The organism is Citrobacter sp. Igbk 17 (assembly GCF_028069775.1).
Taxonomy (GTDB): Bacteria; Pseudomonadota; Gammaproteobacteria; order Enterobacterales; family Enterobacteriaceae; genus Citrobacter.
In genome coordinates this window covers 1-45,047 of record NZ_JANEWI010000037.1, presented here as the reverse complement: position 1 = coordinate 45,047, position 45,047 = coordinate 1, and the positions used below count along the sequence as shown (strand labels likewise).

Below are 45,047 nucleotides of genomic sequence, written 5' to 3'. Positions count from 1 at the left end.
ATTTATTATCACAGTTACTGAAATACTCAGGATTGAACCTCAATAAACATCCCAGCCGATCATGGAAATGGTGCCATAATCCCCCCTCTGTTATTCACTGATTTTATTAATAAATAAATTCTTCGAATCTCAAATGCAGTTTCCTGCATCTTTTCCTTTTATCCTGATCTGGCTTGTTCGCAACATATGGCAGCGATATTGTGCTCGGAAGCTTCCCGTTTCAGGATGAACGGTGATCTGAAAGAAGCGCTGATTAACCGATCGGTGGTTTTTTACGTATTGAATATGGGGGTTATGGCAGTTGTTCGGTAAAACCGAATAACTGAAAATGAAAGGCCGCAATGTTGTCTCTTATTGCATGTAGTCCGTAGGCCGGATAAGCGTTAGCGACATCCGGCATCAGCTGAACCTGTAAGAAACGCCTACAGGTTCAGCCGTACTTCACTGGAGAGTCGCCAGCGTGCTCTCAATTCTATTCAACTTCTGATGTGCTTCTTTCAGCTCATCTTGTAACCGTTGCTCCTGCTCGCCATAGGCCATCAGGACGATACAGCCGCTCATCACTTTTACAGTAACCTGTTGCCCGGTATCAAATCCCGCCGCGCGGAGCCACTTGTCGGAAGGGCAATTTTGGGCGTGGCTTGTCGAACACCTTGGGCAGAAAGGCGTTGGAAAGGTTGGGTGTTGAGACTCAAAATAAGCAGTGGGTCTATTAATTATCCTGCTTTCCCGGAATATTTATGATCTCCATTTTTAAGGCATCTTCTCCTGAAAATATTGCAGCTAAACCTTTTCTTATTTTTATCTGATCGCTCTCGATTGCCCCATGGGCAACCGGAGAATATGTGGCTGTTTGTAATTGGACTCGCTCGAAATCATAGCCAATATCTTTTGCAATATCTGATAATAAGTCCAGGAACAAGCTATTACTTGTTTGATTCCATATAGCGCCCTAGGCATTATCGTTACCTGGGTATGAAGTATTCAAGTGTGCAAAATAAAGCTTCCATGAAGATAATACGCTACTCTCAGAAGTGCTCCTCTTTGTCTTTCCTTTTTTTATTTTACCGTAAAATGCTAAGTCTATCATATTTAGCGCGCGAACATGCTCATTGGATAATCTGGCATTCTGAGATCGTGTCGCCATGAGTTGTTTGAATATATCAATCTTCAATGATTTTTTTTGTGAGTACCTTTCAATGAATTTCTGAGTTTGAACGGCTAATAATGGACTAATTACAGTAGCTGTAATGGCTAAAATAGTAAGCGCTGTGCTCATATAATATTCTCAAAGTGAATAGATGTATTTAGAATTTTGAGCTGAGAATCATAAAGGAATTTGTGAATGGAGAAGATATGGCAAATGGCGGATATAAGATAAGCAAATTGGCGGAAGATCACAGGAGTCGAACCTGCCCGGGACCGCTGGCGGCCCCAACTGGATTTGAAGTCCAGCCACCTCACCGGAGATGACGATCTTCCGCGCCTCGATTGCTACATGGAGGCGGGGCGCATTATAGCTACTTCCTACGGTTTCCACACCCCCTCACTCACTTTTTTAACTTCCCTTTCTCCTTACCATGACCAGTTTCAAATAAATCTCTACAAAATCCATCGCTTACACTTCGACACATTTTTCGACGCTACCCCGATCACAGAAAATAAGAATCGTAATTTGATAACGAGATATCGCAATACCCGCGCTCACAGGGATGGTTTACAAGAACTGTAACCGGTATCAGTGCGTGTGAAAGTGCTAACAAGGATGCGTAATGAAAAGTGAGATTTTGTCCGTTAAAGAGAAGATTGGCTACGGCATGGGTGATGCCGCCAGCCACATTATCTTCGATAACGTCATGTTATATATGATGTTCTTCTATACCGATATTTTTGGTATTCCGGCCGGATTTGTCGGCACCATGTTCTTACTGGCCCGCGCGCTGGATGCCATCTCAGACCCTTGCATGGGACTGCTCGCCGACCGCACCCGTTCACGCTGGGGGAAATTCCGCCCGTGGGTGCTATTTGGTGCGCTGCCGTTTGGTCTGGTCTGTGTGCTCGCCTACAGCACGCCGGATCTCAGCCTGCACGGCAAAATGATTTATGCCGCAATCACCTACACGCTGCTGACCCTGCTTTATACCGTGGTGAACATTCCCTATTGTGCGCTGGGCGGCGTGATCACTAATGACCCCACGCAGCGCATCTCCCTACAGTCATGGCGCTTCGTGCTGGCGACGGCGGGCGGCATGCTCTCCACCGTGCTGATGATGCCGCTGGTTAATCTGATTGGCGGTGAAGATAAAGCGCTGGGCTTCCAGGGCGGGATTGCCGTGCTCTCGGTCGTGGCGTTCCTGATGCTGGCGTTTTGCTTCTTCACCACCAAAGAACGTGTGAAAGCGCCGCCGGGCAGCACTTCAATGCGTGAAGACCTGCGTGATATCTGGCAAAACGATCAATGGCGCATCGTCGGCCTGCTGACCATTCTCAACATCCTTGCCGTCTGCGTTCGCGGCGGGGCGATGATGTATTACGTCACCTGGATTCTGGGCAAGCCGGAAGTGTTTGTGGCCTTCCTCACCACCTATTGTGTCGGCAATCTGATCGGCTCTGCGCTGGCAAAACCGCTGACTGACTGGCAATGCAAAGTGAGTGTCTTCTGGTGGACGAATGCCCTGTTGGCGGTCATCAGCCTGGCAATGTTCTTCGTGCCGATGCACGCCAACCTCACCATGTTCGCTTTCATCTTCGTGATTGGCGTACTGCATCAGCTCGTGACGCCAATCCAGTGGGTAATGATGTCCGACACCGTTGATTACGGCGAGTGGTGCAACGGAAAACGTCTGACGGGTATCAGCTTTGCGGGAACGCTGTTCGTGCTCAAGCTGGGCCTGGCGCTTGGCGGGGCGATGATCGGCTGGATGCTGGCGGGCGGCGGCTACGATGCCGCAGCGAAAACCCAAAATAGCGCCACCATTAGCATCATTATCGCATTGTTCACGATTGTCCCGGCCATTTGCTACCTGCTGAGTGCCGTGATTGCCAAACGTTTCTACACCCTGAAAACCCCGTATCTGACGGAAATTATGAGTCAGTTGGCTCAGGGCGCGCGCCGCAATCAGCAGGATTTTACGACGAAAGAATGACAGAACTAAGGAACTGACGATGAAAATTAGCGACGGAAACTGGCTGACGCAGCCTGGCCTGAATTTAACTCACCCGATTCAGGTGTTCGAGGTTGAACAGCAGGGTAACGAGATGATTGTCTACGTTGCGCCGCGCGATGTGCGTGAACGTACATGGCAACTGGATACTCCACTCTTCACCCTGCGCTTTTTCTCGCCGCAGGAAGGCGTGGTTGGGGTGCGTATGGAACACTTCCAGGGCGCGCTGGATACCGGCCCGCATTACCCGCTGAACGTGCTGCAGGACATCAGCGTCGAGATGCGAAACACCGCTGAATTTGTCGAACTGAAGAGCGGTAATTTGAGCGTGCGGGTCACTAAAGGTGAGTTCTGGTCGCTGGATTTCCTGCGTAACGGCGAACGTATTACCGGCAGCCAGCTGAAAAATAACGGCTACGTGCAGGACACCAACAGCGGGAAAAACTATATGTTTGAACGCCTGGATCTGGGCGTCGGTGAAACGGTGTACGGGCTGGGCGAGCGCTTTACTGCGCTGGTACGTAACGGCCAGACGGTGGAAACCTGGAACCGCGATGGCGGCACCAGTACTGAGCAGTCTTACAAGAACATCCCGTTTTATCTCACCAACCGCGGCTACGGCGTGCTGGTGAACCATCCGCAGTGTGTGTCGTTTGAAATTGGCTCTGAGAAAGTGTCGAAAGTGCAGTTCAGCGTGGAAAGCGAGTACCTGGAATATTTCGTTATTGATGGCCCAACGCCGAAAGCGGTGCTGGATCGCTATAGCCGACTTACCGGTCGTCCGGCGCTGCCACCGGCATGGTCTTTTGGCCTGTGGCTCACTACCTCCTTTACCACTAACTATGATGAAGCGACGGTGAACAGCTTTATCGACGGTATGGCCGAACGCAACCTGCCGCTTCATGTCTTCCATTTTGACTGCTTCTGGATGAAGGCATTTCAGTGGTGTGATTTTGAGTGGGACCCGGTGACGTTCCCGGATCCGGAAGGGATGATCCGTCGCCTGAAAGAAAAAGGGTTAAGGGTCTGTGTGTGGATCAACCCGTACATTGGCCAGAAATCGCCGCTGTTCAACGAGCTGAAAGAGAAAGGCTATCTGCTTAAACGCCCTGATGGTTCTCTGTGGCAATGGGATAAGTGGCAGCCGGGGCTGGCGATTTATGATTTCACGAATCCTGCGGCCTGCGAGTGGTATGCCAACAAATTGAAAGGCCTGGTGGATATCGGCGTCGATTGCTTCAAAACGGATTTTGGCGAACGTATCCCAACGGATGTGCAGTGGTTTGACGGCGCTGACCCACAAAAAATGCATAACCATTATGCGTTCATCTACAACCAGTTGGTGTGGAACGTACTGAAAGAGACGGTGGGAGAAGAAGAGGCGGTACTTTTTGCCCGCTCTGCGTCTGTCGGTGCACAGCAGTTCCCGGTGCACTGGGGAGGTGATTGCTATGCCAACTACGAATCGATGGCGGAAAGTCTGCGCGGCGGCTTATCTATCGGCCTGTCGGGCTTTGGCTTCTGGAGCCACGATATTGGTGGTTTCGAGAATACTGCGCCAGCACATGTCTATAAACGCTGGTGTGCGTTTGGGCTGCTCTCCAGCCATAGTCGCCTGCACGGCAGCAAATCCTACCGCGTGCCGTGGGCATACGACGATGAATCCTGCGATGTGGTGCGTTTCTTCACTGAGCAAAAATGCCGCATGATGCCGTACCTGTATCGTGAAGCGGTTCGCGCCAGTACCCATGGCATGCCAATGATGCGGGCGATGATGCTGGAGTTCCCGGACGATCCGGCGTGTGATTATCTTGACCGTCAGTACATGCTGGGTGATAGCGTGATGGTGGCTCCGGTGTTCTCGGAAACCGGTGACGTGCAATTTTACCTGCCGGAAGGTGACTGGACGCACCTGTGGCGTAATGACGAGATAACAGGCAGTCGCTGGCATAAGCAGCGGCACGACTTCCTGAGCCTGCCGGTGTATGTGAGGGATAACACGCTGCTGGCGCTGGGGAACAATAATCAGAAGCCGGATTACGCCTGGCACGAAGGGACCGCGTTTCAGTTGTTCCATCTGCAGGAAGGGCATGAAGCGCTCTGTGAAGTTCCGGCGTCTGACGGCTCGGTTATCTTCACGCTGAAGGTAGTACGAGTGGGCAATACGCTGACCGTGCAGGGTGTCGGTGAAGCGCGTAACTGGACGCTGTGTCTGCGTAATATTCCGCAGGTTAGCGATGTGCAGGGCGGTTCATCTGTGTGCAGCGCGTGGGGAACGGTGGTTACGCCTGGTGAGGAAGATATGTTGAAGATAACCCTATAAGCGCATGTGAATGTGGTGCCGGATGGCGACGCATTGCGTCTTATCCGGCCTACGATGCGTACAGCGTTCCAGATCTGAAAAGAAAAAATATCCTGACTTAAATTTTTACCTATCCATATTTGCGAGCGCTGTCACTCTAATACATGAAAAAAATGTGATCTGCGCTGTAAATATCTCACTATTTCCCTTTTTTGTCTTATTTCTGTCCGGATTACAGGACACGATTTAGTATTGTTGACGCATCGTAGTCCTCTTATATTTATCATCACGGATTACACGTGGAGCATAAATGCTTCTTTAGATATTTAATCTGGTGTGTGATAAGGGTAAATAATGCAAATGATTACCTCGCGACAAAACAGATTATTAAGGTTTCTTCTGTCCCGGAAGGAATATGTCACACTGTTGAAAATTGCTGAGCATTTATCTGTTTCGGAAAAGACCGTACAACGCGATCTGCGTTTACTGGAACAGTGGTTATCGGAATGGAAAATAGCCATTGATAAGCGTGCTGGCGCAGGTGTGATATTAAGTGCCGATAATATTACCGATCTTTTATATTTAGACCAGTTATTAGGAGCGGAGGGTGATGACGCTGACGGCATGATGAATAACTCACGACGCGTCAAGATAGCCTCGCAATTATTAAGCGAAACGCCACATGAAACATCGATCAGTAAATTGTCCGAACGTTATTTTATCAGCAGTGCATCGATAGTTAACGATCTGAAGGTGATTGAATCATGGATTGCCCCGCTGGGTTTATCGCTGATCCGCAGCCAAAGCGGCACGCATATCGAAGGTAGCGAGAGTGGTGTGCGCCAGGCGATGGCATCACTGATCAACGGTGTGATTAACCATAATGAACCCGGTAGTGTGGTTTATTCACGTCTTGACCCGGGGAGCTATAAAGCGCTAGTCCATTATTTTGGTGAGGAAGACGTTTTATTTGTCCAGACGCTGTTGCAGGAAATGGAGAATGATCTGTGCTGGTCGTTAGGCGAACCGTATTACGTCAATATTTTTACCCATATTCTGATCATGATGTATCGCATCACGCGCGGAAATGCCTTACCGCGAAAAGATGAAAATATCACTTCATGTGACGAGAGCATTTTCTCAATTGCCAGCCGCATGATTCAACGTATCGAAAAACGTATAGCCCATTCGCTGCCGGAAGACGAAGTCTGGTTTATTTATCAATATATTATCTCGTCTGGCGTCGTGATTGAGGAGCATAACGATGTAAGCGTCATTGGCCATATGCACTCCAGCGATGAAGCGCGGTTGATTACCCATCGACTGATTGCCACCTTCGCTGAGATGGTCGACAGCGATCTCAGTCAGGATAGTGCGCTATATGACGGATTACTGATTCATATTAAGCCGCTGATTAACCGGCTTAACTACCAGATCCGCATTCGCAATCCGCTGCTGGAGGATATCAAAGGCGAGCTGCAGGACGTCTGGCGGTTGACCCAATGCGCGGTGAATCGGGTGTTTAGCGGTTGGGGCGAGCGGGCGGTATCGGAAGATGAGGTGGGATATCTTACCGTCCACTTTCAGGCGGCAATGGAGCGCCAGATGGCGCGTAAGCGTGTGCTGTTGGTCTGCTCGACCGGTATTGGCACCTCCCATTTACTCAAGAGCCGCATTCTGCGTGCCTTTCCGGACTGGACCATTGTTGGCGTGGTGTCGGCAGGTAGTTTGCCCTCTGTGCTGACGGACGATATTGAATTGGTGGTGTCGACCATTAATTTACCCGCCATTGCTATGCCTGTCGTGTATGTCACCGCCTTCTTCAATGATGCGGATATTAAGCGGGTAACGGAAACGGTTATTACTGAAAAATTACATCGGGCGACGTCACTGGTCGTTGAAAATTAATGTCTGAACTCCATGAGGTATGATTGATGGATATAACGAAAATACTCAATACGAATCGCGTTATTTTGGACATGAAGGCGACAAACAAAACGGAGGTGATTGAGGAACTGACTGATATTCTGCAAAAAGATGGTGCTATTAGCTGTCGGGAAACGTTTATTCAGGATGTCTGGCAGCGTGAATCTGAGGGATCAACCGGCTTTGAAAATCATATTGCGATCCCGCACGGAAAATCATCAGCGGTGATCAATACGACGCTGGCTATTGGTCGTACCCGCCAGGATATTCCCTGGGAAACGCTGGATGGCAGCAATGTGCGGTGCATTATTTTGTTTGCCGTTCGTCTTGAAGATCAGAACACCACGCATATTCGTCTGCTCTCGCAGGTTGCCGGAGCACTGGCTGACGAAGATATTATTGAACAATTACTGATCGAAAGCAGTCCACAGAAAATTATTGAGCTATTTAGCCAATATGCTGAATCCAATGTCTGCTAAATAAAAAGTGGAGCATGTTATGAATATTGTTTGTGTTGCCGCCTGTACGGCGGGTATTGCGCACACCTATATTGCCCGTGAGAAATTAATTAAAGGTGCTAAAGCGCTTGGTCATAATATTAAAGTTGAAACCCAGGGCACTATCGGAACGGAAAATGAATTGCTGGCAGAGGATATATCATCTGCAGATGTCGTGATTCTTGCTGTGGATGTAAAAATAAAAGGTGAGGAACGGTTTTCAAATAAACGCATTGTGCGAGTGAAAACGGAAATAGTCATAAAATCACCGGTTCAGTTTCTTGAAAAGGTTGAAAAATCATTAGTTAACGCAAACCAGTAGCGATCCTCATTTTGGAGGGGTTTCACATGAGTGAAAATAAAATTCCGCTATCTCAGGAAGTTAAAAAGCATTTGTTAACGGGGATTTCGTGGATGATCCCGTTAATTGTTGCCGCTGGGATCTGTATTGCTCTGGGGCAAATACTTGGCGGCACTAACGTGGGTGAAAAAATCGGGACAATACCCTGGATGCTCAACCAGATAGGTGGTTGGGGGATGGGGTTGATTGTGCCGCTGATTAGCGCGGCGATTGCTTACTCCATTGCCGATCGCCCCGGATTTGCGCCGGGTCTGATTGTCGGTTTTGTCTGTGGCGAAATTCATACCGGTTTTATTGGCGGAATGCTTGGCGGGTTTCTGGTTGGCTACACCGTTCTGCTGTTGAAACGTTATATCCGTTTACCGCAATCAATGCAGGGGCTGATGCCCATCATGGTGCTACCGGTGTTGAGTACTGTGATTGGCGGTCTGTTGATGATGACGCTGATCGGCAAGCCGATTGCCTGGCTGCAGGACGCGCTGATCCACCTGTTGGAGTCCATGCAGGGTGGGTCCCGTTTTCTGATGGGGGCGATCCTCGGCGCAATGGCGACATTCGACTTCGGCGGACCGGTAAATAAAACCATGTCGCTGTTTGCGGATGGCATGCTGGTTAGCGGCGTGTATGGCCCTGAAGCGGTCAAGTTTGTCGGGTCGATGATCCCACCGTTCGGCATTACGCTCTCCTTCCTGCTGACGCGCCACAAGTACACCCGGGCCGAACGTGAGGCACTGAAGGCGGCATTCCCGATGGGGATCTGCATGATTACCGAAGGCGTTATACCGATTGCGGCACGTGACCTGTTGCGCGTGGTTGGGTCCTGTGTGGTGGCATCAGCGGTGGCGGGCGGCTTGATTATGGTATGGGGTGTCGAAAGTCCGGTTCCGCACGGCGGCATGTTCGTGGTCCCACTCTTCACACACCCGCTGCTGTTTTGCCTGGCATTGGGGATCGGCACGGTGATTTGCGGCGTGATGCTCTCACTGTGGAAGAAACCGGTGACTGAGCGTGACGAGGAGTTTGATGAACTCAGCGATCAGAAGCTGAAAGACGAAGAAATCACCTTCACCCTGGAATAACCGGAGGCTGTATGTTTGCTGATATGAAAAGTATGGTGACGAAAGCCTGGCGTGAACAGTACGCGCTGCTGGCCATCAACTGTATGAACCTGGAAAGCGCCCGTGCGGCGGTACGGGTGGCTGAGAAACATCATGCGCCTATTATTCTGAATCTGTATCAGGGGCATCTGGACCATTTTCCTGCATCGATAGCCGTTGCGGTCGTCAAAACGCTGGCGGATGAAGCTTCGGTGCCGGTCGTGCTGGCACTGGACCACGGCAAAGATCCTGTACGCATCCGCCAGGCTTTTCGCGCCGGGTTTAGTGGCTTGATGATCGACGCTTCAGCGTTTGCGCTGGAGGAAAATATTCGTCAGACCCGTGCGGTTGTGGATCTGGCTGCCAGCGTCTCGCTGTGTGTGGAAGGCGAGTTGGGGCATCTTGCCGATGCTCCACGCTATGACCACGCGACGAACGTTGATTTGATGACCCGGGCTGCTGACGTTGAGCCGTTTATCCAGCAGACCGGGATCGACGTGCTGGCGGTGTCGGTCGGTACGGCGCACGGTATGTATGCGCCGGGTGTGACGCCGGTGATTGATTTCCAGCGCCTTGAGGAGATTGCCCGTTTATCGACGGTGCCACTGGCTCTACATGGCGGCAGCGGTACGCCGTTTGACCAGCTACAGCGTTGTCCGATGTTTGGCGTCGCCAAAATTAACGTTGGCGCGGCGGTTTTTGAAGCCGGAAAAGCCGCATTGCTCCATACCCTGTGTCGCGACAAATCCTGTGAACTTGTTGATGCCCTGGCCCTGATGGAACAGGCCTGCGAAGAAGCCATTATTCCGTATCTGCAGGCCAGCGGCGCTATCGGCAAAGCCTGATTCATTTTCTGTAACGCCTTCTATGCCTCTGCGATGACGCACTGGCAGGGCTTTCTACACCCTGAAACTGGAGAATTAACATGTTAGTTTCGATGAAAGAATTACTGCAGCCTACTCGTCAGCACGGTTTTGCCATTGGCGCCTTCAACGTGGCGGATAGTTGCTTTGTGCGTGCAGTGGTCGAAGAGGCGGAAGCAACCAACACGCCAGCGATTATCTCGATTCACCCCAGCGAGCATGATTTCGTCGGTGATGCGTTTTTTAGCTATGTCCGCGATATCACGATGCGTAGCACAGTGCCGTTTACTCTGCATCTGGACCATGGGGCGTCGGTGGAACATGTCCTGCGGGCGATTCAGTGTGGGTTTACCTCGGTGATGATCGACGGTTCGCTGCTGCCCTATGAGGAAAACGTGGCCCTGACCCGCGAAGTGGTCAAACTGGCGCATGCGGTAGGTGTCTCGGTTGAGGGGGAGCTGGGGACGATCGGCCAGACCGGAACGTCAGTGGAAGGCGGTGTATCAAAAGTCACCTACACCGATCCTGCTCAGGCGCAGGACTTTATCGCCCGTACCGGAGCTGACACGCTGGCAGTAGCGATTGGTACCGCCCACGGGATCTACCCGAAAGGAATGCAGCCAGAGCTGCAAATGAACATTCTGCGTGATATCGCCGGGCGGCTGGATATTCCGCTGGTGCTGCACGGCGGCTCGGCGAACCCGGATGCGGAGATTGCCGAATCCGTCACGCTGGGCGTGGGCAAAATCAATATTTCCAGCGATATGAAGTATGCCTACTTCCAGAAGGTGCGTGAAATTCTGGCGAAAGAAACCTGGTGGGACCCGAACGTGATTTACCCGGAAGCGATTAGCGCCGCACGGGATGTGATCCGCCATAAAATGAAGCTGTTTGGATCTACTGGCAAAGCATCACTTTACTAACGGCATGCAGGCGGGGAAACCCGCCTCTTTCGCGACAAGGAAAAGTGGAATGAAGCGTTCACAAATTAATTATGCCGTTGATAAAGCGCATGCCATCGCCGAGACTTTTCGAATCTGTCTGCCTGACTTTGCGTATTTTACCGTCGACACTTGGCGGCAACAGGATCAAACTCTGTGGCGTGAAGTGCGCGATCTCCAGCTGGGTTGGGACGTTACTGACTTCGGGCGCGGAGATTTTGCGCAAACCGGGCTGACGTTACTGACGTTGCGCAATGGCGTGTTGGATTCGGCAAACTACCCCAAACCGTATGCCGAAAAGATGCTGCAAATTCAACAGGATCAACAAACGCCGTGGCATTTTCACACCCATAAAATGGAAGATATTGTCAATCGCGGCGGCGGTGATTTATGTATGCAGCTGGCATGGGCCACGCCCGATGCTCAGTATGACGCGCAGCATATTATTGAGGTAAGTGTGGATGGTCAGCGGCGAACCGTTAAGCCCGGTGAAACGCTGGTGTTGAAACCAGGGCAAGGCATCTGTCTGCCACCCCGTTTGTATCATCGTTTCTGGGCCGAGAAAGCGTTTGTATTGGGCTGGGAAATCTCAATGGTGAATGACGACCGGCACGATAACCACTTTCTTGAGCCTGGGGGACGCTTCCCGGCGATAGAAGAGGACGAGCCGGTGAAATGGTTGTTGTGCAGTGAATATATTCGTTTATGAGCGGGAGCAGGCCCGGTAAGCGAAGCGCCACCGGGCAATAATCACTGCGCAAGTGGCGGCGCTGAGACTTCACTACCGGAGACCACACCCGCCTGCATGGTTTGCGTCACCTGCTGTTTATCAGCATTTACAGCATGTAGCTGGCCGTTCACGGTCGGTTTGAGTGGCGCATCTGCCTGAATATTACCGCTGGCCGTAAGCTGAATGTTACCGTCACCAGGAAGCGGCAGTGCTGGCCATCCCCACTGCTGCAGGATAGTCATTGGCACACCACGCCCGTTCAGGCTGACCTGCGCCTGGCGTTGCGGCAACTGCGAAATGCTGGTGGTCGCCTCCAGCAGCCCTTTTTCCGTATAGGCACTTAGCTCGCTGATATTGATGGTGCTGCTGTTCGCGGCGAGGGCCAGAGAAGGTCGGCGCACGTCGGTACGGTTAAACGTCGCAGCAGCGGCATTGAGTGTGGCGCTACCACTCCAGATACCCCACTGATTATTTTGTACCAGCCCGAGGTTGGCGCCATAACCGTCCAGTGCGGTGAGCTGCCATGGGAACAGAGGGTCGATATCGATAATCAGGTTACGGCTGGCGCTGAATTTTTTCAGCGTCAGGCTGTTTAGCCAGGAAGGCAGGGGTTTCATCCACAATTGCTTCCAGTTTTCCGGCAGCGTGTATTCCAGCCCGGCAATGGCAACATCGTCAAGGACTAGCGACTTGTTACTGCGCAACCAGTTACCGGATGTTCTAACCATACCGCCTTCCCAGCGAGTGGTGAACTGGCGTAGTGCAATGCCCTGCGGTGAGAATTCGGCATTCAGAATGGGGTCGAAAAAGTGCAGTGAACCGTAGATAAACTCACTGGCGTTCATCGACAGCTTCCCTTCCTGAGTTTGCCAGTCGTCCTTGCTGAAGGTCATATTGCGCAAACTCAGATCGAGATCTGTTACCGCCCAGTTAGGACCTTGCAGACGGGCATCCGTCACCTCAAGACGACCAATTTGCAGGGACGGAATTGTGGTTAGTGGTGCGAAAAAATCGACCAGTGATTTATCACTTTGTAGCCGGATATCATTTAACCGCAGGTTCTCCACGACCCAGCTGCCATCAGCATTCCGCTGCGCAACGCCGGTTAACGCGCCGCGTGCGACATCTGCGCCAATGTTACTTAACGTCACGCGGTCATGGTCAATGCTGCCTTCGATCAGCACGTTGGTGGTGGGAACGTCGTTAAGCGTTAATGAACTGGCGCTGAGCTGAATTTGCGCCTTGTTGCCGAGAATTTTACCCGCCTCAGGGTTCCAGGGAATAACGCCGCCGTTCACGCGTTGCGCGCTCAGGTTCCACTCACTGCCGGGGCTATTTAATGCCATATCCTGTAGCTGCAGGCGATCGGCCTGGAACGGAAGCGGCGCAGTTTGTTGAGAAAGATTGAGCGTACCGTTTTGCAACAAGATGGTGTCAACGTGCAACGGGTCGGTGATCTGACGACTGCTCAGGCCAATATCAACCGTTTTTGCGACCAGCGTGGCAGGTTGCCCATCACGACCAAAAGTGACATTTTTCAACAGAATATGGGATGGGGAGGAAAACCGGTGATCGATGGCATCAAAAGCCAGGTGGTAGCTGCTGTTCTCTGACACCCATGCGCTGACATGCTCTGCACCCCAACGGGTTTGCAGTAGAAAATAAAGGCCGAGGATCGCCACTGCACAGGCGATCAGCACGTAAATAAGCAGCTTTCCAATAAATTTCATGGTCTTCCATCCCGCGAAGTGCACATAGTCAAGTTATGCACGATTTACGCGCAATCCTCAAGGCGGGAATGGTGAAAGAGCGTTACAGCGGCATTGATTCAGAATCAACGCCGCATTTCGCTTACGCTTTCTCTGGCGGGAAAATCAGGTTCAGAACAATAGCGGTAATACCGCCAGCAGCAATACCGGAAGAGAGCAGGTTTTTCACCCAGTCAGGCGCAAACTGCAGGATCAGCGGTTGCTGGGAGACGCCGAGACCGACAGCCAGCGACAGTGCGATAATCAGGATGGCACGGCGGTTCAGCGGTTCACGTGACACGATGCGTACCCCGGAGGCGGCGATAGTCCCGAACATTACCAGCGTTGCCCCGCCCAGAACAGGTTCAGGGATATGTTGTACAAAGCCGCTGACTGCCGGGAACAGACCCAGTGCGATCAGCATCAGCGCCACCACAAAACCAACATAGCGGCTGGCAACGCCGGTTAACTGGATGACCCCATTATTCTGACCGAAGCAGGAGTTCGGGAAGGTGTTGAACACGGCAGAAACAAACGAGTTCAGGCCGTTCGCCAGTACTCCGCCTTTCAGACGTTTCATGTACAGCGGACCCGAGACCGGTTGTTCGGAGACATCGGAGGTGGCCGTAATATCACCGATGGTCTCCAGCGAGGTGATCATAAAGACCAGCATCAGCGGTAGCAGTAAGCTCCAGTCGATACCCAGACCGTAATACAGCGGCGTTGGTACCATGATCAGATCTTGACTTACCGGCGCGGTATTTTGCGGCAACATGCCCATGAACCAGGCCAGCAGGTATCCTGCAGCCATTGCAATCACCAGTGACGCAACGCGCAGGTATGGGTTGCGCTGGCGATTAAGAATGATAATCAGCGCCAGCACGACACCTGCCAGCATCAAATTCTTCGGTGCGCCAAAGGTGTTGTCGCTCATTGCTGCGTAACCGCCGCCAATCGATGTCAGACCCACCTGAATCAGTGACAAACCAATGATCATTACTACCACCCCTGAGACCAGCGGAGTAATAATACGACGTGCCAAATGCAGTACACGCGAGATAACCATCTCGGTGCAGCTTGCCAGCATCAGTGTGCCAAACAACGCCGCCATCATGGTTGGGATATCTGCGCCACCGGTTTTTAGCGCCGTTCCGCCCATAATCAGTGGCGCAACAAAGTTAAAGCTGGTGCCCTGAATGGATAACAGCCCTGAGCCCACCGGTCCCCAGGCTTTGATCTGAATGATAGAAGCCACGCCGGAAGCGAACAGCGACATACTGATAATGTGTTGAGTATCCTGAGCCGGTAAGCCGAGCGCCTGGCAGATTAACAGAGCAGGCGTGATTACCGCGACGAACATGGCCAGCAGGTGCTGACAGGCGGCAAACAGGGTTTGGGCTAGCGGGGGTCGATCTTCAAGACGGTAAATCAGTTCACTGTTGTGAGTCTGCGCAACCGGTTGCGCATTTGTCGACTCTACGGCGTTAACGGACATCAGAGGCAATCCCATGGTGGAAAAGCGGTGATTTTATCTGACCAGGACAGAAAAGCAAACGTTTGCGAGTAACTATTCTTAATATTTAAAACGGATAAACAAACATTTTTATATAACTTTTCATCATTTTCTGCTTAAAATCCACCCCGATAACTCATTAAGAGCTAAAAATCGACCTGGAATGAATCGTGCGTAGCAGAACTGCAAAGCGCACTAATGGAGCTGTATATGTTTTACCTCGATACATTATCAACACTGGTTGCTGCAACCCTGGTGTTGCTGCTGGGGCGTAAGCTCGTCCAGTCAGTCTCTTTCCTGAAAAAATATACGATTCCCGAACCTGTAGCAGGTGGATTGCTGGTGGCGATCGCGTTGCTGGTGCTGAAAAAAAGCATGGGCTGGGAGGTCAATTTTGATATGACGTTGCGCGATCCGCTGATGCTGGCGTTCTTCGCAACTATCGGCCTGAATGCCAATATTGCCAGCCTGCGCGCGGGTGGCCGCGTGGTGGGCATCTTTCTGATTGTGGTTGTTGGGCTGCTATTAATGCAGAACGCCATCGGTATCGGTATGGCAAGCCTGCTGGGTCTCGACCCGTTGATGGGCCTGATTGCCGGTTCGATAACGCTCTCTGGTGGACACGGAACCGGAGCAGCGTGGAGCAAGCTGTTTATCGAACGCTATGGTTTCGCTAATGCAACTGAAGTGGCAATGGCATGCGCAACGTTCGGCCTGGTGCTGGGTGGCTTGATCGGTGGGCCTGTTGCGCGCTATCTGGTAAAACACTCCACAACTCCGGACGGTATGCCGGACGATCAGGCAGTACCGACTGCGTTTGAAAAGCCGGATGTTGGGCGCATGATCACCTCGCTGGTGCTGATTGAAACTATCGCGCTGATTGCTATCTGCCTGACGGTGGGCAAAATCGTTGCGCAAATGTTGGTGGGTACGGTGCTGGAACTACCGACCTTCGTCTGCGTACTGTTTGTCGGCGTGATCCTGAGTAATGGTCTGGCGCTACTGGGCTTTTATCGGGTGTTTGAGCGAGCGGTTTCGGTGCTTGGTAACGTCAGTCTGTCGCTGTTCCTGGCAATGGCGTTAATGAGCCTCAAGCTGTGGGAACTGGCCTCGCTGGCGCTACCAATGCTGGCAATCCTTGTTGTACAGACCGTTTTCATGGCGCTGTATGCAATTTTCGTCACCTGGCGCCTGATGGGTAAGAACTACGATGCGGCGGTGCTGGCTGCCGGGCACTGTGGCTTTGGCCTCGGCGCAACGCCGACAGCGATTGCCAACATGCAGGCGATTACCGAACGTTTTGGTCCATCACATATGGCGTTTCTGGTGGTGCCGATGGTGGGGGCGTTCTTTATCGATATCGTCAATGCACTGGTGATTAAGCTGTATCTGCTGTTGCCGATCTTTGCGCAATAAAGGCTGTGCGGCGGTGTGATAACCGCCGCGATGAAGAGGGTTATGCGTTGGAGTAGCGTTCAGTTTCTGGCATCCAGCGCTCTATCAGCGCCACTGCCTGCTGTGGATAACGTTCGTGAATATGGCGGGCAATGCGCTGAACTTCCGGAATAATTGCCTGATCGCGCAGTAAATCCGCTACCTTAAATTCCGCCGTGCCGGTCTGGCGTGTACCCAATAGCTCACCGGGGCCGCGGATCTCCAAATCTTTTTGCGCAATCACGAATCCGTCGTTGCTGTCTCGCAGCACCTGCAGACGTTTTTGCGCTATTTTTGACAGCGGTGATTTGTACAGCAGGACGCAGTGAGAAGCGACTGCACCGCGACCGACGCGGCCGCGCAGCTGGTGTAACTGCGCTAAGCCCAGACGCTCCGGGTTTTCAATAATCATCAGGCTGGCGTTGGGGACGTCTACACCGACTTCAATCACTGTAGTGGCGACCAGCAGATGCATTTCGCCCTGTTTAAACGCAGCCATGACAGACAGCTTCTCGGCAGGTTTCATGCGCCCATGCACCAGACCAATATTAAGCTCCGGCAGAGCGAGTTTAAGTTCTTCCCATGTGGCCTCTGCTGCCTGGGCCTCCAGTAAATCAGACTCTTCGATCAACGTGCAGACCCAGTACGCCTGGCGACCTTCGTTCGTGCAAGCGTTACGCACGCGGTCAATGATGTCGCTGCGGCGGGTATCCGGAATCGCGACGGTGGTGACCGGTGTACGTCCCGGAGGCAGTTCATCAATTACTGATGTGTCGAGATCGGCATAGGCGGTCATCGCCAGCGTGCGTGGGATTGGCGTGGCGGTCATGATTAACTGATGCGGGTGGAACCCCTGCTGCTGACCTTTTTCCCATAGTGCCAAACGTTGATGCACGCCGAAGCGGTGTTGTTCGTCGATGATAACCAGTGCCAGACCGTTGAACTGAACCTGTTCCTGGAAAATAGCGTGAGTGCCGACAATCATCTGTACCTGGCCGCTGGCAATAGCTTCCTGCTGTGCCTGACGCGCTTTACCCTTTTGCTTGCCGGCCAGCCAGCCCACTTCAACTCCCAGCGGTGCAAACCAGTTGCGGAAGTTGTTTGCGTGCTGCTCAGCCAGGAGCTCGGTGGGGGCCATCAGCGCAACTTGCTTGCCATGTGCAATTGCCCGTAGAGCAGCAAGTGCTGCAACCAGTGTTTTCCCGGAACCAACATCACCCTGTACCAGTCGCATCATCGGGACATCCAACGCCATGTCGCGTTCAATCTCGGCGGTTACTCGCGCCTGTGCAGCGGTTGGATTAAAGGGGAGGGCTGTCAGTAGCTTATTTTTTAGCGTATCGTTCGCGCTCAGCGGCTGGGCGTGAAAACGTTGGGCTCCGGCGCGTAACGCCAGCATGCTGAGGTTGTGTGCCAGCAATTCTTCCAGAATCAAACGCCGCTGTGCCGGATGTTGTCCGGTTTCCAGATCGCTTAGCTGGAGTGACGGCGGTGGACGGTGCAGCGTGCGCAGAGCTTCTGGCAGGCTCATCATCCCTTGTAGTAATTCCGGTGGTAGCAGTTCTGCAATGGCGCAGGTATCAAGCAAATCCAGCGCCTGATCGGTCAGTTTACGCAGTGTTGCCTGCTTCACGCCTTCGGTTGTCGGGTAAACCGGAGTGAGCGTTTCCTGGAGTTCCGGCGTACTGAGATCGCCCTGTACGCGATATTCCGGGTGGATCATCTCGGCGCCATATTTCCCACGTTTGGCTTCGCCGTAGGCCAGCACCCGTCTTCCGGTAGCGAGGCTATTTTTCATCGCGGCGCTGAAATTGAAGAAGCGCATCGTCAGAATACCCGAACCATCGCTTATCTGGCAGGTCATCATCCGGCGGCCACCGAAGGTGATATTGCAATTCAACACTTCGCCTTCAACGGTGGCGTAGACACCGGGCAAGAGTTCGCCAATTGGGTAAAGATGAGTACGATCTTCGTAGCGCAGAGGAAGGTGCAACAGGAGGTCCTGCACGGTGTGCAGGCCAATTTTAGCCAGTTTACTGCTTTGTGCTGCGCCAACGCCCGTCAGAGAGTTGAGTGGGATGGCATCCAGTAAACGGCCTTTCATCGTGTTTATCTCGCAGACTGCATAGTGGCCCACCACGTTGCATCGGCTTCAATTTCGCCCTGCGTATTCACGTGGGGATAGGGGAGTCCTTTGCGCTTCGCCACATTGGCCAGCACTGGATATCCCCCTTCAAACAGCAAACGTTGCTGCTCGTCTTCCGGCAGCATGCTGTTTTCTCGCTGGTACATCCCGGCGTTTTGCCGCTGGCGTTGTGCTTCGTACAGAATCAGCGCCGAGGCGACCGAGACATTCAGCGACTGCACCATACCAATCATCGGAATGATGATGTCCTGATCTGCCAGATCTAATGCTTCCTGGGTGATACCGGTTTTTTCCTGGCCCATCAGGATGCAGGTTGGTCGCGTGTAATCAATCTCGCGGAAATCGACAGCTTTGTCAGAGAGGTGAGTTGCCAGAACTTGCATGCCCTGGCTTTTTAACTGCGTGACGGCATCGCCGATAGTGCGGTGAGTCTTCACCTGCACCCAACTGTTGCTGCCCGCGGCAGAGGAGGCCATGGTGCGCATACGACTACCCGGCCAGACGGCGTGGACTTCATGCACGCCGACGGCATCCGCGGTACGAATGATCGCAGAAACGTTATGAGGTTTGTGGACTTGCTCCATGCAGACAGTCAGATCGGGCTGACGCCGCGCGAGCATCTCGCGGATACGTGCATAACGCTGTTCATTCATAAAAGACTAGTTTCTGTTACGGGTGACTTTAATCACGTCCGGCATGACGCGGATTTTGCGCATAATGTTCGCCAGATGTACGCGATCGCGGGCAGTGAGGCGAATAAAGGCGCTGTAGACGCGGCCATCTTTCTCTTCAGTATTCAGGCTTTGAATATTGGAGGTGGTCGTGTTGATTGCCGCCGTCAGGTTTGCCAGAGCACCCTGGTGGTTAAACATATCCACCTTAATCTCAGTGATGAACTCCTGTTCGGTCTCTTTATCCCATTCAACCGCCATAAACTTCTCAGGCTCTTTCTGGTAGCCACGGATATTACGGCAGGACTCATGGTGGATCACCAGACCTTTACCCGGACTGACGTGGGCAATGATTGGATCGCCAGGAATTGGGCGACAACATTTCGCGAAGGTGATCAGCACACCATCTGCGCCTTTAATCGGCAGATGACCATGACCAGATTGTGCTGGCGCATTTGCCGGCACCTCACCCTGCTGAAGGTTTTTCGCAACGACCACGCTCATGGCGTTACCCAGGCCGATTTCAGCTAACAGATCGTCAAGCGTGGCGAGCTTCATGCGCTCAAGCTCACGCTGGATGCTCTCTTGCGGGATCTCTGCCAGTTTACGGCTACCGCCTAAGGCATGGTTGAGTAGACGACGACCCAGACTGACGGAATCATCGCGTTTAAGGTTTTTCAGCAGTTGGCGAATTTTGGCGCGAGCTTTTGAACTGACCACAAAGTTGAGCCATGCCGCATTGGGGCGAGCGCCTGGCGCGGTAATGATTTCAACGGTTTGGCCACTGGAGAGCGGCTGCGAAAGTGGGTAAGGCTGCCTGTCTACGCGGGCACCAACGCAGGCGTGACCGATATCGGTATGCACAGCATAGGCGAAGTCGACAGGTGTTGCACCGGCAGGCAATTCGACAATTCGCCCTTCCGGTGTGAAAACATAAATCTCATCCGGGAAGAGATCAGATTTGACGCTTTCAATAAATTCAAATGAGCTACCGGCGCTTTGCTGCAGCTCCAGCAAGCTCTGCATCCAGCGCTGGGCGCGGATTTGTGCCGTAGTACTGGTTTCGCCGTGCTCTTTATACGCCCAGTGTGCTGCAACCCCCATCTCTGCCATCTGGTCCATGTCTTCAGTACGAATTTGTACTTCAACCGGGACGCCGTGTGGGCCGATCATTGAGGTGTGCAAAGACTGATATCCGTTCGCTTTCGGAATGGCAATATAGTCTTTAACGCGACCAGGACGTGGTTTGTACAGGCTATGCATCTGGCCGAGTACGCGATAGCAGGTATCGGAGTCATGAACAATAACGCGGAAAGCGTAGATATCCATGATCGAGTGAAAACGCTGCTCTTTGAGTACCATTTTGCAATAGATAGAGTACAGATGCTTTTCGCGTCCACTTACACGACACGGAATGCCAGCCTCCTGCAAACGCCCTTCGATTTCTGAGAGGATTTTTTGGATCATCTCTTTGCGGTTGCCGCGAGCGGCTTTAACCACTTCTTTAATCACGCGATAGCGGTTCGGGTACAGCGCTTCAAAACCCAGCTCTTCCAGCTCGGTTTTTATGTGATGAATACCTAAACGGTGTGCCAGCGGACTGTAGATTTCGAGAGTTTCACGGGCTATGCGGCGACGCTTATCCGGGCGCAATGAGCCCAGCGTGCGCATGTTGTGGGTACGGTCGGCAAGTTTGATGAGAATGACGCGGATATCCTGCACCATCGCCATAATCATCTTGCGAAAGTTTTCGGCCTGCGCCTCTTTCTTATCGCGAAACTTAAGCTTATCAAGCTTTGATACCCCTTCGACCAGTTCAGCAACACTTTTACCAAAAAGCTGTTCCATATCCTGGTAGGTGGCAGGGGTATCTTCAATCACGTCATGCAGCAGCGCAGCCATTAACGTTTCATAGTCGAGTTTCATCTCGGCCAGAATGCAGGCTACCGCTACCGGGTGCGTGATATAGGGTTCACCGCTTGAACGTGTTTGGCCCTCGTGAGCGTCACGTGCAACGAGATACGCCTGCCGAAGACGCTTAATCTGGTCTTCCGGCAGGTAGTTTTGAATCAGTTGATTCAGGCTTTCAAACAGATACAAGGGCGACCCGCTTTGTGATTAACGACGACCTTCAGCAATAGCGGTAACGGCTTGTAATTCAGCGGCTTCCTGCTCTTGCTGTTCCTGGCGCTCACGCACGTCGAGGATCTGGTTGTTGATCAGACCTTCTTCGATTTCGCGCAGCGCGATTACGGTAGTTTTATCGTTTTCTTCCGGTACGAGCGGATCCTTTCCGCCTACCTGCATCTGACGAGCGCGACGCGCGGCGACCAGTACCAGGTCAAAACGGTTACCAATTTTCTCTACAGCGTCCTGAACAGTTACGCGTGCCATACTTAAAATGCTCCACAGGTGAAGAAATGACTGGGCATGATACTGAATGTGGGTTCAGTCTGCCAACAGTTTGCTGATTAAAGCGTCATGACGCTGCTTTTGGCGGCTCATGCGCAGACGTTCGGCGCGAATGATGGTTTTCAAATCGCCCAGGGCAGTATCGAAATCATCATTCACAATAAGATAATCATATTCGGCGTAATGGCTCATTTCTGCAACAGCTTGCGCCATACGTTTCGCGATTACTTCTTCGCTATCCTGACCGCGGCCTCGGAGACGGCGGTCCAGCTCAATCTTAGAAGGTGGCAAAATAAAAATGCTGCGCGCATGCGGCATTTTTTCACGAATTTGCTGTGCACCTTGCCAGTCGATATCTAAAAAGACATCTACGCCGGATGCTAATACTTGCTCAATGGTTTCACGCGAGGTGCCGTAATAATTGCCGAATACCTCAGCGTGTTCCAGGAACGCATCTCTGCCAATCATGGTTCTGAATTCATCATGGTTCACAAAGAAATAGTGTTCACCATGCACTTCCCCCGGGCGCGGTGCGCGCGTGGTGTGTGAAACAGAAACCTGGGTGTCATACAACGGTTGGGTCTTTAATAAAGCCTGAATCAGGCTGGATTTACCCGCGCCACTGGGGGCAGAAACAATATAAAGCGTGCCTTGAGCCATGAGTATCTTAATGTATGTGATTGTCGAAAGAGAGCCTACATACGGGCTTATTATACACGTAGCCGCTTTGCTACGTAGCCTTTGTCACACTTTTTGCGCATGTTTATTGCGTTTTGCGTACCAGTTTCCTGTTTTACTGGAGGTTTGCTGCAAAAAGTGAAAATGCCAGGAAAGCTGCTCGCATGACGAATTTTTGCCGCTCTGTTTTGACGGCGCTTTGCGCTATACCTGCCGGGAAACGCATTTTCAGGCGGAGGTGGTATGGGGTTATGGAAAAGCATTGTGCTGGTGTTGCTGTTCTGCCATTTGCGGGCCGGGGCCGCGTGCCCCGCCTGGTCTGCGGATCGGGCAAACGAGGAAATGTCGCGACTACAACAGCAGATAACGCAATGGAATGATAGTTATTGGAAGCAGGGTGTGAGTGCCGTAGATGACGGTATTTATGATCAGTTGAATGCGCAGCTACACCAATGGCAACGCTGTTTCGGAGGTGATTCACAGATAGACCTGTCTGCGCCACCGATAAGCGGCTCAATATTGCACCCTGTTCCTCATACGGGTGTTCGTAAGCTGGCAGATAAGCAAGCGGTGCAGCAATGGATGCAGACGCGTAGCGATCTCTGGGTGCAACCTAAAGTAGACGGTGTTGCAGTAACGCTGGTTTATCGGGATGGCAATCTGATTAAGGCGATTAGCCGTGGTAACGGCATCAAAGGCGAAGACTGGACGCACAAGGTTCTCCAGATGCCTTCGATACCGCGGACTGTCCGAGGACTGCTTGCGAACAGCACGCTGCAGGGGGAGATTTTTTTGCAGCAGGATGGGCATATCCAGCAAAAGAAAGGCGGTGTGAATGCCCGTTCTAAGGTTGCCGGTATGATGATGCGGCAGAACACGCCGGAGTTATTACGCTCTCTGAACATATTTATTTGGGCCTGGCCTGATGGTCCTGTGGAGATGACGGAAAGACTACGGCAACTCACTGGTGCGGGATTCAGCCTCACCCAACGCTATACGCAGCCGGTGGCAAATGCGGATCAGGTCGAGCATGCCCGCGCCAGATGGTGGACTTCGGCATTGCCTTTCGTTACGGATGGTGTGGTGGTACGTGCAGAAAAAGAGCCGCAAGCACGACATTGGTTTCCTGGGCAGGGAGACTGGCTGGCTGCATGGAAATACCCCCCTGTTTCCCGGATATCTGAAGTAACAGGTATTCAGTTTTCTGTTGGTAAGAGTGGAAAAATTGCCGTTGTTGCAGTGTTGGCACCCGTCATGCTGGATGATAAACGGGTACAGCGCGTCAATGTTGGGTCTGTACGACGCTGGAATGAATGGGATATCGCACCTGGCGATCACATTCTGGTGAGCCTGGCCGGGCAAGGTATTCCCCGCATTGATGAGGTTGTCTGGCGTAGTACCCAGCGCACTAAACCAATACCACCTGATGGGCACTTTAATTCACTGACCTGTTTTTATGCCGCACCCGAGTGTTACGAGCAGTTTGTGGCCAGGCTGATCTGGGTTGGGGCAAAAGAGGTGCTGGATCTGCAGGGGATAGGTGAGGCGGGATGGCGGGAGCTGCATCAGGTATTTCACTTTGAGCACATTTTTTCCTGGCTGGGATTAACCCAGGAACAGCTACGATCCACATTTGGGATAAGCAAAGGGGAGAGGCTGTGGCATCAGTTTAATCAGTCTCGCCGTCTTCCCTTCAACCGCTGGGTTGGTGCAATGGGCATACCGTTGACCCAGGCCGCAGTGAATGCCAGCGGTGATAGCGCTTGGCTGCAACTACAACAACGCGATGAGAAAGATTGGCGGCAGCTTCCGTCTATGGGTGAGCGGCGGGTCCAACTGGTGATGCAGTGGCTGAAAAACAGGGAGGTAATAGCGCTGAGCAACTGGTTAGCTGCTCAGCGTATCGCCGGTTTTATGCCTTAATGGCCTTCATGGCGATAATAAAATACCGGTAGTCCCAACTTCAGGCGCAGCGCCAGTAAACGTGCTGTAAAGCCGAACAGTAGGGTAGATATAACCACAACATCGTGGCTGGAGACATAATGTTGCAGCACGATGTAAAGCACGGCAGCGGCAAATGACACGCCGGCATAAAGTTCTTTCTGGAATACGAGCGGGATGCGTTTGCAGAACATATCGCGTAATACGCCGCCGAAGACGCCGGTGGTCACCGCTGCAACCACGGCAATAATTGGCCCGTGTCCCATATCCAGCGCAACCTGCGCACCGATAATAGAAAAGACCACCAGGCCCAGCGCATCCAGTACGAGGAAGATTTTACGCAGGTAGGGCATGACAGGAGCAATAATGGTGGTGAGTACCGCAGCGGCTGCCACGATAATGACGTATTCAGGGTGTTTCACCCAGCCGAGCGGATAGTGGCCTAGAAGAATGTCGCGCACTGATCCACCGCCAATGGCTGTTGCGGTGGCAATAATAATAACGCCAAATGTATCCATACGACGACGGCCTGCCGCAAGCGCACCCGTCATGGCTTCAGCAGTGATACCAATTAAATATAAAACGTGTAACAGCATGTCTTCCCCTTGATTTGCTGGGGGCTAAGGTTAACGATTTGTGCGCACTGTCACGATTGAGATTTTCTAAGGCGAAGTGATTTTAATAACTACAGCTAATGCAGGATTGATGAAAATGCCATATGGCATGCGCTTCATTATATTACTGATGGTGATAAATGATGAGAAAATATAATGCGTAGTGAGAAGTTATAAACATGCTCATCGAAAAAAACACGTAGCGCCGCCGTTTATCGACGGGCTACGTGAGATGGTGACTTACTCGATATTCTGAATCTGCTCGCGCATTTGTTCGATCAATACCTTCAGTTCAATCGCGGAGTTAGTGACCTCTGCATTGATAGACTTGGATGCCAGGGTGTTCGACTCGCGGTTGAATTCCTGCATCATGAAGTCCAGACGGCGACCTACCGCCTCTTTTTTCTTCAGGATGTTGTAGGTTTCTTTGACGTGAGCTTCCAGACGATCCAGCTCTTCCGCCACATCGATGCGCTGCGCCATCAGCACCAATTCTTGCTCAAGACGGTTATTTTCGAGTTGGACCTGCGCGTCTTCCAGTTTGGCGACCAGACGCTCACGCTGCCACTGCAGAATTTCCGGCATATGTGCACGAACCTTCGTCACTTCAGCGCTAACGCCTTCCAGGCGTTGCTCGATCAGTGCTTTCAGTGCCTGACCTTCAGTTTCACGCGCGACAATGAAATCATCCAGTGTACCGTCAAGCGTGGCGAGGATTTCAGCGGCAATAGCATCCAGGTCTTGCTCCTGAGCGGCCATTACACCCGGCCAGCGCAGGATATCGACCGGATTAATTTCGCCTTCATCGCTCTGCATCTTGACCCAGTTAGCAGCGCTAACGAGCTGTTTAGCGAGTTTTTCATTCAGAATGAGTTCGCCTTGTGCGCTGGCATCAGGTTCAAAACGCAGTGTGCATTCGATTTTACCGCGTGTCAGACGTGTGCGGATGCGCTCACGCACAACAGGTTCAAGACTACGGAACTGCTCCGGCAGACGAAAATAGGTTTCCAGATAACGCTGGTTTACCGAGCGCATTTCCCAGGTAGCGCTACCCCATTCACCCTTGATTTCACGCCGGGCGTAGGCGGTCATGCTGCGGATCATAGACGTTCCTGTTTTTGAAGATGAGATGGGAGGATTATAGCCATCCACGTCTTGTCAGGATAGGAATAACCGTCGGAAGTCCGTATAATGCGCAGCCACATTCGTTTCAAGCCGGAGATTTTATCATGCGTCCAGCAGGTCGTAGTGCCAATCAGGTGCGTCCCGTCACCCTGACCCGTAATTATACAAAACACGCTGAAGGCTCCGTGCTGGTCGAATTTGGTGATACCAAAGTGTTGTGCACCGCGTCTATTGATGAAGGTGTTCCGCGTTTCCTGAAAGGCCAGGGCCAGGGATGGATCACCGCAGAATATGGCATGCTGCCTCGTGCCACGCATACCCGTAACGCACGTGAAGCGGCAAAAGGTAAGCAGGGTGGCCGTACCATGGAGATCCAGCGTCTTATTGCGCGTGCGCTGCGTGCAGCAGTTGACCTGAAAACTCTTGGCGAGTTCACCATTACGCTGGACTGCGATGTTATCCAGGCTGATGGTGGTACGCGTACCGCATCCATTACCGGTGCCTGTGTCGCTTTGGCTGACGCGCTGAACAAACTGGTAGCAAGCGGTAAGCTGAAAACCAACCCAATGAAAGGGATGGTTGCGGCAGTCTCCGTAGGTATTGTAAATGGCGAAGCGCTCTGCGACCTGGAATACGTTGAAGACTCTGCCGCAGAAACCGACATGAACGTGGTGATGACCGAAGACGGTCGCATTATTGAGGTACAAGGTACGGCAGAAGGTGAGCCGTTCAGCCACGAAGAGCTACTCACCCTACTGGCATTGGCCCGAGGGGGAATTGAATCCATTGTAGCGACGCAGAAGGCGGCGTTAGAAAATTGATTTTAAAGGCGACTGATTAGTCGCCTTTTTTTTTGTCTGTAATAAAGTGAGATGAGGAGCGAATCCATGAAACCGTATCAGCGCCAGTTTATTGAGTTTGCGCTTAGCAAGCAGGTACTAAAGTTTGGCGAATTTACGCTGAAATCCGGGCGCAAAAGCCCCTATTTCTTCAACGCCGGGCTGTTTAATACCGGGCGCGACCTGGCACTGTTAGGCCGTTTTTATGCCGAGGCGCTGGTGGATTCCGGTATTGATTTTGATCTGCTGTTTGGCCCTGCGTACAAAGGTATTCCTATCGCTACCACAACAGCGGTTGCATTGGCGGAGCATCACGACAAAGATTTACCGTACTGCTTTAACCGTAAAGAGGCGAAGACCCACGGCGAAGGCGGCAACCTGGTGGGGAGCGCGCTACAAGGACGTGTGATGTTGGTTGATGATGTGATCACCGCCGGGACAGCGATTCGTGAGTCAATGGAGATTATCCAGGCGAATGGCGCACGGCTTGCTGGCGTATTGATTTCTCTCGATCGTCAGGAACGTGGGCGTGGCGAGATTTCAGCTATCCAGGAAGTAGAGCGTGACTATGGTTGCAAGGTGATTTCTATTATTACTCTGAAAGACCTGATTGCCTATCTGGAAGAGAAGCCTGAAATGGCAGAACATCTGGCAGCCGTGCGAGCATATCGCGAAGAGTTCGGCGTATAAGAACTGCCGGATGGCGCTGCGCTTATCCGGCCTACGCACTTACCGGGCCTACGGTTTACGTAGGCCGGACAAAACGAAGTCGTTACTGCAACTGTGCGGCAACTAACGGCCAGCGGGTGTCAAAGTCATCCGTTGGACGGTATTTAAATTCGCTGCGCACGAAACGAGATAACATACCTTCACAGAAAGCCAGTAACTGACTGGCCAGCAGCGTTTCATCTACAGTGTAACCTTCACCTTCACGCATTCTTTTTTCTCGCAGAACCTGGCGCAACTGTGCCTCTATGCGTTCAAAAAGTTGGTTAATACGGCCTTGCAGACGATCCTGTTCAAACATGAGCGCATGCCCGGTCAGAATGCGCGTCAGACCGGGGTTACGTTCACCGAACCCTAAAATCAGCAGAACGATCAGACGCAGACGTGCGTTGGTGTCCTTTTCGTCTTTTAAGATCAGATTGATACGGGTAATCAGACTATCTTCGATAAACTCAATCAAGCTATCGAACATGCGGGTCTTGCTGGGAAAATGGCGATACAATGCCGCTTCGGAAACGCCCACAGAGGCTGCCAGTTTTGCTGTCGTGATACGCTGGCTTCCATCACTGGATTCCAGCATCAGCGCCAGAGACTGAAGTATTTCTTCGCGACGATTCCTTTTCGCAGTTTGCTTTTCTACCATGTTACAAAATACCCCTGAAAATAAGCACTTGCCAGGCAGGCATCCACACAGCGACCGCAAACGACTGTTTGCGGTATGTTATTGCGTTATTACGCTGAGGGATGCTTCTCTACGGGTTACTTGCGCCCGGAATGGCCGAAGCCGCCTTCGCCACGATCGGTGGCTTCAAACTCTTCCACCAGATTAAATTCAGCCTGCACAACCGGTACAAAGACCATCTGTGCAATACGTTCGCCTGGCTCAATGGTGAAGCTATCCTGACCACGGTTCCAGATAGACACCATCAGCTGACCCTGATAGTCGGAATCAATCAAACCGACCAGGTTACCCAGTACGATACCGTGCTTATGACCCAGACCTGAGCGTGGCAACATCACTGCGGCCAGTGAAGGATCGGCGATATGGATGGCTAACCCGGTTGGCACCAGCGTTGTTGCGCCAGGCGCTAATTCTACGGCGTCATCAAGGCAGGCACGCAGGTCAAGTCCGGCAGAACCAGAGGTGGCGTACGTCGGGAGCGGAAATTGTTTCCCTACGCGCGGGTCCAGAATTTTAACGTCGATTTTTTTCATCATAACGGGTCACGATCTCGTCGAGTAATAGTTGGCCCAGGAGTTCTTTGCGCTCAAGCGGTAAGACTTTATCTCCATCCTGCCAAAAAAGGTGTAATGCGTTGCTGTCGCTATTAAATCCTTGAGTAGAAAGCGAAACATCGTTCGCACAGATCACATCAAGGTTCTTGCGGAGGCGTTTTTGCCGGGCATATTCTTCCACATTATTTGTTTCGGCGGCAAACCCAACGACAAAAGGACGGTTAGCATCCAGTGCGGCAACACCGGCAATAATATCCGGGTTCTTGATCATTTTTACTGTTAATTCATCGCCCTGCGTCGCCTGCTTTTTGATTTTTTCGTGGGCGACGGTCTCCGCGCGATAATCAGCAACTGCGGCGCAGCCAATAAAAATATGCTGCTGCTGCACTGAAGATTGCACGGCTGCTTCCATTTCTAATGCCGTCATGACATCTACGCGCTGTACAAAAGCAGGCGTGGGCAGCGAAACGGGGCCCGATACCAGAGTGACATTCGCCCCGCGTTTGGCTGCTGCGGCGGCGATAGCAAATCCCATCTTCCCGGAGCTATGGTTGGAAATATAACGCACAGGATCAAGCGGTTCGCGCGTTGGGCCCGCGGTTATCATGATATTGAGATGTTGCAGATCGTTTACAGAAGAAAAATGTTCTGCCGTCATATCCACAATTGTTAAGGGATCCAGCATACGGCCAGGACCGATGTCGCCACATGCCTGACTACCACTGTCGGGTCCCCAAATGAGTAAACCGCGGGAGGCGAGGACGCCAAGATTATGTTGAGTTGCGGCGGCGCGGTACATTTGCTGGTTCATGGCTGGCAGCACTGCAACAGGAGCAGGGGTTGCCAGACAGATTGTTGAAACCAGATCGTTGGCCATACCTGCTGCGACGCGAGCAATCAGATCTGCCGTGGCGGGGGCCAGAATAACCAAATCGGCCCACTTACCCAGTTCAATATGACCCATTGCGGCTTCAGCAGCGGGGTCAAGCAGGCTGTCGGATACCGGATAGCCCGAAACTGCCTGTAAGCTCAGGGGAGTAATAAAGGCTTTTGCCGCGTCAGTCATTGCTACGCGGACGTCTGCACCACGTTCCCGTAAGCGACGTACCAACTCAGGGGTTTTGTACGCAGCAATGCCACCACTGACGCCAAGTACAATTTTTTTACCGGCCAGGCTCATCATGATCTTTCCTGTTGGGTTACACCAGAAGGCGGATATTTTATCACACTCCATCATTTATCGTGCTTTTGACCGTGATCCACTTTGCGAAGCGCCACGAGGAATGGATAACAGAGCATCGATCCGCCGCTGGTGTTATGCCACCATGCGGATGCGAAAGGGAGGAGAAGCATGAAAAATACAGGATGTTTGATGCCCCGGGAAAAGATGATGGAGTTTGGGGTCAATTCACTGACGGACGTCGAGTTACTGGCGCTGTTTTTACGCACTGGAATCAGGGGAAAAGATGTCCTGACGCTGGCGAAAGAAATGCTACAGCAATTTGATTCGCTTTACGGCTTGTTGTCGGCTGACTACATGGATTTTAGCCTGGTTCAAGGCATTGGCCTTGCGAAGTACGCTCAGCTTAAGGGCATTGCTGAGTTGGCAAGACGCTACTACGACGTGCGGGTGATAGAAGAAAGGTCGATACTTAGCCCGGAAATGGCACGCGAGTTTCTGCAAAGTCAGCTATCGCAAGAAGAGCGCGAGATCTTTTTGGTGATCTTCATGGATTCGCAACATCGAGTGATAAAACACAGCAAACTTTTTTCCGGGACGCTTAGCCATGTAGAGGTGCATCCGCGAGAAATTGTCCGTGAAGCGATAAAAATGAATGCGTCGGCGGTGATCCTTGCGCATAATCACCCCTCGGGGTGTGCAGAGCCGAGCAAAGCAGATAAACTCATCACCGAGCGTGTTGTGAAATGCTGTCAGTTCATGGATATCCGGGTGCTTGATCATCTGATAATTGGGCGCGGAGAGTACGTTTCTTTAGCGGAACGCGGTTGGATTTAACGCACTTTACGCGATCCATCGGGATCTTTGTCTGTTCGGGACTTGAGCACATCGCTGACTCAGCGTATACTACGCCACCTTTGAGAATCTCGGGTTTGGCATTTGGGCCTGGCAATCGAGAGTTCGCAAATACATAAAATCATTCATTCGGCATCCAACGACGTTGCAGTATGAACGATTAAGTGTATTGAACTGCGATAACCGGGCTGAGAAGCCTGACGAGGCGCCAATACCCCATACGAAGCTCGAGCTAATTTGATTTTTGGAGAATAGACATGTCCCGAGTCTGCCAAGTTACTGGCAAGCGTCCGGTGACCGGTAACAACCGTTCCCACGCACTGAACGCGACTAAACGCCGTTTCCTGCCTAACCTGCACTCTCACCGTTTTTGGGTTGAGAGCGAGAAGCGTTTTGTCACCCTGCGTGTATCTGCTAAAGGTATGCGTGTAATTGATAAGAAAGGCATCGAAACAGTTCTGTCCGAACTGCGTGCCCGTGGCGAAAAGTACTAAGTACTAAGAGGAAATAAATCATGGCTAAAGGTATTCGTGAGAAAATCAAGCTGGTTTCTTCTGCTGGTACTGGTCACTTCTATACCACTACGAAGAACAAACGTACTAAGCCGGAAAAACTGGAACTGAAAAAATTCGATCCAGTTGTCCGTCAGCACGTTTTATACAAAGAAGCGAAAATCAAATAATTTTCGTTTTGATGTAAAGAAAAACCCTGCCTCGGCGGGGTTTTTTGTTTTCTGGCCGTCCCCATATTAATGAGACCCGTTACAGCGCCGGAGATGTTATGCCTGAATTACCTGAAGTCGAAACCAGTCGCCGTGGTATTGAGCCGCATCTGGTAGGGGCGAAGATTCTACACGCCACTGTGCGTAATGGTCGTTTGCGCTGGCCGGTATCTGAGGAAATCTATCGCCTGAGCGATAAACCTGTGCTGAGCGTACAGCGCCGCGCGAAATACCTGCTGCTGGAACTGGCGGATGGCTGGATTATCATTCATCTGGGGATGTCGGGTAGTCTGCGTATTCTTCCTGAAGAACTTCCCGCAGAAAAGCATGATCACGTCGACTTAGTGATGAGTAATGGCAAAGTCCTGCGGTATACCGATCCTCGACGTTTTGGCGCCTGGCTGTGGACGAAAGAACTGGATGGACATAATGTCCTCGCTCATCTTGGCCCAGAGCCGCTGAGCGACGATTTCAACGCCGCTTATCTCCAGCAGAAATGCGCAAAGAAGAAAACGGCGATAAAACCCTGGCTGATGGATAACAAGCTGGTAGTGGGGGTGGGAAATATCTACGCCAGTGAGTCTCTCTTTGCGGCTGGCATCCACCCTGACCGCCTGGCATCATCGCTGTCGAAAGATGAGTGTGAGCTGCTGGTACGCGTTATTAAGGTTGTATTGCTGCGCTCTATCGAACAGGGTGGAACGACGCTGAAAGATTTTCTGCAAAGTGACGGCAAGCCGGGCTATTTTGCTCAGGAATTACAGGTTTATGGACGTGAAGGTGAGCCTTGCCGCGTATGCGGAGCGCCAATTGTTGCGACTAAGCACGCTCAGCGAACGACGTTCTACTGCCGCCGCTGTCAGAAATAACATCCATTGCAGGCCGGATAAACCTTGTCGGCTTACCCGGCTAAATGCACTACTTCAGCTTATCCATTAGCGCCTGATGAACATTTTTCGGCAGGAAGTGGGTCACGTCACCCTGGTGGCGGGCGACTTCTTTAACCAGCGATGATGAAATAAACGACCACTCTTTAGAAGGCATCAAAAAGACGCTTTCCAGTTGAGGCATTAAGTGGCGGTTCATGTGCGCCAACTGCATTTCATACTCAAAATCAGCCACAGCACGTAGGCCACGAATCAGAATATTGGCCTGATTATCGCGGGCAAAGTTTGCCATTAAATCGCTAAATCCCATGACTTCTACATTACCCAGATGCGCCGTTGCCTGCTGTGCCAGTTGAACGCGTTCTTCCAGCGTGAACATCGGTTTTTTACTGGGGCTTGCGGCAATTGCCAGGATCACGTGATCAAACATGCTTGTCGCGCGTGTCACGATATCAAGATGGCCGTTAGTTATGGGATCGAAGGTTCCTGGATAAATCGCCCGTTTTTGCATGACAGCCCTCAATGCGTTTTGGGTGGCAGGTAAGGTTCCAGCAGCTGCAGCAGACGCTGTAGCGCGCCCTGATTTTGGTACAGTACTTCAACAGCATGGCGACCATAAAAATTACGATAATCTTCATCGGTCAGTAGGGACGAAACCTCTTTCACCAGCGTGGTGACGTCGGTGACGGTGATCAACCCACTTGCCTGTTCCAGTCGGGCGCAAATATCTTTGAAGTTAAAGGTATGCGGGCCCATCAATACAGGAATAGCATGTGCCGCTGCTTCCAGTGGGTTGTGCCCACCACGCTCAACCAGAGAGCCGCCGACAAAAGCAAGATCGGCAATGCCGTACAGCAGCATCAGCTCACCCATCGTGTCGCCAATAACCACCTGGGTACTTGAGGACGGAACTTCGCCAGAAGAGCGTGTGGTAAAGCTTAGACCAGCCTGGCGTACGAGGTTAATGGCATCCGGGAAGCGCTCAGGGTGTCTGGGAACCAGAATCAATAAAAGATTCGGGAACTGATGTAACAGCGCCTGATGAGCTGCGATGATGATGCTTTCTTCCCCGTCATGCGTGCTGGTCGCAATCCATACCGGGCGATGAGGTGCCCACTGGCGTCGTAACGTAACTGCTTTAGCGGCCAGCTGTGGGGTGACGGAAATATCAAACTTCAGGCTACCGGTGACGGTGACCTGATTGCTTCTGGCTCCCAATGCAATGAAGCGAGCGCCATCTTCTTCGTTTTGTGCAGCAATCAGCGTAATGCGGCGTAATAGCCTGCTAACAAATTTCCCTAATTTAGCGTAGCCAGTGGCTGAACGTGCGGAAAGGCGTGCGTTGGCGATGACCAGCGGGATATGGCGCTTATGCAGTGCAGCGATCAAATTTGGCCAGAGCTCGGTTTCCATAATTAACACCAGTTTGGGGTCAACTTTATTCAGGAAACGGTTCAGTGCATCCGGTAAATCATAGGGAAGATAGATATGTTGAACGTCTGTGCCAAAAGCAGATTGCACGCGCTCAGAACCGGTTGGCGTCATGGTGGTAACCGTGATCGGCAAATCGGGGTAACGATGTCTCAGAGCGCGGACTAATGGGATTGCTGCCAGCGTTTCACCCACGGAAACTGAATGGAGCATGATGCCGCCTGGTTTCAGTGGGCGGCGATAAAAACCGTAGCGTTCACCCCAGCGTTTACGGTACGCCGGAGCTTTACGTCCGCGCACCCAAAGCCGTATCCAGATCAGAGGCTGAATAAGGTAGAAAAGGGCGGTGTAAAGCAATTCTAGCATAATAGTAGCTGGCTTATGGATGTGCTGGGGATTCTATGTATTTAACTATGGCTTTACCATCATTTTTGCTGATTTTTTGAGGAAACTGTACGGATCACGAGAAAGGGGGCCTGAGTTGTGTTGTCCCGCTTTGTAATCTCTGCAGTGGAAGGCTAAAAACGGAATGGTTATGGTCATAAAAATCGATCATTTTATGCAATATGCCAGAGACACAACCATTCCTGAAAAGATAATAATATCAGAATATTAGCGTTTTTTCTGTGTTTGATATTTGTTAACTAAATACTTAACATAGAAAATAAAAGCACCGAGGAGATGACCATTGTGTTTTAAATGTGTGCTTTTCCGCGATAGCTGTTTATACGTAGTAGGCGCCAATAAAGGAATATCTTTCCACGGCGAATTCTCTCTGGCTATTTTGAAGTATTCGACTTCAGCATAATATTGCGCCCAGTCATGCCAGGGTTTAGTGACGCCGACATAGTGAATGAATACCGTTTGTGATGTGATTTTAAAGGCATCACCACCTTTCTTGGCTAACGTATCGATGTTAAAGAATGAATTGAATTTATGGTCCAGAATTTTTACGCGATCATTGAAGAGAACGTTCAACGCATCCTGATCGGGATGTGAAAAACGGTTTTCATTGACCTTTGAAATGACCTGCAGAGTCAAATTAGTATCTTTTAATTCTGGAAGATTAAAATACATAAAGCCTGAGTTGAAGTACAGACCTGGATTGATACCGGCAACAGCAGACGTATCGACAAAGCTATCATGGACAGCCATTAATACATTGCCATTAAATTCTTCCGTGAGTAGCGAGGCAAGGCTTCCTTTACATATAATATCAGAGTCAAGATATATAATACTACTGAGTTTATCGGCAAAATAATCGATTGCAATAAGTCTGAAATAGATTGAATAATTCCATGCCTTAGATGCAGTAGGTAGATTTTTTAATTCATTATCATCCAGTACATAAAACGTAATGCAGGTATTGTATTGACTTGCCAGGACAGAAAAAAGATGAAGTTGATGTTCATCAAGATAATTAGTGAAAATATGGAAATGGAAGTTCAGATCCCGATTATTTAAAAGTACCGATGTTATTGAAACGCCCGTACCGTAGAGAAAGGGTCTGTCAGCGCCATAGGTAATATTGACACATGAAATGTTTTTATCGTCATTATTAATATGTGCATTCTTAATATATTTTATTATATTTTCTTTCACATCTTTTTCCTTTTGATTCTTTCAGAGTGCACGCGTGTTTATGTAAGACAAAATGGCTCTCCTGTTGGCATAGAATAGAACAAACTGTAAAGGAAGGAAAGAGATACTTGGTGTGTAAATTTTCTTTATTAATCATGGTGTTATATGATGTTTTTTTGTGATTAGAACGAAGAAACACAATGAGAGGAAGAGACTAAAATTAATGGGGGATTTTTACGATGTTATATAATAAGATATGCCCCATAAATCATGTGAGCAAGTGTTTGTTGTTGATTAACAAGGCTATTTGAAGAAGTGAGATTTGAATTTTATGAATCAAGTAAGATACAGTCAAAGTGGTAATATCTTGATTTTAAGCAAAATTGTATTGGTCTTAATGATTTTTGGCTTATTTACGATAGATAATCAAGGGGTGCTAAATATGACCTCTTTGCTCGCTGTAGTTTTATCTATTTACTATATTAAAGCCAATAAAATAGATATTAAAAACATTGTGCTCGATCTCATGCAGAAGAGAAAATTATTGTTACTCTTCACGTTATGGTGTGTTTTTTGTATTGTATTTTTTACCTATAAAGATAAATCTCTTGATGCCTTTACCATATTGATAAAAGACTGGCGTTACCCGTTAGTGATGATGTTGTTTTTTGGCGCATTCAGTAAACATATCACCTCACTGAGACAGTTTTTTGTCATTGGTGCGATACTTACTCTATCCTATATTGTCTTAGTGGTGCCAATTTTAAGAATTATAAAAAATAACCCGCAGGAACTGTATCTACAGCTTCGCTATGGTTTCGCATTCTATGTTGTTATGCTATTTCCGTTTGTATTAACAGGGGCGATCTTATTCAAGAATCACTTCCTGAAAACAGTATTATATATCATCTCTGCGCTTGCATTTGTCTTTTTATCATACACCGGGAGTCGGGCAGGGATCTTAGCAGTTGTTGTTGAGATTTTCCTGATTTCATTTCTGGTGAGTAAAACCATCAAGAGATTTATCGCTGCTACCTGTGGCTTGCTATTTATAATGGTTGCTTTGCTTTTCGGGGCCTACAACACAGTGGGTCAGGTAAAAATGAAAGTCGATCAAACTCTGCAAATGAATAACGTCACATCCAGTCGTGATGAAATCATCTCAGACCGTTTTCCTTTAGTAATGAAAAATATCAACAATGCCGTCTTTGGCATTGGGTATGGAAATTCTACATACAATCAGTATTTAGAGGACCATAATGCGCCGAAAAATGGTGGGGTATATTCTGAACGGAACAATGGTTATAATATAGATGAACCGTTCTTTATGATAATTCTTTATAATGTTGGGGCAATGGGTCTCTTCTTATTTAGTGCGGCTTTTTTCATTACATTTAAAGATATATATGCCCGAGCCAGAAGCCAAAAAGATATTTTTAGCATTTCATTACTGTGCTCTCTTGTTGGCTATATTCTGGTATATTGTTTATTTGAAAAGATGTTCATAAATGTCTTTTTATTATACAGCATAGCCATCCTGATGTTGTATGACAAAAATGAGCCAGGAAAAATAACGAATTAACATTAAGATGAGCCTATGTGGCGTAGTTGAGAATATAGGCTCAATTTTCATAATATGATAGAGAGTCTCATGTATTGTAAATATTCATTTGCTCTCTAATTCACATAGAAAATTTTCATAGATATCGAATTGTCAAGTGAATAGTGGTATAATATAAACGATAAAATAAGATGGTGTGTTCTGCAGTACACAGGTAGCTGTTGAGCCTGGGGCGGTAGCGTGATTTGAAAATTAACAATAACCTGAAAGGGTAGAGTGTGAAAAAGATCCTGGTCATAAAGATGCGCTTTCACGGCGATATGTTGCTAACCACACCGGTCATCAGCACGCTTAAAAAGAATTATCCTGATGCTGATATTGATGTTTTACTCTACGAAGATACCATTCCTATTTTATCTGAAAATCCCGATATCCATGCTTTGTATGGCATAAAAAATAAAAAGAGTTCTGCTTTTGAGAAAGCAAAAAATTTCTTAGCGCTGATCAAGGTACTACGTGGTAATCATTATGATCTAGTGGTCAACCTTACCGATCAGTGGATAGTTGCTTTACTGTGTCGCTGCTTGGATTGTCCAATAAAACTGACACATGATTTCTCGCACAGAAATAAGAAATTCTGGCGCGACAGTTTTACTCATCACGTTCCTCTAAGTGGCGATCATTGGGTCGAACGTAATTTGTCTGTGCTGACGCCATTAAATCTAAAAGAATCAGTTCCGGTACTGAAAATGGTTTATGGTGAGCAAGTCTGGCAATCTGTTCGGAAAAAACTTCCTCAGGTTGATAACCAGAAGTATGTTGTTATACAGCCTACGGCGAGACAAGAATTCAAGTCGTGGGAGAATGATAGATTCTCCCTGGTGATTGACGCGATACATCATTTGGGGTATCAGGTTGTACTGACGTCTGGACCCGGTGCCAGCGATATTGCCTGCGTCGATGAGATTGCCAGTGCATGTGAAACCAAGCCTTTAACTGAAATTGCCGGTAAGACAACATTCCCTGAGCTTGCTGCATTAATTGATCATGCTGTACTTTTTATTGGTGTCGACTCTGCCCCGATGCATATTGCTGCAGCGGTTAAAACCCCCATCATTTGTCTTTTCGGTGCCACCGATCATATCGCCTGGCGACCATGGTCTGATGATGTAGTTCAATTTTGGGCTGGTGATTACCAACCAATGCCTGTGCGTGAAAAACTTGATCGAAGTAAGAAATATTTATCTGCTATACCAGCGGATGACGTGATTGCAGCCATAGCGTCGCGGTTACCTAAACTCGATTAATAAAGCATCCGGATATATAAAATGGTTATTGCTTTCTGTTTGTATAAATATTTCCCTTTTGGTGGGTTACAGCGTGATTTTTTGCGTATAGCGTCAACAGTCGCATCACGTGGACATCATGTTCGGGTTTACACACAATCATGGCAAGGAAATATTCCAGACAGCCTGGAGATCATCATTGTTCCTGTGAGGTCATGCTCCAACAACGGGAAAAATGCTGAGTATCATCGGTGGGTAAGTAAACATCTTGAGAGTAATCCAGCAGACCGGGTCGTTGGGTTCAATAAAATGCCTGGGTTAGATGTTTATTATGCTGCTGATGTCTGCTACGCAGAAAAAGTCGCGCAAGAAAAAGGTTTGCTCTATCGTCTGACACCACGATATCGGCATTATGCCGCCTTTGAAAAAGCTACATTTGCTGAGGGAAAATCAACACAGCTGTTGATGCTAACAGATAAGCAAATTGCGGATTTTCAGAAGCACTATCATACTGAGCCAGCGCGTTTTCATATCCTTCCGCCGGGGATTTATCCTGACAGAAAATACAGCTCTCAGCCAACAAATTGTAGAGCTAGCTTCAGGAAAGAAAATGATATCAGTGATTCCCAGTATTTAATTATACAAATCGGTTCTGATTTTACCCGTAAGGGGGTCGACAGAACTATCAAGGCGATCGCTTCCTTACCGGAAGCTGTCCGCAAACAAACGATTCTGTTTGTTGTGGGTCAGGATAAGCCTGATCGCTATATAAAGCTGGCAACAGAGTATGCTGTTGCTGACAATATCAAGTTCTTCCCTGGCCGTAATGATGTCTCAGAGTTAATGGCAGCAGCCGATCTATTGATTCATCCGGCATATCAGGAAGCCGCAGGGATCGTGCTGGTTGAAGCAATTGCAGCAGGTTTACCTGTCATAACAACGGCCGTTTGCGGATATGCCCATTATATTAAAGATGCTGAATGCGGCATTGTTATTGATGAACCGTTTGAACAAAAATTATTAAATGAAGCTGTTTATTTTTCTTTAACTGACTCAGGGCAGAGAAAAGCATGGAAAGATAATGCACAACACTTTGCTGATACTCAAGACCTTTATAGTCTACCTGAGAAAGCAGCTGATATTATTATAGGTGGCGCCCATGGTTGAGTTAAAAGAACCATTTTTATCCTTGTGGAAAGGGAAAGATGCTTTTTCTGAAGTGCAGAAGCTGCAGGGAGAAACATTTAGACAGCTCGAAACACGTAGAACGATAAGATTTGAGATTGCAGGTAAAAGCTATTTCCTGAAATGGCACCAGGGAACTAAACTGAAGGAAGTTATCAAAAACTTATTCTCCTTACGTTTGCCGGTACTCGGAGCTGATAGAGAATGGAATGCTATACACCGTTTGCAGGAACTGGATGTTGATACGATGCACGGTGTTGGTTTCGGGCAACAAGGTATAAATCCGCTCAACCGTATCTCTTTTATTATAACTGAAGATCTGAGTCCGGCGGTTAGCCTGGAAGACTATTGCGCAGATTGGTTGGTGAATCCACCTGCGCGAAAAATTAAAATGGCATTAATTGAGCGTCTTGCCATTATGGTCAGAAGGATGCATCAGGGAGGCGTTAATCACCGTGATTGCTATCTCTGTCACTTCTTATTGCATCAACCGGCCAATTTTGAGGATAATACGTTCAAGCTGTCGGTTATTGATCTGCACCGAGCTCAGATCAGGAATGCGGTTCCTATTCGCTGGCGTAATAAAGATCTGATTGGTTTGTACTTCTCCTCGCTAAACATCGGGTTAACGCAAAGAGACTACTTCAGATTTCTGAAGATATACTTTAAAAAAGATATTAATAAAATTATTCGTGATGAATCCGATCTCTTTGCAACCTATGCAAGAAAAACCGATAAGATTATTAATCATACATCAAAGAATAAACTATAAATATGAAATAATAGACTTTGTATAGCTACATAGAATAGTTAATTAAGTTTATTTAGCTGGCTAGTAATTGTTAATCTTTATTTCACGATGACTGTGCTGGCTTAATTATATTAGAGGGTTTGAACTCATGCACGTGCTGGTCATTTCGCTTCCTTTTGACGATGCCCGAAGAAAACGCGTATCAGATATAATGAATGAATTAAATATCGAGTATTCGTTCGTTGATGCTATCTATGGGAAAAATTTGTCTGCCGAAGAAAAGCGCAAGATACCGTTAACTGACTTTCAGCACAGGGAAAACCACACGCCTACTGATGGTGAACTGGGTTGCTCACTAAGCCATATGAAGGCTTTTAAACAGTTTGGGCAGAGTGGACAAAATTGGGTTTGTATTCTTGAAGATGACGCAATTATCGATCAGAATTTTAAGGAATTTATATCGACTGTCGATGAAAGTGTTCTCAATAAAGACGCGTTATACCTACTTGGTGGGCAGGATGGTTTAAGGTATAAGAATAAAGTTGTCTTAAATTTGCTTAAACTCAAGAAAATTGGTGGCCAGACCTTCGGCAAAGTCATATTTGGTCATGGATATGTTTTGCGAGCCTGCGGTTATTTAATGAATTCTGTAACAGCTCAAAAACTTGTTTCCCGTTTTGAAAATAACTTTTTCATTATAGATGAATGGGCATATCTGATGCGCCAGGGCTATTTTTCTGATATATACCTGGCAAACTTTGTCCATCATCCTGAAGAGTTGTCCGGGAGCTGGTTAGAGAAAGAGCGTAAAGAGATAAAGAGTCACAAGAAAAAGCAGAAATCACTTTTCAGACGTAAAATTTCCTCTTCATATTGGCATGCCCGACGAATTATTCTTGGGTTATGTTGGTGGAAGTAGATGAATGCAGCAATGCTTAATCGTGGATGAAATACGATATAGAGCATAGTTTTAGTCAGCCGCAGATATGTTAAATAGCAAAGCGATTGTATAAGAACGAATTTAACATATCTCCGATACCTGAATAATTACAGCAGCGCTATGTGAGAATAAACCTGAGTGGGTTCAAGCAAAGCAAGCTTTCCTTCCGGGGCACGACATGTGACCTGATTCTTCCCGTATCCCCCAATCAACCCCGGGTCCGTAGGGCCATATAGCGTAACATTCGGCCGATCCAGTGCGGCGGTCAAGTGGCTTAATCCGGTGTCAACGGATACCACAAACTTAGCGCCGGCTAATATCCGGGCGACATCCCCAAGGCTCATTCGCGGTAAAACGTCTACGTAATCAAATCCCTCTGCCAGTCGTCTGGCTCGCGCTTCTTCATGCGGAGCACCCCAGGGGAGCTTAATACGTATTTCTGCATGATTGAATAAGCCAATGAGCTCCCGCCACTTCGCTTCCGGCCAGTGCTTGTCATCACGAGTGGTGGCGTGCAGGAAGACGGCATACTGCCCTGCATCGGCATCGCGTTCGCTCAGAAAATGCTGTGCAATTGCGTAATCACCCTGCGACTGGGGTTTGACATATCCCAGACTTTTCGCGAACAGCTCACGAGTACGTTCAACAGCATGCTGTTGTTTGGCGATATAATGCTTACGGTTATAAAACAGACTTGCCAGCGGTTCACGCGCGGTATTCCAGTCCATACCATGCTTAATGCCGTGTGCCAGACGTGTGACCAGCGCGGCGCTTTTTACCAGCCCCTGTGCATCGATAACCACGTCATAGTTCTGTAAACGCACCGCATCGCGAAAAGCTTTGCGCTCAGCTTTAATGGGGGCGGAAAACCAGGCTTTACGCCAGCGGCGAATCGCCACCGGGATCACACGGTCAACGGCCGGATGCCAGGAGGGGATTTGAGCAAACCCTTCTTCTACTACCCAATCAAACTGAATATCCGCAATGGCCTGCTGCGCATCTGTTAATGCGGGCAACGTATGCAGCACATCGCCCATTGACGATGTTTTAACGATCAGAACCCGCATCCGTCAGATTTCCTCTTGTAACAACAGGTCATTCAGTTCTTCCAGTACGCGCTGAGGCGTGATGTCAATCAGGCTCTGGTGATACCCTTGTGCAGCATCCCCCTTACGTACCTTGTGATACCCCGTAATCAGGCGAATCACGCGAGCTTTGTGGGAGAGTGGTGGAGTGAAATCCGGGCTGCTGGGGCCATACAGAGCGACCAGCGGACGGTTTAGTGCGGCAGCCACGTGCATCAAACCGGAGTCATTGGTGACCACGGCTTTGCAGGCGGCGAGAAGAATAACGGCCTGCTCCAGTTGCGTTTCACCAGCCAGGTTCCGACACCATGCCTGCTGTTCAACGCTCAGTGCAGCCAGAATCTCATTGCCAGCTTCATGATCCTTAGCCGAGCCAAACAGGACAATCTGATGACCTTCGTCGATCAACTGCTTTGCCAGTTCAGCATAGTGGTAATGTGGCCAACGTTTCGCTGGACCAAATTCTGCACCAGGGCAGAAGCCGATGACTGGACGTTCAGCCGAGAGGGAAAATTGGCTACAGGTAAGTGACTTTTCGCCTTCACTGACCTGCAATTGTGGCCACAGCAGCGGCTGTGGTAAATCTTTGGCTGTGAGCATCACGCCTTTATCGTACGCTAACGCGACATAGCGCTCGACCATCAGCGGCCAGGCTTCCTTATCCAGTACACGTGCATCGTTCAGCAGACCATAGCGCATCTCGCCACGCCAGCCGGTACGATGAGGAATACCCGCGAAGAAGGGTACCAGTGCGGATTTAAATGAGTTCGGCAGGACGTACGCGCGATCGTAGCGTTTATCACGCAAACTGTGGCCCAGTTTGCGGCGCTCGCCAATCTCCAGTGCGCCGTGTCCAAGCGGCATGGCGATAGCATCGTTGACTTCAGGCATGCGCGATAATAACGGACGGCACCATGCAGGTGCCATCACGTCGATTATTGCCTGGGGATAGCGCGCCTTGAGCGTGCGATAGAGACTTTGCGACATCATCATGTCGCCCACCCATGACGGGCCTACCACCAAAATCTTCATTCACTTCATCCTTCAAGCTGTCTCTGCGTTGGCTGCCTGCGTTCACTCCGGTCACTTACTCTTGTAAGCTCCCGGAGATTCACTTAGTTGCCGCCTTGATACCGCTCGAATGATTTTGTGAATTTGTAGCGTTGTCGCGGTTCAGCCAGGCCATATATTCCGTCACGCCTTCGGCAACGGTCTTGAACGGTTTGTCATAGCCCGCAGCGCGCAGGTTAGTCAGATCCGCCTGAGTAAATGCCTGATAGCGGCCCTTCAGTTTTTCCGGGAACGGAATGTACTCAATGCTGCCTTTTTTGTGGTATGCCAGCGTGGCATCCGCGACGGCCTGGAAAGACTCTGCGCGACCAGTACCGAGGTTAAAGATGCCGGAAACGCCGTTTTCCAGGAACCACAGGTTTACTGCTGCAACATCGCCGACATAGACGAAATCACGTTTGAAGTTTTCACTGCCTTCAAACAGCTTGGGTGTTTCGCCGTTGTTGAGCTGAGTATTGAGATGGAAAGCTACGCTCGCCATGCTGCCTTTGTGACCTTCACGTGGCCCGTAGACGTTGAAATAACGGAAGCCAACGATTTGAGAATTTGCTTCTGGCAGGATCTGGCGTACATATTCGTCGAACAGGAATTTTGAGTAGCCATAGACGTTCAGCGGCTTCTCATATTCACGAGATTCGATAAAGTCAGAGGTACGACCGCCGTACGTTGCTGCAGAAGAGGCATACAGGAACGGAATTTCACGCTCCAGACAGTAGTGCAGCAGCTCTTTGGAGTACTGATAGTTGTTGTCCATCATATACTTGCCATCCCACTCGGTAGTGGAAGAGCATGCGCCTTCGTGGAAAATTGCTTCGATATCGCCGAAATCTTCTCCAGCCATAATCTGGATCAGGAAGTCTTCCTTATCCATATAGTCAGCAATATTCAGATCCACCAGATTCACAAACTTGGTGCCGTCTTTTAGGTTGTCCACCACCAGAATATCGGTGATGCCTTTGTCATTCAGGGACTTAACGATGTTGCTGCCGATAAAGCCCGCGCCGCCGGTAACGATGATCATAAATGTAACCTTCGAATTATGGAGTCAGAGACAATCTCAGACACGAATACCTCTAATCATATCACTACATGGCGTCGGCTTCAGCAGTACGTCGCGTCATGTGGCGTGCGGCATTTGTGTTGGTTATTGCTTTCGCTGTCTATATTCTTGATTGAAATGGTCTAGGCAGAGTGGTGTATGATTCCCGTTGTGAATGGGTGTTCAGGCGCGCGGTGCCGGCTTTTTCGGAGCCATCAACGAATGAATAAGCAAGGCAGAGCACGGTGTTGGGGCTGACAATAGTCATTGGAATGAAAATAATATATGCAACTTAAGAAGATAGTTATTACAGGTTATGAAACCAGTGGCCTCGGCGGTATGGAGACGGTATGTATTAATCTGGTGAAGCTGCTGCGGATGCAAGACCCTGATATTGATGTCTCCTTTGTTTTCTTTAAGAAAAATAATAATAGCAATGTCAATATTGGCTGGCTTACGGGGCAGCGCTATTGTCATCTTTCTTCTAATATAAAAATAACTAAATTAAGA

At 49.8% G+C, this 45,047-nt stretch carries 40 protein-coding genes, 1 tRNA gene and 3 pseudogenes; 23 read left to right on the top strand and 21 right to left on the bottom strand.

Going from position 1 to position 45,047, the window contains the following annotated elements:
• Window positions 1–441: 441 nt before the first annotated feature.
• The 3 genes and pseudogenes from NNO08_RS18910 to NNO08_RS18900 form a co-directional block, all read right to left on the bottom strand.
• A pseudogene (locus NNO08_RS18910) lies at window positions 442–664 on the bottom strand (SymE family type I addiction module toxin); the annotation flags it as partial.
• Window positions 665–712: 48 nt separating this feature from the next.
• A pseudogene (locus NNO08_RS23110) lies at window positions 713–1,279 on the bottom strand (DUF6680 family protein).
• A 108-nt stretch (window positions 1,280–1,387) separates the two neighbouring features.
• A tRNA-Sec gene (locus NNO08_RS18900) sits at window positions 1,388–1,482 on the bottom strand.
• Window positions 1,483–1,772: 290 nt separating this feature from the next.
• Here NNO08_RS18900 and NNO08_RS18895 point away from each other — a divergent pair.
• The 9 genes from NNO08_RS18895 to NNO08_RS18855 all read left to right on the top strand — a co-directional run bounded on the left by NNO08_RS18895 (window position 1,773) and on the right by NNO08_RS18855 (window position 11,860).
• Entirely contained in the window at window positions 1,773–3,146 is a 1,374-nt protein-coding gene (locus NNO08_RS18895; RefSeq protein ID WP_271442004.1) for a glycoside-pentoside-hexuronide family transporter, read from the top strand.
• Between the two features lie 19 nt (window positions 3,147–3,165).
• Window positions 3,166–5,487 (top strand): alpha-xylosidase, encoded by a 2,322-nt coding sequence (gene yicI, locus NNO08_RS18890; protein WP_271457317.1) that lies wholly within the window; start codon window positions 3,166–3,168, stop codon window positions 5,485–5,487.
• Between the two features lie 333 nt (window positions 5,488–5,820).
• Window positions 5,821–7,374 (top strand): BglG family transcription antiterminator, encoded by a 1,554-nt coding sequence (locus NNO08_RS18885; protein WP_271442006.1) that lies wholly within the window; start codon window positions 5,821–5,823, stop codon window positions 7,372–7,374.
• Between the two features lie 26 nt (window positions 7,375–7,400).
• The gene (locus NNO08_RS18880; protein WP_271457316.1) at window positions 7,401–7,871 is read left to right on the top strand and encodes a PTS sugar transporter subunit IIA; all 471 of its coding nucleotides are present in this window, start codon (window positions 7,401–7,403) and stop codon (window positions 7,869–7,871) included.
• Window positions 7,872–7,890: 19 nt separating this feature from the next.
• Window positions 7,891–8,211 (top strand): PTS fructose transporter subunit IIB, encoded by a 321-nt coding sequence (locus tag NNO08_RS18875; RefSeq protein WP_271442007.1) that lies wholly within the window; start codon window positions 7,891–7,893, stop codon window positions 8,209–8,211.
• Window positions 8,212–8,237: 26 nt separating this feature from the next.
• On the top strand, window positions 8,238–9,329 hold the full coding sequence (locus NNO08_RS18870; protein WP_271442008.1) for a PTS fructose transporter subunit IIC: 1,092 nt from the start codon (window positions 8,238–8,240) through the stop codon (window positions 9,327–9,329).
• Between the two features lie 11 nt (window positions 9,330–9,340).
• Window positions 9,341–10,192 carry a class II fructose-bisphosphate aldolase gene (locus tag NNO08_RS18865; RefSeq protein WP_271457315.1) on the top strand — a complete coding sequence of 284 codons (852 nt, stop codon included), beginning with the start codon at window positions 9,341–9,343 and terminating at the stop codon, window positions 10,190–10,192.
• Window positions 10,193–10,272: 80 nt separating this feature from the next.
• On the top strand, window positions 10,273–11,133 hold the full coding sequence (locus NNO08_RS18860; RefSeq protein ID WP_271442010.1) for a ketose-bisphosphate aldolase: 861 nt from the start codon (window positions 10,273–10,275) through the stop codon (window positions 11,131–11,133).
• A gap of 49 nt (window positions 11,134–11,182) precedes the next feature.
• Entirely contained in the window at window positions 11,183–11,860 is a 678-nt protein-coding gene (locus NNO08_RS18855; RefSeq protein ID WP_271457314.1) for a D-lyxose/D-mannose family sugar isomerase, read from the top strand.
• A gap of 41 nt (window positions 11,861–11,901) precedes the next feature.
• On the opposite strand, the gene NNO08_RS18850 is transcribed toward NNO08_RS18855, so the two are convergent.
• Together NNO08_RS18850 and xanP are read right to left on the bottom strand one after the other, a co-directional pair.
• Window positions 11,902–13,611 (bottom strand): AsmA family protein, encoded by a 1,710-nt coding sequence (locus tag NNO08_RS18850; protein ID WP_271457313.1) that lies wholly within the window; start codon window positions 13,609–13,611, stop codon window positions 11,902–11,904.
• 121 nt (window positions 13,612–13,732) lie between these two features.
• Window positions 13,733–15,124: a xanthine/proton symporter XanP gene (xanP, locus tag NNO08_RS18845; protein WP_271442013.1), complete on the bottom strand. Its 1,392-nt coding sequence runs from the start codon at window positions 15,122–15,124 to the stop codon at window positions 13,733–13,735.
• A 228-nt stretch (window positions 15,125–15,352) separates the two neighbouring features.
• On the opposite strand from xanP, the gene gltS reads away from it, so the two are divergent.
• The gene (gene gltS / locus NNO08_RS18840) at window positions 15,353–16,558 is read left to right on the top strand and encodes a sodium/glutamate symporter (protein WP_271442014.1); all 1,206 of its coding nucleotides are present in this window, start codon (window positions 15,353–15,355) and stop codon (window positions 16,556–16,558) included.
• A 40-nt stretch (window positions 16,559–16,598) separates the two neighbouring features.
• On the opposite strand, the gene recG is transcribed toward gltS, so the two are convergent.
• Genes recG through gmk form a run of 5 tightly spaced genes read right to left on the bottom strand, consistent with a single transcriptional unit; the run spans window position 16,599 to window position 22,465 of the window.
• Window positions 16,599–18,680 carry an ATP-dependent DNA helicase RecG gene (gene recG, locus NNO08_RS18835; RefSeq protein WP_271457312.1) on the bottom strand — a complete coding sequence of 694 codons (2,082 nt, stop codon included), beginning with the start codon at window positions 18,678–18,680 and terminating at the stop codon, window positions 16,599–16,601.
• Between the two features lie 5 nt (window positions 18,681–18,685).
• Window positions 18,686–19,375: a tRNA (guanosine(18)-2'-O)-methyltransferase TrmH gene (gene trmH, locus NNO08_RS18830; RefSeq protein WP_271454907.1), complete on the bottom strand. Its 690-nt coding sequence runs from the start codon at window positions 19,373–19,375 to the stop codon at window positions 18,686–18,688.
• 6 nt (window positions 19,376–19,381) lie between these two features.
• On the bottom strand, window positions 19,382–21,493 hold the full coding sequence (gene spoT, locus NNO08_RS18825) for a bifunctional GTP diphosphokinase/guanosine-3',5'-bis pyrophosphate 3'-pyrophosphohydrolase (protein ID WP_271442017.1): 2,112 nt from the start codon (window positions 21,491–21,493) through the stop codon (window positions 19,382–19,384).
• A gap of 18 nt (window positions 21,494–21,511) precedes the next feature.
• Entirely contained in the window at window positions 21,512–21,787 is a 276-nt protein-coding gene (gene rpoZ, locus NNO08_RS18820; RefSeq protein WP_000135058.1) for a DNA-directed RNA polymerase subunit omega, read from the bottom strand.
• 54 nt (window positions 21,788–21,841) lie between these two features.
• Complete coding sequence (gmk, locus tag NNO08_RS18815; RefSeq protein ID WP_137382115.1) at window positions 21,842–22,465, bottom strand: guanylate kinase; 624 nt, start codon at window positions 22,463–22,465, stop codon at window positions 21,842–21,844.
• Between the two features lie 261 nt (window positions 22,466–22,726).
• On the opposite strand from gmk, the gene ligB reads away from it, so the two are divergent.
• Window positions 22,727–24,406: an NAD-dependent DNA ligase LigB gene (gene ligB, locus NNO08_RS18810; RefSeq protein WP_271457311.1), complete on the top strand. Its 1,680-nt coding sequence runs from the start codon at window positions 22,727–22,729 to the stop codon at window positions 24,404–24,406.
• Here the strand turns inward: ligB and NNO08_RS18805 are convergent.
• Together NNO08_RS18805 and NNO08_RS18800 are read right to left on the bottom strand one after the other, a co-directional pair.
• A complete protein-coding gene (locus tag NNO08_RS18805; RefSeq protein WP_038635410.1) occupies window positions 24,403–25,020 on the bottom strand; it encodes a trimeric intracellular cation channel family protein in 618 nt (205 codons plus the stop codon). The genes ligB and NNO08_RS18805 overlap by 4 nt on opposite strands.
• 258 nt (window positions 25,021–25,278) lie before the next feature.
• Window positions 25,279–26,142, bottom strand: a complete 864-nt coding sequence (locus NNO08_RS18800) for a YicC/YloC family endoribonuclease (protein ID WP_271442019.1) — start codon at window positions 26,140–26,142, stop codon at window positions 25,279–25,281.
• A gap of 125 nt (window positions 26,143–26,267) precedes the next feature.
• On the opposite strand from NNO08_RS18800, the gene rph reads away from it, so the two are divergent.
• Both rph and pyrE read left to right on the top strand, forming a co-directional pair.
• Window positions 26,268–26,984, top strand: a complete 717-nt coding sequence (gene rph, locus NNO08_RS18795; RefSeq protein ID WP_003024054.1) for a ribonuclease PH — start codon at window positions 26,268–26,270, stop codon at window positions 26,982–26,984.
• Between the two features lie 66 nt (window positions 26,985–27,050).
• Window positions 27,051–27,692, top strand: coding sequence for an orotate phosphoribosyltransferase (gene pyrE, locus NNO08_RS18790; RefSeq protein WP_271442020.1), 642 nt, complete (start codon window positions 27,051–27,053; stop codon window positions 27,690–27,692).
• An 82-nt stretch (window positions 27,693–27,774) separates the two neighbouring features.
• Here the strand turns inward: pyrE and slmA are convergent, their stop codons facing one another.
• The 3 genes from slmA to coaBC form a co-directional block, all read right to left on the bottom strand.
• Window positions 27,775–28,371 (bottom strand): nucleoid occlusion factor SlmA, encoded by a 597-nt coding sequence (gene slmA / locus NNO08_RS18785; protein ID WP_003827257.1) that lies wholly within the window; start codon window positions 28,369–28,371, stop codon window positions 27,775–27,777.
• 116 nt (window positions 28,372–28,487) lie between these two features.
• Window positions 28,488–28,946 (bottom strand): dUTP diphosphatase, encoded by a 459-nt coding sequence (gene dut, locus NNO08_RS18780; RefSeq protein WP_061066835.1) that lies wholly within the window; start codon window positions 28,944–28,946, stop codon window positions 28,488–28,490.
• Complete coding sequence (gene coaBC / locus NNO08_RS18775; protein ID WP_271457319.1) at window positions 28,924–30,144, bottom strand: bifunctional phosphopantothenoylcysteine decarboxylase/phosphopantothenate--cysteine ligase CoaBC; 1,221 nt, start codon at window positions 30,142–30,144, stop codon at window positions 28,924–28,926. The genes dut and coaBC overlap by 23 nt, the downstream gene beginning before the upstream one ends.
• Window positions 30,145–30,315: 171 nt before the next feature.
• Between coaBC and radC the strand changes: the two genes are divergently transcribed.
• The 4 genes from radC to mutM all read left to right on the top strand — a co-directional run bounded on the left by radC (window position 30,316) and on the right by mutM (window position 32,589).
• Window positions 30,316–30,981 (top strand): RadC family protein, encoded by a 666-nt coding sequence (gene radC, locus NNO08_RS18770; RefSeq protein ID WP_271442021.1) that lies wholly within the window; start codon window positions 30,316–30,318, stop codon window positions 30,979–30,981.
• Between the two features lie 275 nt (window positions 30,982–31,256).
• Window positions 31,257–31,493 carry a 50S ribosomal protein L28 gene (gene rpmB, locus NNO08_RS18765; RefSeq protein ID WP_003024071.1) on the top strand — a complete coding sequence of 79 codons (237 nt, stop codon included), beginning with the start codon at window positions 31,257–31,259 and terminating at the stop codon, window positions 31,491–31,493.
• Between the two features lie 20 nt (window positions 31,494–31,513).
• Window positions 31,514–31,681, top strand: a complete 168-nt coding sequence (rpmG, locus tag NNO08_RS18760) for a 50S ribosomal protein L33 (protein ID WP_003024094.1) — start codon at window positions 31,514–31,516, stop codon at window positions 31,679–31,681.
• Between the two features lie 98 nt (window positions 31,682–31,779).
• Window positions 31,780–32,589, top strand: coding sequence for a bifunctional DNA-formamidopyrimidine glycosylase/DNA-(apurinic or apyrimidinic site) lyase (mutM, locus tag NNO08_RS18755; RefSeq protein WP_271442022.1), 810 nt, complete (start codon window positions 31,780–31,782; stop codon window positions 32,587–32,589).
• 49 nt (window positions 32,590–32,638) lie between these two features.
• Here mutM and coaD read toward each other — a convergent pair whose 3' ends face one another.
• The 3 genes from coaD to NNO08_RS18740 form a co-directional block, all read right to left on the bottom strand.
• On the bottom strand, window positions 32,639–33,118 hold the full coding sequence (coaD, locus tag NNO08_RS18750; RefSeq protein ID WP_271442023.1) for a pantetheine-phosphate adenylyltransferase: 480 nt from the start codon (window positions 33,116–33,118) through the stop codon (window positions 32,639–32,641).
• Between the two features lie 8 nt (window positions 33,119–33,126).
• The gene (gene waaA, locus NNO08_RS18745; protein ID WP_271442024.1) at window positions 33,127–34,404 is read right to left on the bottom strand and encodes a lipid IV(A) 3-deoxy-D-manno-octulosonic acid transferase; all 1,278 of its coding nucleotides are present in this window, start codon (window positions 34,402–34,404) and stop codon (window positions 33,127–33,129) included.
• 246 nt (window positions 34,405–34,650) lie between these two features.
• Complete coding sequence (locus NNO08_RS18740) at window positions 34,651–35,640, bottom strand: glycosyltransferase (protein ID WP_271457310.1); 990 nt, start codon at window positions 35,638–35,640, stop codon at window positions 34,651–34,653.
• 310 nt (window positions 35,641–35,950) lie between these two features.
• Between NNO08_RS18740 and NNO08_RS18735 the strand changes: the two genes are divergently transcribed.
• The 5 genes from NNO08_RS18735 (at window position 35,951) to NNO08_RS18715 (ending at window position 41,321) form a co-directional block, all read left to right on the top strand.
• Window positions 35,951–37,201, top strand: a complete 1,251-nt coding sequence (locus NNO08_RS18735) for an O-antigen ligase family protein (RefSeq protein WP_271457309.1) — start codon at window positions 35,951–35,953, stop codon at window positions 37,199–37,201.
• A 257-nt stretch (window positions 37,202–37,458) separates the two neighbouring features.
• Window positions 37,459–38,487: a lipopolysaccharide core heptosyltransferase RfaQ gene (rfaQ, locus tag NNO08_RS18730; protein ID WP_271457308.1), complete on the top strand. Its 1,029-nt coding sequence runs from the start codon at window positions 37,459–37,461 to the stop codon at window positions 38,485–38,487.
• A gap of 21 nt (window positions 38,488–38,508) precedes the next feature.
• On the top strand, window positions 38,509–39,633 hold the full coding sequence (locus NNO08_RS18725) for a glycosyltransferase family 4 protein (protein ID WP_271455842.1): 1,125 nt from the start codon (window positions 38,509–38,511) through the stop codon (window positions 39,631–39,633).
• A complete protein-coding gene (gene rfaP, locus NNO08_RS18720; protein ID WP_271448767.1) occupies window positions 39,626–40,423 on the top strand; it encodes a lipopolysaccharide core heptose(I) kinase RfaP in 798 nt (265 codons plus the stop codon). Before NNO08_RS18725 ends, rfaP begins: the two co-directional genes overlap by 8 nt.
• 127 nt (window positions 40,424–40,550) lie before the next feature.
• Window positions 40,551–41,321 (top strand): glycosyltransferase family 25 protein, encoded by a 771-nt coding sequence (locus tag NNO08_RS18715; protein WP_271457307.1) that lies wholly within the window; start codon window positions 40,551–40,553, stop codon window positions 41,319–41,321.
• 128 nt (window positions 41,322–41,449) lie between these two features.
• Here the strand turns inward: NNO08_RS18715 and rfaC are convergent, their stop codons facing one another.
• The 3 genes from rfaC to rfaD form a co-directional block, all read right to left on the bottom strand.
• On the bottom strand, window positions 41,450–42,409 hold the full coding sequence (gene rfaC / locus NNO08_RS18710) for a lipopolysaccharide heptosyltransferase RfaC (RefSeq protein WP_271457306.1): 960 nt from the start codon (window positions 42,407–42,409) through the stop codon (window positions 41,450–41,452).
• A gap of 3 nt (window positions 42,410–42,412) precedes the next feature.
• A complete protein-coding gene (gene rfaF / locus NNO08_RS18705) occupies window positions 42,413–43,459 on the bottom strand; it encodes an ADP-heptose--LPS heptosyltransferase RfaF (RefSeq protein WP_271440346.1) in 1,047 nt (348 codons plus the stop codon).
• A gap of 79 nt (window positions 43,460–43,538) precedes the next feature.
• Entirely contained in the window at window positions 43,539–44,519 is a 981-nt protein-coding gene (gene rfaD, locus NNO08_RS18700) for an ADP-glyceromanno-heptose 6-epimerase (protein ID WP_048227317.1), read from the bottom strand.
• 303 nt (window positions 44,520–44,822) lie between these two features.
• On the opposite strand from rfaD, the pseudogene NNO08_RS18695 reads away from it, so the two are divergent.
• Window positions 44,823–45,047, top strand: a pseudogene (locus tag NNO08_RS18695) (glycosyltransferase); the annotation flags it as partial.

Excerpts from the sequence above, each read along its gene's own strand:
- coaBC (WP_271457319.1), bottom strand. The coding sequence starts at position 30,144 with ATGAGCCTGGCCGGTAAAAAAATTGTACTTGGCGTCAGTGGTGGCATT.
- xanP (WP_271442013.1), bottom strand. The coding sequence starts at position 15,124 with ATGTCCGTTAACGCCGTAGAGTCGACAAATGCGCAACCGGTTGCGCAG.
- NNO08_RS18860 (WP_271442010.1), top strand. The coding sequence starts at position 10,273 with ATGTTAGTTTCGATGAAAGAATTACTGCAGCCTACTCGTCAGCACGGT.
- dut (WP_061066835.1), bottom strand. The coding sequence starts at position 28,946 with ATGATGAAAAAAATCGACGTTAAAATTCTGGACCCGCGCGTAGGGAAA.
- rfaD (WP_048227317.1), bottom strand. The coding sequence starts at position 44,519 with ATGATCATCGTTACCGGCGGCGCGGGCTTTATCGGCAGCAACATCGTT.
- recG (WP_271457312.1), bottom strand. The coding sequence starts at position 18,680 with ATGAAAGGCCGTTTACTGGATGCCATCCCACTCAACTCTCTGACGGGC.
- NNO08_RS18880 (WP_271457316.1), top strand. The coding sequence starts at position 7,401 with ATGGATATAACGAAAATACTCAATACGAATCGCGTTATTTTGGACATG.
- rpoZ (WP_000135058.1), bottom strand. The coding sequence starts at position 21,787 with ATGGCACGCGTAACTGTTCAGGACGCTGTAGAGAAAATTGGTAACCGT.
- radC (WP_271442021.1), top strand. The coding sequence starts at position 30,316 with ATGAAAAATACAGGATGTTTGATGCCCCGGGAAAAGATGATGGAGTTT.
- NNO08_RS18735 (WP_271457309.1), top strand. The coding sequence starts at position 35,951 with ATGAATCAAGTAAGATACAGTCAAAGTGGTAATATCTTGATTTTAAGC.
- NNO08_RS18865 (WP_271457315.1), top strand. The coding sequence starts at position 9,341 with ATGTTTGCTGATATGAAAAGTATGGTGACGAAAGCCTGGCGTGAACAG.
- rfaP (WP_271448767.1), top strand. The coding sequence starts at position 39,626 with ATGGTTGAGTTAAAAGAACCATTTTTATCCTTGTGGAAAGGGAAAGAT.
- NNO08_RS18715 (WP_271457307.1), top strand. The coding sequence starts at position 40,551 with ATGCACGTGCTGGTCATTTCGCTTCCTTTTGACGATGCCCGAAGAAAA.
- ligB (WP_271457311.1), top strand. The coding sequence starts at position 22,727 with ATGGGGTTATGGAAAAGCATTGTGCTGGTGTTGCTGTTCTGCCATTTG.
- slmA (WP_003827257.1), bottom strand. The coding sequence starts at position 28,371 with ATGGTAGAAAAGCAAACTGCGAAAAGGAATCGTCGCGAAGAAATACTT.
- NNO08_RS18855 (WP_271457314.1), top strand. The coding sequence starts at position 11,183 with ATGAAGCGTTCACAAATTAATTATGCCGTTGATAAAGCGCATGCCATC.
- NNO08_RS18885 (WP_271442006.1), top strand. The coding sequence starts at position 5,821 with ATGCAAATGATTACCTCGCGACAAAACAGATTATTAAGGTTTCTTCTG.
- mutM (WP_271442022.1), top strand. The coding sequence starts at position 31,780 with ATGCCTGAATTACCTGAAGTCGAAACCAGTCGCCGTGGTATTGAGCCG.
- NNO08_RS18725 (WP_271455842.1), top strand. The coding sequence starts at position 38,509 with ATGGTTATTGCTTTCTGTTTGTATAAATATTTCCCTTTTGGTGGGTTA.
- NNO08_RS18875 (WP_271442007.1), top strand. The coding sequence starts at position 7,891 with ATGAATATTGTTTGTGTTGCCGCCTGTACGGCGGGTATTGCGCACACC.
- trmH (WP_271454907.1), bottom strand. The coding sequence starts at position 19,375 with ATGAATGAACAGCGTTATGCACGTATCCGCGAGATGCTCGCGCGGCGT.
- rpmB (WP_003024071.1), top strand. The coding sequence starts at position 31,257 with ATGTCCCGAGTCTGCCAAGTTACTGGCAAGCGTCCGGTGACCGGTAAC.
- yicI (WP_271457317.1), top strand. The coding sequence starts at position 3,166 with ATGAAAATTAGCGACGGAAACTGGCTGACGCAGCCTGGCCTGAATTTA.
- NNO08_RS18895 (WP_271442004.1), top strand. The coding sequence starts at position 1,773 with ATGAAAAGTGAGATTTTGTCCGTTAAAGAGAAGATTGGCTACGGCATG.
- coaD (WP_271442023.1), bottom strand. The coding sequence starts at position 33,118 with ATGCAAAAACGGGCGATTTATCCAGGAACCTTCGATCCCATAACTAAC.
- NNO08_RS18870 (WP_271442008.1), top strand. The coding sequence starts at position 8,238 with ATGAGTGAAAATAAAATTCCGCTATCTCAGGAAGTTAAAAAGCATTTG.
- waaA (WP_271442024.1), bottom strand. The coding sequence starts at position 34,404 with ATGCTAGAATTGCTTTACACCGCCCTTTTCTACCTTATTCAGCCTCTG.
- rfaF (WP_271440346.1), bottom strand. The coding sequence starts at position 43,459 with ATGAAGATTTTGGTGGTAGGCCCGTCATGGGTGGGCGACATGATGATG.
- gltS (WP_271442014.1), top strand. The coding sequence starts at position 15,353 with ATGTTTTACCTCGATACATTATCAACACTGGTTGCTGCAACCCTGGTG.
- rph (WP_003024054.1), top strand. The coding sequence starts at position 26,268 with ATGCGTCCAGCAGGTCGTAGTGCCAATCAGGTGCGTCCCGTCACCCTG.
- rpmG (WP_003024094.1), top strand. The coding sequence starts at position 31,514 with ATGGCTAAAGGTATTCGTGAGAAAATCAAGCTGGTTTCTTCTGCTGGT.
- gmk (WP_137382115.1), bottom strand. The coding sequence starts at position 22,465 with ATGGCTCAAGGCACGCTTTATATTGTTTCTGCCCCCAGTGGCGCGGGT.
- pyrE (WP_271442020.1), top strand. The coding sequence starts at position 27,051 with ATGAAACCGTATCAGCGCCAGTTTATTGAGTTTGCGCTTAGCAAGCAG.
- NNO08_RS18805 (WP_038635410.1), bottom strand. The coding sequence starts at position 25,020 with ATGCTGTTACACGTTTTATATTTAATTGGTATCACTGCTGAAGCCATG.
- NNO08_RS18850 (WP_271457313.1), bottom strand. The coding sequence starts at position 13,611 with ATGAAATTTATTGGAAAGCTGCTTATTTACGTGCTGATCGCCTGTGCA.
- NNO08_RS18800 (WP_271442019.1), bottom strand. The coding sequence starts at position 26,142 with ATGATCCGCAGCATGACCGCCTACGCCCGGCGTGAAATCAAGGGTGAA.
- rfaC (WP_271457306.1), bottom strand. The coding sequence starts at position 42,409 with ATGCGGGTTCTGATCGTTAAAACATCGTCAATGGGCGATGTGCTGCAT.